Source organism: Streptomyces sp. Root1304, assembly GCF_001426405.1.
In the GTDB taxonomy this organism is placed as follows: Bacteria; Actinomycetota; Actinomycetes; order Streptomycetales; family Streptomycetaceae; genus Streptomyces.
On sequence record NZ_LMEP01000002.1, the window covers coordinates 227,241 to 284,911 of the forward strand.

At 70.2% G+C, this 57,671-nt stretch carries 48 protein-coding genes and 1 tRNA gene (2 of these 49 cut by a window edge); 11 read left to right on the forward strand and 38 right to left on the reverse strand.

Annotation, left to right across the window (positions count from 1 at the left end; all coding sequences use genetic code 11):
- The 11 genes from ASD33_RS05985 to ASD33_RS06045 all read right to left on the reverse strand — a co-directional run.
- Positions 1-294 carry the 5' end (the start) of a non-ribosomal peptide synthetase gene (locus ASD33_RS05985; RefSeq protein ID WP_199863457.1) on the reverse strand. The gene continues 5,118 nt to the left of window position 1, outside the view, so only the first 294 of its 5,412 coding nucleotides appear in the window; the start codon lies at positions 292-294; its stop codon lies beyond the left edge, outside the window.
- Between the two features lie 113 nt (positions 295-407).
- On the reverse strand, positions 408-1,154 hold the full coding sequence (locus ASD33_RS05990; RefSeq protein WP_056554471.1) for an aspartyl/asparaginyl beta-hydroxylase domain-containing protein: 747 nt from the start codon (positions 1,152-1,154) through the stop codon (positions 408-410).
- An 18-nt stretch (positions 1,155-1,172) separates the two neighbouring features.
- Complete coding sequence (locus ASD33_RS05995; protein ID WP_056554474.1) at positions 1,173-1,979, reverse strand: alpha/beta fold hydrolase; 807 nt, start codon at positions 1,977-1,979, stop codon at positions 1,173-1,175.
- Positions 1,980-2,015: 36 nt separating this feature from the next.
- Positions 2,016-3,836, reverse strand: a complete 1,821-nt coding sequence (locus ASD33_RS06000; RefSeq protein ID WP_063992047.1) for a non-ribosomal peptide synthetase — start codon at positions 3,834-3,836, stop codon at positions 2,016-2,018.
- 61 nt (positions 3,837-3,897) lie between these two features.
- Complete coding sequence (locus ASD33_RS06005) at positions 3,898-4,980, reverse strand: TauD/TfdA family dioxygenase (RefSeq protein ID WP_242426947.1); 1,083 nt, start codon at positions 4,978-4,980, stop codon at positions 3,898-3,900.
- A gap of 62 nt (positions 4,981-5,042) precedes the next feature.
- Complete coding sequence (locus ASD33_RS06010; protein ID WP_056554478.1) at positions 5,043-6,080, reverse strand: isocitrate/isopropylmalate family dehydrogenase; 1,038 nt, start codon at positions 6,078-6,080, stop codon at positions 5,043-5,045.
- Between the two features lie 93 nt (positions 6,081-6,173).
- A complete protein-coding gene (locus ASD33_RS06015) occupies positions 6,174-7,415 on the reverse strand; it encodes a pyridoxal phosphate-dependent aminotransferase (RefSeq protein ID WP_079044589.1) in 1,242 nt (413 codons plus the stop codon).
- Positions 7,412-8,050, reverse strand: a complete 639-nt coding sequence (gene leuD / locus ASD33_RS06020; protein ID WP_056554481.1) for a 3-isopropylmalate dehydratase small subunit — start codon at positions 8,048-8,050, stop codon at positions 7,412-7,414. The genes ASD33_RS06015 and leuD overlap by 4 nt, the downstream gene beginning before the upstream one ends.
- The gene (gene leuC / locus ASD33_RS06025; RefSeq protein WP_056554483.1) at positions 8,047-9,498 is read right to left on the reverse strand and encodes a 3-isopropylmalate dehydratase large subunit; all 1,452 of its coding nucleotides are present in this window, start codon (positions 9,496-9,498) and stop codon (positions 8,047-8,049) included. The genes leuD and leuC overlap by 4 nt, the downstream gene beginning before the upstream one ends.
- Complete coding sequence (locus ASD33_RS06030; RefSeq protein ID WP_056554485.1) at positions 9,495-10,718, reverse strand: pyruvate carboxyltransferase; 1,224 nt, start codon at positions 10,716-10,718, stop codon at positions 9,495-9,497. The genes leuC and ASD33_RS06030 overlap by 4 nt, the downstream gene beginning before the upstream one ends.
- Before the next feature lie 4,761 nt (positions 10,719-15,479).
- Complete coding sequence (locus ASD33_RS06045) at positions 15,480-15,743, reverse strand: hypothetical protein (protein ID WP_157869998.1); 264 nt, start codon at positions 15,741-15,743, stop codon at positions 15,480-15,482.
- On the opposite strand from ASD33_RS06045, the gene ASD33_RS36730 reads away from it, so the two are divergent.
- Entirely contained in the window at positions 15,711-18,293 is a 2,583-nt protein-coding gene (locus ASD33_RS36730) for an amino acid adenylation domain-containing protein (protein WP_277922079.1), read from the forward strand. The two genes, ASD33_RS06045 and ASD33_RS36730, sit on opposite strands and share 33 nt — an antisense overlap.
- 2 nt (positions 18,294-18,295) lie before the next feature.
- Entirely contained in the window at positions 18,296-18,634 is a 339-nt protein-coding gene (locus ASD33_RS06055) for a hydroxyisourate hydrolase (protein ID WP_056554503.1), read from the forward strand.
- Between the two features lie 47 nt (positions 18,635-18,681).
- On the opposite strand, the gene ASD33_RS06060 is transcribed toward ASD33_RS06055, so the two are convergent.
- Complete coding sequence (locus ASD33_RS06060) at positions 18,682-21,702, reverse strand: BTAD domain-containing putative transcriptional regulator (protein WP_199863458.1); 3,021 nt, start codon at positions 21,700-21,702, stop codon at positions 18,682-18,684.
- Between the two features lie 297 nt (positions 21,703-21,999).
- Between ASD33_RS06060 and ASD33_RS06065 the strand changes: the two genes are divergently transcribed.
- Both ASD33_RS06065 and ASD33_RS06070 read left to right on the forward strand, forming a co-directional pair.
- Positions 22,000-22,566 carry a helix-turn-helix domain-containing protein gene (locus ASD33_RS06065; RefSeq protein ID WP_063991976.1) on the forward strand — a complete coding sequence of 189 codons (567 nt, stop codon included), beginning with the start codon at positions 22,000-22,002 and terminating at the stop codon, positions 22,564-22,566.
- Positions 22,567-22,646: 80 nt separating this feature from the next.
- Positions 22,647-23,924, forward strand: coding sequence for an MFS transporter (locus ASD33_RS06070; RefSeq protein WP_056554507.1), 1,278 nt, complete (start codon positions 22,647-22,649; stop codon positions 23,922-23,924).
- On the opposite strand, the gene ASD33_RS06075 is transcribed toward ASD33_RS06070, so the two are convergent.
- The 6 genes from ASD33_RS06075 to ASD33_RS06100 all read right to left on the reverse strand — a co-directional run bounded on the left by ASD33_RS06075 (position 23,921) and on the right by ASD33_RS06100 (position 31,752).
- Positions 23,921-24,619 carry a hypothetical protein gene (locus ASD33_RS06075; protein ID WP_056554511.1) on the reverse strand — a complete coding sequence of 233 codons (699 nt, stop codon included), beginning with the start codon at positions 24,617-24,619 and terminating at the stop codon, positions 23,921-23,923. The two genes, ASD33_RS06070 and ASD33_RS06075, sit on opposite strands and share 4 nt — an antisense overlap.
- Before the next feature lie 11 nt (positions 24,620-24,630).
- Positions 24,631-25,701 carry a hypothetical protein gene (locus ASD33_RS06080; RefSeq protein WP_056554514.1) on the reverse strand — a complete coding sequence of 357 codons (1,071 nt, stop codon included), beginning with the start codon at positions 25,699-25,701 and terminating at the stop codon, positions 24,631-24,633.
- Position 25,702: 1 nt separating this feature from the next.
- Positions 25,703-27,967: a DUF6571 family protein gene (locus ASD33_RS06085; protein ID WP_056554517.1), complete on the reverse strand. Its 2,265-nt coding sequence runs from the start codon at positions 27,965-27,967 to the stop codon at positions 25,703-25,705.
- 182 nt (positions 27,968-28,149) lie between these two features.
- A complete protein-coding gene (locus ASD33_RS06090) occupies positions 28,150-28,599 on the reverse strand; it encodes a hypothetical protein (protein ID WP_056554522.1) in 450 nt (149 codons plus the stop codon).
- 305 nt (positions 28,600-28,904) lie between these two features.
- Entirely contained in the window at positions 28,905-31,103 is a 2,199-nt protein-coding gene (locus ASD33_RS06095) for a trypsin-like serine protease (protein ID WP_056554525.1), read from the reverse strand.
- A 151-nt stretch (positions 31,104-31,254) separates the two neighbouring features.
- Positions 31,255-31,752: a hypothetical protein gene (locus tag ASD33_RS06100; protein WP_242426904.1), complete on the reverse strand. Its 498-nt coding sequence runs from the start codon at positions 31,750-31,752 to the stop codon at positions 31,255-31,257.
- A gap of 896 nt (positions 31,753-32,648) precedes the next feature.
- Here ASD33_RS06100 and ASD33_RS06105 point away from each other — a divergent pair.
- From ASD33_RS06105 to ASD33_RS06115, 3 genes are all read left to right on the forward strand, one after another.
- Positions 32,649-36,134: an ALF repeat-containing protein gene (locus ASD33_RS06105; RefSeq protein WP_079044594.1), complete on the forward strand. Its 3,486-nt coding sequence runs from the start codon at positions 32,649-32,651 to the stop codon at positions 36,132-36,134.
- Positions 36,134-36,523 carry a hypothetical protein gene (locus ASD33_RS06110; RefSeq protein WP_199863459.1) on the forward strand — a complete coding sequence of 130 codons (390 nt, stop codon included), beginning with the start codon at positions 36,134-36,136 and terminating at the stop codon, positions 36,521-36,523. Before ASD33_RS06105 ends, ASD33_RS06110 begins: the two co-directional genes overlap by 1 nt.
- 407 nt (positions 36,524-36,930) lie before the next feature.
- Positions 36,931-37,006: transfer RNA gene (locus ASD33_RS06115), tRNA-Arg, on the forward strand.
- Between the two features lie 76 nt (positions 37,007-37,082).
- On the opposite strand, the gene ASD33_RS06120 is transcribed toward ASD33_RS06115, so the two are convergent.
- The 10 genes from ASD33_RS06120 to ASD33_RS06160 form a co-directional block, all read right to left on the reverse strand.
- A complete protein-coding gene (locus tag ASD33_RS06120; RefSeq protein WP_056554529.1) occupies positions 37,083-38,234 on the reverse strand; it encodes a site-specific integrase in 1,152 nt (383 codons plus the stop codon).
- Complete coding sequence (locus ASD33_RS06125; protein WP_056554532.1) at positions 38,234-38,431, reverse strand: helix-turn-helix domain-containing protein; 198 nt, start codon at positions 38,429-38,431, stop codon at positions 38,234-38,236. The genes ASD33_RS06120 and ASD33_RS06125 overlap by 1 nt, the downstream gene beginning before the upstream one ends.
- Positions 38,428-39,807: a replication initiator protein RepSA gene (repSA, locus tag ASD33_RS06130; RefSeq protein WP_056554535.1), complete on the reverse strand. Its 1,380-nt coding sequence runs from the start codon at positions 39,805-39,807 to the stop codon at positions 38,428-38,430. Before repSA ends, ASD33_RS06125 begins: the two co-directional genes overlap by 4 nt.
- Positions 39,808-39,897: 90 nt before the next feature.
- Positions 39,898-40,221, reverse strand: coding sequence for a hypothetical protein (locus ASD33_RS06135; RefSeq protein WP_056554538.1), 324 nt, complete (start codon positions 40,219-40,221; stop codon positions 39,898-39,900).
- Positions 40,222-40,246: 25 nt separating this feature from the next.
- Positions 40,247-40,405, reverse strand: a complete 159-nt coding sequence (locus tag ASD33_RS34860; RefSeq protein WP_017947661.1) for a hypothetical protein — start codon at positions 40,403-40,405, stop codon at positions 40,247-40,249.
- Positions 40,406-40,418: 13 nt separating this feature from the next.
- On the reverse strand, positions 40,419-40,613 hold the full coding sequence (locus tag ASD33_RS06140; protein ID WP_056554541.1) for a mobile element transfer protein: 195 nt from the start codon (positions 40,611-40,613) through the stop codon (positions 40,419-40,421).
- Between the two features lie 17 nt (positions 40,614-40,630).
- Positions 40,631-41,278, reverse strand: coding sequence for a DUF2637 domain-containing protein (locus ASD33_RS06145; protein ID WP_056554544.1), 648 nt, complete (start codon positions 41,276-41,278; stop codon positions 40,631-40,633).
- 90 nt (positions 41,279-41,368) lie between these two features.
- Positions 41,369-42,733: an FtsK/SpoIIIE domain-containing protein gene (locus tag ASD33_RS06150; protein ID WP_056554547.1), complete on the reverse strand. Its 1,365-nt coding sequence runs from the start codon at positions 42,731-42,733 to the stop codon at positions 41,369-41,371.
- Between the two features lie 2 nt (positions 42,734-42,735).
- Complete coding sequence (locus tag ASD33_RS06155; protein ID WP_056554550.1) at positions 42,736-43,092, reverse strand: hypothetical protein; 357 nt, start codon at positions 43,090-43,092, stop codon at positions 42,736-42,738.
- 138 nt (positions 43,093-43,230) lie between these two features.
- Positions 43,231-44,010, reverse strand: coding sequence for a GntR family transcriptional regulator (locus tag ASD33_RS06160; protein WP_056554552.1), 780 nt, complete (start codon positions 44,008-44,010; stop codon positions 43,231-43,233).
- Between the two features lie 18 nt (positions 44,011-44,028).
- Here ASD33_RS06160 and ASD33_RS06165 point away from each other — a divergent pair, with 18 nt between their 5' ends.
- Both ASD33_RS06165 and ASD33_RS06170 read left to right on the forward strand, forming a co-directional pair.
- Positions 44,029-44,499 (forward strand): NUDIX domain-containing protein, encoded by a 471-nt coding sequence (locus tag ASD33_RS06165; RefSeq protein WP_056554555.1) that lies wholly within the window; start codon positions 44,029-44,031, stop codon positions 44,497-44,499.
- The gene (locus ASD33_RS06170) at positions 44,496-44,852 is read left to right on the forward strand and encodes a hypothetical protein (protein WP_056554558.1); all 357 of its coding nucleotides are present in this window, start codon (positions 44,496-44,498) and stop codon (positions 44,850-44,852) included. The genes ASD33_RS06165 and ASD33_RS06170 overlap by 4 nt, the downstream gene beginning before the upstream one ends.
- A gap of 479 nt (positions 44,853-45,331) precedes the next feature.
- On the opposite strand, the gene ASD33_RS06175 is transcribed toward ASD33_RS06170, so the two are convergent.
- From ASD33_RS06175 to ASD33_RS36090, 8 genes are all read right to left on the reverse strand, one after another.
- Positions 45,332-46,318: a DUF4365 domain-containing protein gene (locus ASD33_RS06175; RefSeq protein ID WP_079044595.1), complete on the reverse strand. Its 987-nt coding sequence runs from the start codon at positions 46,316-46,318 to the stop codon at positions 45,332-45,334.
- Between the two features lie 90 nt (positions 46,319-46,408).
- Positions 46,409-47,641, reverse strand: a complete 1,233-nt coding sequence (locus tag ASD33_RS35400; protein ID WP_157869999.1) for a hypothetical protein — start codon at positions 47,639-47,641, stop codon at positions 46,409-46,411.
- On the reverse strand, positions 47,631-48,173 hold the full coding sequence (locus ASD33_RS06180) for a DUF4365 domain-containing protein (RefSeq protein ID WP_056554564.1): 543 nt from the start codon (positions 48,171-48,173) through the stop codon (positions 47,631-47,633). The genes ASD33_RS35400 and ASD33_RS06180 overlap by 11 nt, the downstream gene beginning before the upstream one ends.
- Before the next feature lie 408 nt (positions 48,174-48,581).
- Positions 48,582-48,902, reverse strand: a complete 321-nt coding sequence (locus ASD33_RS06185; protein ID WP_056554567.1) for a YbaB/EbfC family nucleoid-associated protein — start codon at positions 48,900-48,902, stop codon at positions 48,582-48,584.
- Complete coding sequence (locus ASD33_RS06190; protein ID WP_056554987.1) at positions 48,899-49,570, reverse strand: GntR family transcriptional regulator; 672 nt, start codon at positions 49,568-49,570, stop codon at positions 48,899-48,901. The genes ASD33_RS06185 and ASD33_RS06190 overlap by 4 nt, the downstream gene beginning before the upstream one ends.
- Before the next feature lie 8 nt (positions 49,571-49,578).
- Positions 49,579-49,803 carry a hypothetical protein gene (locus ASD33_RS33880; RefSeq protein WP_079044597.1) on the reverse strand — a complete coding sequence of 75 codons (225 nt, stop codon included), beginning with the start codon at positions 49,801-49,803 and terminating at the stop codon, positions 49,579-49,581.
- A 172-nt stretch (positions 49,804-49,975) separates the two neighbouring features.
- Entirely contained in the window at positions 49,976-50,275 is a 300-nt protein-coding gene (locus tag ASD33_RS06200; RefSeq protein WP_056554572.1) for a hypothetical protein, read from the reverse strand.
- A 12-nt stretch (positions 50,276-50,287) separates the two neighbouring features.
- Positions 50,288-50,566, reverse strand: coding sequence for a hypothetical protein (locus ASD33_RS36090; RefSeq protein ID WP_079044599.1), 279 nt, complete (start codon positions 50,564-50,566; stop codon positions 50,288-50,290).
- Between the two features lie 78 nt (positions 50,567-50,644).
- On the opposite strand from ASD33_RS36090, the gene ASD33_RS06205 reads away from it, so the two are divergent.
- On the forward strand, positions 50,645-51,400 hold the full coding sequence (locus tag ASD33_RS06205; RefSeq protein ID WP_056554575.1) for a GntR family transcriptional regulator: 756 nt from the start codon (positions 50,645-50,647) through the stop codon (positions 51,398-51,400).
- 1,132 nt (positions 51,401-52,532) lie between these two features.
- On the opposite strand, the gene ASD33_RS06210 is transcribed toward ASD33_RS06205, so the two are convergent.
- On the reverse strand, positions 52,533-54,218 hold the full coding sequence (locus tag ASD33_RS06210; RefSeq protein ID WP_056554578.1) for a DUF2029 domain-containing protein: 1,686 nt from the start codon (positions 54,216-54,218) through the stop codon (positions 52,533-52,535).
- Positions 54,219-54,814: 596 nt separating this feature from the next.
- Positions 54,815-57,256, reverse strand: coding sequence for a serine hydrolase (locus ASD33_RS06215; protein WP_056554581.1), 2,442 nt, complete (start codon positions 57,254-57,256; stop codon positions 54,815-54,817).
- Positions 57,257-57,451: 195 nt separating this feature from the next.
- On the opposite strand from ASD33_RS06215, the gene ASD33_RS06220 reads away from it, so the two are divergent.
- Positions 57,452-57,671 carry the start of a GPP34 family phosphoprotein gene (locus ASD33_RS06220; RefSeq protein ID WP_056554584.1) on the forward strand. 482 nt of this gene lie beyond the right edge of the window, so only the first 220 of its 702 coding nucleotides appear in the window; its start codon is at positions 57,452-57,454; its stop codon lies off the right edge, out of view.

Genomic DNA, 57,671 nt, shown 5'->3' on the forward strand with positions numbered 1-57,671 from the left:
CAGCCGGCGCTGCGCGAACGACACCGGGACCTCCGCCGCCCGCTCCACCGGAGCCAGCACCGGACGCTCACCGCCCGCCGCCACCGACGCCAGACGCCGCGCGAACTCCCGTACCGACGGGGCACGGAACAGATCGCGCACCCCCACCTCGTACCCGAGCACCGCACGCACCCGGCTCACCAGACGCGTCGCGAGGAGGGACTGACCGCCGAGGGCGAAGAAGTTGTCGTCCACCCCCACCCGCTCCACACCCAGCACCTCGCCGAACAACCCACACAGAATCTCTTCCTGCACGGACACGTTCACCATTCACTCCTCAGTCGTCGATCGAAAGAAATTCCGTAGGGGACAAGCGGATTGCCACCGGACTGCTCCGCAGGAAGGGCAGCCCTGGGCCGCCGGGCCCTCTAGGCCATGAGCTTGCGAATCTCGGTGATGAGGCCGACCAGCGCCTCACGCTCGGGGACGGTCGTCTCGGGGTGCCACAGGTCCACGAGGAGGCAGGTGCGCGGGCGGACGCCGTCGTTCCACGCCTCGTGCTCGAAGGAGTAGTCGAAGAGCAGGCACTCGCCCTCCTTCCACTGCCGGGTCTCGCCGGCCACCGTGATCCCGCACCCCTCCGGGATGTCGACCGCGAGGTGCAGGTTGATGCTGAAGTTCCAGAGGTCGCAGTGCGGGGCGATCGAGGCGCCCGGCAGCAGGGTGGAGAAGTGGCTCTCCAGGAGGGTGCAGAGCTTGCCCTGCTCCAGGACCTCACGGGTCAGGACCTCGTACGCGGTGGGCACCAGCGGGGCCGAGGACTCGACCGGCGCGCCGTCCCTGAACAGGTACAGGGCCTGCCAGTTCTCCTGCCGGGTGAGGTAGTGCTCGTAGTCGGAGAAGGCGCTCTTCCGCTCGGCCCAGGCCTCGTCCAGCTCCCGCTTGATCGCGGCGTGCCCGGCCTCGAAGGCGCGGACGACGGAGGCGACCTCGGGGTGCCCGTAGGGGTCGTGCCAGGGGGTCTGCGAGATCCCCGGCATGATCCACTTGGCGTTCTTCTGGAGCGGGTGCCGCTCCTGCTGCTTGCGGTACAGCATGTCCTCGACACGGACGATCGAGTCGGCTCCGTGCCGGTCCTTCACGTCCTGGAAGATCGCGTCGATCTCGGGGGTCATGGCTCGCTCTCTCTTCCGTCAGGCCGCGAGGACCGGGGCGGTCGCGGCGGCGGTGGTCGCCGGGGCGGCGGTCTCGGGGGCGTTCTCGTACAGGGCGGGGATACGGGTGGGCAGCGAGCCCCAGGTCTCGGGGGTGTAGAAGTGGCCGCCCGGCAGCACGTCGTGGCGGTACGCGCCGGCGGCGAGGACGCGCCACTGCTCGGCGGCGCGCGGGTCGATGACCTCGTCGGCGTCCCCGTTGATCACCTGGACCGGTACGGAGACCTGGGCGCCGTCGCGGTAGTAGAAGGTGTCGCGGATGCGCACGTCCGCGCGCATCAGGTCGAGCGCCATCTCGCGCAGGTCCGGGTCGTCCAGGACGTGCTGCGGCAGCAGCCCGAACGTCTCCATCCAGTGCATGATCTGCTCGTCGGTGTCCGCCTGCGCGGGGAACATGTCCTGGACGGTGAGGCCCCGGCTCGGCGCGTTCGCGGAGGAGACGACGAGCGCCTTCGGGAGCGGGCCGCCGCGCTCCTCGATGCGGGCGGCGACGTCGAAGGCCATCCAGCCGCCCATGCTGTGGCCGAAGAGGACGTAGTCCCGGTCGGCGGCGGAGAGCACGGCCGCGACGGCGTCCTCGGCCAGCTCGTCCCAGTTGTCGGGGCAGTCCTCGGCGAACCGGCCCTCACGGCCCGGGTAGCAGATCGCGGCCAGTTCGACGCCCTCGGGCAGCACGTCCGCCCAGGGCATGTACGAGCCGGCGCCGCCGCCGCAGAAGCCCAGGCAGATGAGCCTCAGGCGCGCGTCGGGGTCCTGCCGGGGGCGGACCACAATGGTGTCCTGCACGGTCTGTCTTCCTTACGTCGTCGAAGTGGGGTGGGGTCAGGCGGCGTTCGTGGCGCGCAGGGCGTCGACGTGGTCGGCGAGGTCGCGCAGCCGGGGGTGCTTGTAGACGTCCTTGACGGGGACCGGCCGGCCGAGGCTCTTCTTCAGGCGTCCGACGACGCGGAGCGCCATCAGGGAGTGGCCGCCGAGGGCGAAGAAGTCGTCGTCGACGCCGATCGAGGCCCGGCCCAGGACCTCGGACCAGACGCCCGCGATCAGCCGCTCGGTCTCGGTGGCCGGGGCGCCGCCCGCGGCCTCCGCCGGTCCGCCGGCCGCCTCGGGGGCGGGCAGGGCCGCGGTGTCGAGCTTGCCGTTGGGGGTCAGCGGCAGCGCGTCGAGGAAGACGTAGTCGGACGGGAGCATGAACTCCGGGAGCGCCTGCGCCGCGTGCTTGCGGAGCAGTGCCGCGCCCGGCTCCGTACCGGTCTCCGGGCCGGCGTCGCCGGCGGCGGGGACGAGGTAGGCGACGAGACGGTCGCCGGAGGCGTCGGTGGTGTCGGCCGCCGGGCGGATCTGGACCACGGCCGTGGCGACGTCCGGGTGCGAGGCGAGGACGTGCTCGATCTCCCCCAGCTCCATGCGGTAGCCGCGGAACTTGACCTGCCGGTCGGCGCGGCCGACGAACTCCAGTCCGTGCGGCGTCCGCCGGACCACGTCACCGGTCCGGTACATCCGGCTGCCGGGCGTGCCGAACGGGTCGGCCGGGAAGCGCTCGGCGGTCAGCTCCGGCTGGTTCACGTAGCCGAGGGCCAGTCGCGGTCCGGCGATGCACAGCTCACCGGGCTCGCCGTCCGGGACCTGGCGTCCCGACGCGTCCAGGACGTGGAGCCGGTTGCCGGGCAGGGCGTCGCCGATGTGCGGGCCCTCGCCGGTGATCCAGGCGGCGGTCGCGTCGACGGTGCACTCGGTCGGACCGTAGAGGTTGAGCGCGTCGAGGACGCCGTTCGCGGTGGCCTCGGACAGCTCGCGCCAGGTCCGCTCCGGGACCGGCTCGCCGCCCATGAAGAGGCGCGGGACCCGGCCGTCGGCGCGGGGCCGCAGCAGGGTGGCGCGGAGCATCTCCCAGTGCGAGGGCGTGAGGTCGAGGTCGGTGACGGCGAGCCGGTCGAACAGCTCCTCCAGGCGCTCCGGGTCCTTGCGCACCTCGTCGTCCAGGACGACGACGCTGTCGCCCCGGCAGACCCGGACCCACTGCTGGACGGAGGCGTCGAAGGAGACGCCGGCGTTCCAGGCGACGGTCCGCGGCTCGGGGCCGTACGCCCCGAACTCCTCCAGGGCCGCGACCAGCGAGGCCACACCGGCCCGGGTGGCCTCCACGCCCTTGGGGCGGCCGGTGGAACCGGAGGTGAAGATGACGTACGCGGGGGCGTCGGCGGCCGGCAGGTCGTCGAAGGGGACGGGGGCGGGCGACCGCTCGGGCAGCGCCGCCGGGTCGACCAGCTCGACGCCCGCCGGGGCGAATCCGGTGTCGGCGCCCGTGTCGGCGACGAGGACCCGGATGCCGGACTCCTCGGCCATGTAGGTGAGGCGGTCGTGCGGGTAGGCCTGGTCGAGGGGGACGTACGCGGCTCCGGCGCGCCAGGTGGCGAGCAGGGCGACGACGAGTCCGGCACCGCGCCGCAGGTGGATGCCGACGCGGTCGCCCGGGGCGACACCGCGGGCGATCAGCTCACCGGCGAGGAGGCGGGTGCGCTCCTCCAGCGCGGCGAAGGTCAGGGTGGCGTCGGAGCCGTGGACGGCGAGGCGGTCGGGGTGGCTGCGCGCGACCCGCAGGAAACGGGCCGGCGCGTCGATGGGCTCCTCGTGGAGGACGGCCATGGAACACGCTCCTTGGGACGGGAGGGTCGGGTGGGGTGAGCTGGGACGGCGGTGGCGTCGCTCAGGCGAAGCGCGCGGCCGGGCGGACCGACGGGCGGCAGTCCTCGACGTCGGCCGGGTTGCCCATGGCGACGACGATCTTCCGGTCGCCGCGGAAGGGGTCGCGGCCGTGGGAGGTGAGGATGTTGTCGACGAGCATCACGTCGCCGACCTGCCACCGCTCGCGGACGGTCGCCTTGTCGTACGCCTCCTGGAGGGCGTCCAGGTCCTCGCGGCTGAGCGGGGTGCCGTCGCCGAAGGCGGTGTTGAACGGCAGGCCCTCGCGGCCGAACTCGTCGACCAGGGTCTCGCGGAGCTCCTCGTCGAGCGCCCACTCGTTCCAGAAGACGAGGTGGTTGAACCAGACCTCCTCGCCCGTGTCCGGGTGGCGGATGGTGCCGGGGCGTACCTGGCTGGTGCGCAGGTTGCCGTCCTCCTGCCAGTCGAGGGCGATGCGGTTCTCGGCGCAGTAGCGCTCGACGTCCGCCGGGTCCTCGGTGGCGAAGGCGGTCTTCCAGTCGGTGGAGATGTAGTCCGAGTAGCTGCGCTGGAGCAGCCAGCCGTGGGCGCGCATCTTCTCGGCGAGCGCCGGCGGGACGTTCGCGAGGACCTTGCGGACGTCGGCGACGGGGGTCGCACCCTGCTCGGCGGGGGCGATCAGGCAGCCGAAGAGGAGGGCCCGGGGGAAGGTCAGGGTGTAGCTGTTCTCGTTGTGCATGCGGATCGACTGCGACGGCGGCAGGTCCGTGGAGGAGAAGACGTCGTCGCCGAAGCTGCTGCGCGGGGTGGCCTTCTCGCGGTACGGGGTGCGCTCGGGGACGAGCACGTCCCGGACGCGGGCGAAGTCCTCGACCGTACGCACCGGCAGGCCGCGCAGGTACAGGGCGCCGTGCACATGGAGGGCCGCGGTCAGCTCGGGCAGCCGCTCCTGGAGCCAGGCGCAGGCCTCGTCGATGTCGGCGAAGGCGGGGGCCTCGGCGGTGGCGGGCTTGCCGGGGGCGGTCCGCCAGTCGAGGACGGCGGTGGGCGCGGGGGCCGGGACGGACGGGTCGGCGGCGCGAACGGCGGTGGTGCGTACGGCGGTTCGCACGGTCGTGGTGGTCACCGGGGCTTCCTTTCGTGGGTGAGGGGAGGGCGGGGGCGCGTGGCGGTCCCGGGGGGGCGCGGTCACGCGGCGGCGAGGGCGTTCCTGACGGCCTCGCCCGCTTCCTTGGTGCCGAGGACTCCGCCCAGGTCGGGGGTGCACTGCCCCTCGCGGATGGCCGTGCCGACGGCGCGGCGGAGGGCGTCGGCCTCGGTGGCCCAGCCGAGGTGTTCGAGCATCAGGGCGGAGCTGAGGATGGCGCCGAAGGGGTTGCCGATGCCCTGGCCCGCGATGTCGGGGGCGCTGCCGTGCACGGGCTCGTAGAGGCCGAAGCCGGTGACGGGGTTGATGTTGGCGGAGGCCGCGTTGCCGAGGCCGCCGGCGAGCATCGCCGCGAGGTCGCTGAGGATGTCGCCGTACGAGTTGTTGGTGACGATGACGTCGAACTGGGAGGGGTCGGAGATGAACTTCATCGCCGCCGCGTCGACGTACAGGTGGGTGGACGTGATGTCGGGACGCTTGGCCGCGGCCTCCTGGAAGGCCCGCTGCCAGACCTGTCCGCCGTGCCGGACGGCGTTCGACTTGTCGACCATGCAGACGCCGCGCTTGGCGATGGAGTACGCGTACTCCATGATCCGCGAGACGCCCATGTGGGTGCTGACGTCGGCGTCGACGGCCATCTCGTGCTCGGTGCCGGCCCGCAGGACACCGCCGATGTCGGTGTAGAGGCCCTCGGTGTTCTCGCGGACGATGACGCAGTCGAGCTTCCGGGTCCGCTCGTCGCGCAGCGGGCTGAGGCGCTCGTCGAGCAGGGCGGCCGGGCGGTGGTTGACGAAGAGGTCGAGGTCGAAGCGGAGGCGGAGGAGGACGCCGCGGCCGTAGTCGGAGGTCTTCACGCGGGGGTCGCCGATGGCGCCGAAGAGCACGGCGTCGCCGGCCTTGACGCGCTCGAAGTCCTCGTCGGAGAGGGAGACGCCGGTACGGAGGTAGGTGTCGGCGTTGACGTGGTCGAGGACGTCGAAGCGGAGGTCGAGGCCGAGGGCGTCGATGGTCTCCAGGGCCTCCCTGGTCACCTCGGGGCCGATGCCGTCACCGGGGATGACGGTCACTGTCTTGGTCATGAGGGGTCTCACCGTTTCTTGGCTGATGGAGGGTGGTCGCCGGCCGGCGGGCGGTCGGCGGGCGGTCGGCGGTCGGCCGACGGCGGGCGGTCGTCAGGGGAGGAGGCGGGCGCGGGCCGCCGCGAGGATCTCCGGGGAGCGGTTGAAGGCCACCCGGACGTAGTTCCGGCCGCGCGCCTCGTCGGCGAAGAACGGGGTGCCGGGGGCGAGGAGGACGGAGGACTCCTCCAGGACGCGGCGGACGAAGGTCCGGCAGTCCTCGTCCGTGGCGCCGCGGATGTCGGCGAGGACGAAGCAGCCGCCCTCCGGCAGGCGGAAGGTGAGCCCCATCCGGGAGAGGATGTCCGCCGTCTCGTCGCGGGCCCGGGACAGCTCCTTCGCGGCGGTGAGGGAGGCCGCGTCGAAGAGGTCCGTGAGGCCCGCGGCCAGCTGGAGCGGGGCGCCGGCGCCGTTGGTGGTGATCTCGTGGACCCGGCGGAAGACCCGGGTGAGTTCCGGCCGGGCCCGCAGGAACCCGAGCCGCCAGCCGCTGATGGCGTGGCTCTTGGAGAGCGAGCCGACGACCACGCTGCGGTCGCGCAGCGAGGGCACGTCGGCGACCGAGAGGTGCGGCCGCCCGTCGAAGACGAGGTTCGCGTACACCTCGTCGGAGATGACCGTCACGTCCCACCGCTCGCACAGGGCGGCGATCCGCTCCAGGTCCTCCGCCGACAAGGTCTGGCCCGTCGGGTTGGCCGGGGTGTTCAGGATGATCGCCCGGGTGGCGGGACCGAAGGCGGCGGCCAGCTCGTCCGGGTCGAGCCGCCAGTCGGGGCTTCCCGGCCCCTCCGGCTCGTGGAGGGGGACGAACTTCGGCCGGGCTCCGGCCAGTTCGACGGCGCCGAGGAAGTTCTCGTAGTACGGGTCGAGGAGGACGACCTCGTCGCCCGGGTCGACCAGCGAGAACAGCGCCACGCACAGCGCCTCGGTGCCGCCGACCGTGACGGTCAGCTCGGTGTCCGGGTCGGCGGGGGTGGTGAAGGACTCGGCGATCCGGCGGCGGATGTCCGCGCCGCCGTGCGGCAGTTCGTACTGGTTGACGCCGCCGCGCAGGGCCCGTACAGCCTCCTCGACCAGCGGCTTCGGGGTCTCCGGCGCACCGGGGGTGCCCACGGCCAGGTCGATGGCGCCGCGCTCGCGGGCCAGCAGGAACAGCTCGGCGAGGTTGCCCTTGGGGATGCGCCCGGCCCGCCGGGAGACGGCCGCCCGGCCGCCCGTCGCGGCCGGCGCCGTGAGGGTCCCCGCCGGGGCGGTCGCCGTGGTGGCGCTCGGCCGGGGGGCGGTCGCCGTCGTCACGACGCCCGCCGGAGCTTCGCCGCGTCCGGGGAGGAGAAGCTGCCGCGGGTGATGCTGGTCATCCAGGCCGGCCGGCGCTCCTCGTAGGCGGCGATCACGTCGGCCTTGCGGAGGGTCACGTCGATGTCGTCGAGACCGTTGAGGAGGAGCCAGCGGGCACGGTGGTCCGCCTCGAACTCCCAGGTCCGGCCGTCGGCGGTGACGGTCAGCTCCTGGAGGTCGACGGTGATCTCGAACTCGGGGTCGGCGAGGGACAGTTCGGCCAGCTCGGCGACGACCTCCACCGGCAGGGCCACCGCGAGGAGGCCGTTCTTCAGGGCGTTGCGCAGGAAGATGTCGCCGAAGCTGGTGGCGATGACCGCACGGAAGCCCCAGTCGCGCAGCGCCCACACGGCGTGCTCGCGCGAGCTGCCCGTACCGAAGTTGTGTCCCGCGACCAGGACGCTGGCGCCCTGGTGCGCCGGCCGGTTCAGGACGAAGTCGGGCTCCTTGCGCCAGTGGCCGAACAGGGTGTCGGCGTAACCGGACTTGGTGAGGCGCTTGCAGAACTCGGCCGGGATGATCTGGTCGGTGTCGACGTCGTCCCTGCTCAGCGCCACGGCCTGGCCGGTGTGCGCCTTCATCGGCTCTCTCATGCCTGGTCCTCCTGCTCGTTCTTCGGGTCGGTCAGCTCGCTCGGGGTGGCCAGTCGCCCGACGACGGCGGTGGCGGCGGCCACCACGGGCGAGACCAGATGGGTGCGGGCGTGGGTGCCCTGCCGGCCCTCGTAGTTGCGGTTCGAGGTGGAGGCGACGCGCTGGATGCCCTGGAGGCGGTCGGCGTTGATGCCCATGCACATCGAGCAGCCGGAGAGCCGCCACTGCGCGCCGGCGTCCAGGAAGACCTGGTGCAGGCCCTCCTCCTCGGCCTGGGCGCGGACCGCCATCGAGCCGGGGACGACGAGCATCGTGATCGACGGGGCGACCTTCCGGCCGCGCAGCACGTCGGCCGCGGCCCGCAGGTCCTCGATGCGGCCGTTGGTGCAGGAGCCGAGGAAGACCGTGTTGATGTCGATGTCCCGCATCGGCACGTGCGCTTCGAGACCCATGTACTCCAGGGCCCGGCGCGCCGCCGCCTGCTCGGCGTCGCTCGCGAAGGACTCGGGGGCGGGGACCTCGGCGTCCAGCGGTACGGCCTGGCCGGGGTTGGTGCCCCAGGTGACGAAGGGCTTCAGCCCGGTGACGTCCAGCTCGACGACCCGGTCGAAGGCGGCGCCCTCGTCGGTCCGCAGCGACTCCCAGTAGGCGCGGGCCTCCTCCCACTCGGCGTCCGCGGCCGGGTCCCAGCGCTCGCGCAGGTAGTCGACCGTCTTGTCGTCCGGGGCGATGAGACCGGCGCGGGCACCGGCCTCGATGCTCATGTTGCAGACCGTCATCCGCCCCTCCATGGAGAGGTTCTCGACGGCCTTGCCGCGGTACTCGATGGCGTAGCCGTTGGCCCCGTTGGCCCCGATGTGCGCGATCAGCGCGAGGATCAGGTCCTTCGGCGTGACGTCCGCCGGCGGCTCGCCGACGAACTCGACCGACATCGTCCTCGGCCGCTGGAGGGCCAGCGTCTGGGTGGCGAGGACGTGCTCGACGTCGCTGGTACCGACGCCGAAGGCGAGGGCACCGAAGGCGCCGTGCGTGGAGGTGTGGCTGTCGCCGCACACCACGGTCATGCCCGGGCGGACGAAGCCCAGCTCCGGTGCCACGACGTGCACGATGCCCTGCCGGTCGTCGCCCAGCGAGAACAGCTCGATGCCCTGCTCCTCGCAGTTCTCGCGGAGCCGCTCCAGCTGCGCGCTGCCCATCGCGTCCTTCACGAACAGCGTGTTGGTGGGCACGTTGTGGTCTTCCAGGGCGAGCGCCAGGTCGGGTCTGCGGACCCGGCGTCCGGTGAGCTGGAGGCCGTCGAAGGCCTGCGGCGAGCTGGCCTCGTGGAGCAGGTGCAGGTCGATGTAGAGGAGGTCGGGTTCGCCCGGCGCCCGGTCGACGACGTGGTTCTCCCACACCTTCTCGATCAGGTTGCGCTCGGTGCGCTCCGGCTGCGTGATCGTGCTCATCGTGCGGCCACCGCCATCTCGGCGGTCGGGGCGGCGGCGGTGGCCGGCGCCGAGGCGCGCAGCAGACGGCCGGTGATGATCTCGCGCAGGTCGCCCAGCTCGATGCAGGTGCCGTCGGCGCGGTTGGCGATGTAGGTGTCGTAGATCTCGTCGAGCAGATCGCGCTCGACGCCCAGGCCCATCTGGTCGAACAGGTTGCGGATGACGTTGCGTCCGGAGTGCCGGCCGATGAGAATTCCGCGGTCGCGACCGAAGAGGTGCGGCTCGACGTATTCGTACGTCACCGGGTTGCGCAGCATTCCCGCCTGGTGGATTCCGGCCTGCGTGGCGAATGCGTTGTCACCGAACACGGCCTTGTTGCGCGGCGTCGACATTCCGATGATCCGGCTGAGGATCAGATAGGCGTCGTAGAGCTTCTCGGTCTGGAGACGGCTGGTCACACCCAGCAGCTCACCCTTGTAGAGAAGGACGGCGGCCAGCTCTTCGAGGGGGGTGTTTCCGGCGCGCTCACCGATTCCGGCGAGTGTCGACTGCACCTCGTCCGCGCCCGCCTCGATACCGGCGAGGGCATTGGCGAGGGAAAGTCCGAGGTCCTGGTGGCAGTGCGTGGAAAGGATGACGTCGTCGGGGATCCAGGAGCGGACCCGGGCGACCTGGGCGCCGTATTCCGACGGGATCATGCAGCCGGTGGTGTCGGCGAGCGCGACGGTCCTGGCGCCCTCCGCGACGCCCGCCTCGATCAGCGGACGCAGCATGTCGTCGGTGCCGCGGCTGGCGTCCTCGATGCCGAGCGTGATGTCGGTGAAGCCGAGCTCACGGGCGAACCGGATGCTGTCGATGATCTCGTGCAGGCCTTCGGCCCTGGTCAGACCGCGCTTGTGCTCCAGGTGGACATCGCTGCCGGTGGCCATGATCTGGACCTGGTGGTCGATGCCGCCGGCCTCGGCCGCCAGCTCGATGTCCTCGCGGACCGCACGGTTGAGGGTGGCGACCTTGGCGGTCGTGAGCGCCTCGGCGATCAGCTTGGTGGCGAGGAAGTCGCTCGGGGAGGAGCTGGGGAAGCCGGCCTCGATGGTGTCGACGCCGGTGGCCTCGATGGCGAGGGCAAGTTCCAGCTTCTGCTCCGCGTTCATCGCGTTGCCGGGGGCCTGCTCTCCGTCGCGGAGCGTCGAGTCGAATACGCGGAGCCGACGTGCCGGGGAGTTGGGGCTCGAAGTCATGATTCTGCCTCTTTCGGGAACGCCGCCATGAGACACAGGATCGGGAGATCGCACTGTGCGGCAGCGGGGGCTTGTGGCCGACGGCGGTGACTTTACGCGGCTGGGAACGCCGCCCGTCAAGCCCTTTCCGCAAAATAGAGCGTCGATAGTGGCCCGATGGAGGGGTATTGGAGAATGAGCCACAAGCGCGCATTTCCCTATGCATCGAGTGGCGAATCAAGGAGTGATTTTAATGGGCGAATTCTCTTCCGAGGCACGCCTTCTTTCTCGAATGCGGCGTGCGGGTGCTGCGGTACGGATCGGGCGCCGTGCGGAGGGGGTGCGGGAGGTTCCGCTGTCCTTCGCGCAGCAGCGCCTCTGGTTCCTCGACCAGCTGGACCCCGGGAGCGCGGAGTACGTGGTGCCGACGGCGTTCCGCGTGCGCGGCCCGCTGGACCCGGCGGCGCTGAGCACCGCCCTCGACGCCCTGGTGGTCCGCCACGAGGTGCTGCGGACCCGGTTCGCCACGGGCGCGGACGGCGACCCGGTGCAGATCGTGGAGGAGCCCTGGCATGTGGCCGTCGAGCAGCTGGACCTGGGCAGGGCCCCCGACCCCGAGGAGGCCGGCCGGGCGATCGTCGAGTCCTTCGGACACCGCCCGTTCGATCTGACCGAGGGCCGGCTGCTGCGGGCGATGACGGTCCGCCTGGGCGAGGACGACCACCTCCTCGCCCTCGCGATGCACCACATCGTCGTCGACGGCTGGTCGATGGGCGTCCTGGTGGAGGAGCTGCGCCGCCTCTACACCGGGAACTCACCCCTCGAAGAACTCCCCATCCAGTACGCGGACTTCGCGCTCTGGCAGCAGAAGCAGCTGTCGGGCGACGCCCTCGGCAAGCACCTGGACTACTGGCGGACCCAGCTGGCCGGCCTGGAGACCCTCGAACTCCCCACGGACCGCCCCCGCCCCCGTATCCGCTCCGGCGCCGGAGACACCCANCTGGACTACTGGCGGACCCAGCTGGCCGGCCTGGAGACCCTCGAACTCCCCACGGACCGCCCCCGCCCCCGTATCCGCTCCGGCGCCGGAGACACCCACGCCTTCACCGTCCCCGCCGACACCACCACCGCCCTGCGCGAACTCGCCGCGAAGAACAACGCCTCCCTCTTCATGACCGGCCTCGCCGTCTTCCAGCTCGTCCTGGCCCGCTGGAGCGGACAGAACGACATCACCGTCGGCGTCCCCATCGCCGGACGCAACCGCACCGAACTCGAAGACCTCGTCGGCTTCTTCGTCAACACCCTCGTCATGCGCACCGACATCACCACCGACACCCCCTTCACCACCCTCCTCAACGAAGTCCGCCAGACCACCCTCGACGCCTACGCCCACCAGGACCTCCCCTTCGAACGCCTCGTCGANATCACCACCGACACCCCCTTCACCACCCTCCTCAACGAAGTCCGCCAGACCACCCTCGACGCCTACGCCCACCAGGACCTCCCCTTCGAACGCCTCGTCGAGGACCTCACCCCCGACCGCGACCTCAGCCGCAACCCGCTGGTGCAGGTGGGCTTCAGCGTGGAGGGCGGGTCCTCGGACCCGTGGGAGATCCCCGGTCTGACCATGCGGCCGGTCCCGGTGAGTTCGAAGGTGTCGAAGGTCGACGTCTCCGTCTTCCTGACGGAGGAGGCGGACGGCACCCTGTCCGGAGAGGCGACCTTCGCGACGGAGCTGTTCGACACGGCGACGATCGAGCGGCTGACCGGCCACTTCCTCACCGCCCTCGCCGACGTCTGCGACCACCCCGACCGCCCCGCCGGCGACATNGCCACTTCCTCACCGCCCTCGCCGACGTCTGCGACCACCCCGACCGCCCCGCCGGCGACATCCAGCTCCTCACCCCGGCCGAACAGACCCAGATCCTGCACGAGTTCAACGACACCACCGTCGACTACGCCGACGAGACCACCGTCCACCGCCTCTTCGAGGAGCGGGCCGCGCTCGCCCCCGAGGCGCTCGCCGTCGTCCACGGCGACAGCTCGTACACGTACCGGGAGCTGAACGAGCGGGCCAACCGCCTCGCCCACCACCTCATCGAGCAGGGCGTCACCACCGACACCCTCGTCGGGATCTCCCTCGGCCGCGGCATCGACATGATCACCGCACTCCTCGCGGTCCTCAAGGCCGGCGGCGCCTACGTCCCGCTGGACCCCGACAACCCGCCCAGCCGTCTCGCCTTCATGCTGGAGGAGACCCGGGCGCCGCTCGTCCTCACCCACGCGGACCTCGCCCCGCGCCTGGAGCACACCCCGACGCCCCTCGTCCTCCTGGACCGGCTCCCCCTCGACGGCCGGCCCACGGACAACCCCGTCACCCCCACCGGCGCCCGGGACCTCGCCTATCTGATCTACACCTCCGGCTCCACCGGCACCCCGAAGGGCGTGCAGATCGAGCACCGCTCCCTCTGCCGGCTGATCTCCAACAACTGGTTCCACACGATCACGGCCGACGACGTCGTCTCCCAGATCCTCAACTTCGCCTGGGACTCCTTCGCCCTCGAATGCTGGCCGGTGCTCACCTCCGGCGCCACGATGGCGATCCTGGACCCGAAGGTCCTCGCGGGCAGCGAGCCCTTCGCGGAGGCGCTGGTGCGCCACTCCGTGACGACCGCGCTCATCCCGACGCCGCTCTTCAACCAGTACCTCGTGGAGCGCCCGGACCTGCTGAAGGACCTGAAGTCCGTCTTCTACGGGGGCGAGGCCGGCGACCGTTCGATCGCGGACGCCCTGCTGTCGGGGCCGTACGCCCCGGGGCGGCTCGCGCACCTCTACGGGCCGACCGAGGCGGGCGTCGTCGCGACCGGCTTCGTGGTGGACGAGAACCGGCCGGGCACGACCTCCATGCCGATCGGCTCACCGGTGGCCAACACCCAGGTCCTGGTCGTGGACCGGCACGGCGGTCTCGCTCCCGTCGGCGTCCCCGGCGAGCTGTGGATCACCGGTCCCGGTCTGGCCCGCGGCTACCTCGACCGCCCGGAGCTCACCGCCGACCGCTTCACCACCACCCACCACACCCCCGAGCCGACCCGCGCCTACCGCACCGGCGACCTCGTCCGCTGGCTCCCCGACGGCGCGATCGAGTTCCTGGGGCGGATCGACAACCAGGTCAAGATCCGGGGTCTCCGCATCGAGCTGGGCGAGATCGAGGCCACCCTCACCGCCCACCCCCACATCAACCTGACCACCGTCATCGTCCGGGAGGACACCCCGGGCGACAAGCGGCTGACCGCCTACTACACGACCCCCACGGACACCCCGCACACCACCAACGACCTCCGCACCCACTGCCGCACGCATCTCCCCGACTACATGGTCCCCAACTACTTCGTCCACCTCTCCAAGCTCCCCACCACCCCCAACGGCAAGGTCGACCGCCGCGCCCTCCCCGCCCCCACCGTCACCGCCGACACCACCGGCCACACGGCACCGCGCACCCCCACCGAAGCCACGATCACCGCCATCTGGGCCGAGACCCTCGACACCCCGCTCGGCGTCCACGACAACTTCTTCGACCTCGGCGGACACTCCCTCCTCGCCACCAAGGCCGCCAACCGGATCGGCCAGGCGCTCGGCGTCGAGGTCTCCGTCCGCCGGCTCTTCAGCCACCCGACCGTGGCCGAGCTGGCCGCGAGCCTCGCGGAGTGCGCGGAGCTGACCGCCGACCCGATCACCCGCCGTGCGGAGGGGGTGCGGGAGGTTCCGCTGTCCTTCGCGCAGCAGCGCCTCTGGTTCCTCGACGAACTGGACCCGGGGAGCGCGGAGTACGTGGTGCCGACGGCGTTCCGTGTACGCGGCCCGCTGGACCCGGCGGCGCTGAACTCGGCGCTCGACGCCCTGGTGGTCCGCCACGAGGTGCTGCGGACCCGGTTCGCCACGGGTGCGGACGGCGACCCGGTGCAGGTGATCGACGCGCCCTGGCACGTCGAGATCGAGCACGTCGACCTCACCGGGGCCCCGGAAGCCGGGGCTCCCGAGGCCCTCGACGCCGGCCGCGCCGTCGTCGAGTCCTTCGGCGAGCGCCCCTTCGACCTCTCCGCCGGACGCCTGCTGCGGGCGATGACGGTCCGCCTCGGTGAGGACGACCACCTCCTCGCCCTCGCGATGCACCACATCGTCGTCGACGGCTGGTCGATGGGCGTCCTGGTGGAGGAGCTGCGACAGCTCTACGCGGGCACCTCACTGACCGAACTGCCGCTCCAGTACGGGGACTTCGCAATCTGGCAGCAGAAGCAGCTGGCCGGTGACGGGCTGGACGGACATCTGGACTACTGGCGGACCCAGCTGGCCGGCCTGGAGACCCTCGAACTCCCCACGGACCGCCCCCGCCCCCGTATCCGCTCCGGCGCCGGAGACACCCACGCCACATCACCACCGACACCCCCTTCACCACCCTCCTCAACGAAGTCCGCCAGACCACCCTCGACGCCTACGCCCACCAGGACCTCCCCTTCGAACGCCTCGTCGAAGACCTCACCCCCGACCGCGACCTCAGCCGCAACCCGCTGATCCAGTCGATGTTCGCCCTGCAGAACCTGCCGGTGCAGGACTGGAGCCTGCCGGGGACGACGGTCGAGCTGCTGCAGACCTCGGGGCGGACCTCGAAGTTCGACGTCTCCGTCTTCCTGACCGAGGAGTCGGACGGCACCCTCTCGGGCGAGGCGACCTTCGCCACCGAGCTGTTCGACACGGCGACGATCGAGCGGCTGACCGGCCACTTCCTCACCGCCCTCGCCGACGTCTGCGACCACCCCGACCGCCCCGCCGGCGACATCCACCGGCCACTTCCTCACCGCCCTCGCCGACGTCTGCGACCACCCCGACCGCCCCGCCGGCGACATCCAGCTCCTCACCCCGGCCGAACAGACCCAGATCCTGGACGACTTCAACGACACCACCGTCGGCTACCTCGACGACACCACCGTCCACCGCCTCTTCGAGCGGCAGGCCGCGCTGACCCCGGACGCGCTCGCCGTCGTCCACCACGACGCGACCCTCACCTACCGCGAACTGAACGAGCGGGCCAACCGCCTCGCCCACCACCTCATCGAGCAGGGCGTCACCACCGACACCCTCGTCGCGCTCTGCCTCGACCGCGGAACCGACATGATCACCGCACTCCTCGCGGTCCTCAAGGCCGGCGGCGCCTACGTCCCGCTGGACCCCGACACCCCGGCCTCCCGGCTGGCCTTCATGCTGGAGGAGAGCGCGACCCCGCTCGTCCTCACCCACTCGGGGCTCACCGGCCGCCTCGACCACACCCCCACCCCGCTGCTGGCGCTCGACCGGTTCGACTTCGCCGCGTTCCCCGCGCACGACCCGGTCACCCCGACCGGGCCCCGGGACCTCGCGTACGTCATCTACACCTCCGGTTCCACGGGCACCCCGAAGGGCGTGCAGATCGAGCACCGCTCCGTCTGCCGGCTGCTGATCAACAACTGGTTCAACACGATCGGCGCCGAGGACGTCGTCTCGCAGACGTGCAACTACTGCTTCGACGTCTTCACGTACGAGTGCTGGGGCGCCCTCATCACGGGTGCGGCGCTCGCCGTCGTGGACAAGGAGGAGCTGTCCGACTCCGACGCGCTCGCCGCCGCGTTCCGCCGGGACCGGGTGACGGTCGCCTGGCTGACGGCCCCGCTGTTCAACCAGCACGTCTCCGAGCGGCCGGACCTGGTGGCCGGGATGAAGACCGTGATGTACGGCGGTGAGGCCGTGGACCGCGCGGTCGCCGACGCCCTGATGTCGGGACCGTACGCCCCCGGCACCCTGATCAACGGATACGGGCCCACCGAGGCGACCGTCTTCGCGACCTGCTTCGTGGTGGACGAGAACCGGCCGGACATGACGACCATGCCGATCGGCCGGCCGATCTCCAACACCGGCAACCTGGTCGTGGACCGGCACGGCGGTCTCGCTCCCGTCGGCGTCCCCGGCGAACTGTGGATCACCGGTCCCGGTCTCGCCCGCGGCTACCTCAACCGTCCCGAACTCACCGCCGACCGCTTCACCACCACCCACCACACCCCCGAGCCCACCCGCGCCTACCGCACCGGCGACCTCGTCCGCTGGCTCCCCGACGGGACCATCGAGTACCTGGGGCGGATCGACAACCAGGTCAAGATCCGGGGCCTCCGCATCGAACTCGGAGAGATCGAGGCCACCCTCACCACCCACCCCCACATCAACCTGACCACCGTCATCGTCCGGGAGGACACCCCCGGCGACAAGCGGCTCACCGCCTACTACACGACCCCCGCCAACACCCCCCTCGGCTCGGGCGATCTGCGTGCGCACTGCCGCACCCACCTCCCCGACTACATGGTCCCCAACCACTTCGTCCACCTCGCCAAACTCCCCACCACCCCCAACGGCAAGGTCGACCGCCGCGCCCTCCCCGCCCCCACCCTCACCACCCCCGGCAACACCAGCCACACCCCGCCCCGCACCCCCACCGAAACCACCATCACCACCGTCTGGGCCGAGACCCTCAACACCCCCCTCGGCATCCACGACAACTTCTTCGACCTCGGCGGACACTCCCTCCTCGCCACCAAGGCCGCCAAGCGCCTGCGGAACGCCGGCCTGGACGTCACGGTCCGGCAGATCATGCAGTGGCAGACCGCCGCCGAACTGGCCGCCGCCCTCGGATCCGACGCCTCCGGGCACCCGGTCACCGACGGCTCCGACCCCCTCGTCTACAAGCTGTCGGCCGGCGATGCCGACCCCACGCTCCCTGCCGTCTTCTGCGTCCACGCCAGCGGCGGCACCCCGAACGCCTACGGACAGCTCGCCCGGCTGCTGCGCGCCGACTGCACCACGTACGGCATCCAGGCCGTCGGCATGGACCGCTCCGAAATGCCGCTGCGGGACATCCGGGCCATCGGCGAGCGGTACTGGGAGGCCATCAAGTCCGTCCAGCCCGAGGGGCCCTACCACCTCCTCGGCTGGTCGCTGGGCGGTGTCGTCGCCCACGAGATCGCCCGCCAGGGCGCGGCCGAGACCGCCACGGTCTTCCTGGTCGAACCGCCCGTCCACGGCCCGCGCCTGGAGCGGCGGCTGCGGCCCGGCGTCGAGCTGTACGGCCGGGCGGCGGAGCTGTGGGCCCGCGGCCAGGACGCCGACCCGGAGACCCGGGCGGCACTGGAGGCCGAACTCCGCTCCTTCACCGGCCCCTTGGAGGTGCCCGCGGACTCCGTCGGGCTCGACGAGTGGCTTCCGTACGAGACCCTCGGTCTGCTCCTCGACGCCCTCCTCGGCCACCGGCCCGAGGTGTCGGCCGCCCCGGCGGTGCTGTTCGTGAGCGACGAGGTCGCCTTCAGCCAGGAGGGCTCCGTCGCGAACGAGCGCGACCTCGCCGAGTACCTCGGCCACTGGCAGGCGCTCCACACCACCGCACCGGTGGTGGAACGGACGCCCGGCGACCACGGGGCGATGATGACGGAGCTGCCCGCCATCGAGAAGGTCGCGAAGGTGCTCCGCACCTTCCTCACTCCGTCCCCGAACCCTCAGAACGTGAACGAGCAGGTGGGCTGAACATGCTGAACGTCATCGCGGAAGCACTGGAGAGCGTCCACGGACGCAGCGCCGTCGGGCTCAACGCCCGCCTGGAATCGCTCCTCGACAACGAGTGGGTGCTCCTGGCGGAGCGCAGGACGGACGAGGACGGCCGGATCGACGAGTGGGGCCACGCGGGCGGACACCGGGGGCTCTACCGGATCGTCTTCGACGTCGACCGGTACTTCGCGGGCCTCGGGCTGACCCCCGGGTACCCCGAGGTGACGACCACGTTCCGCGCCTCCGAGGAGGGGGCGGGACACCGGGTGACGCTCACCTTCTCGCCCCACCGGTACGCCGCCGTCCTGAGCCCGACGTGACCGCCACGACCGTCGGGCCGGCCCGCGCGGGCCGGCCCGGCACCGGCTCAGCCCGCCGTGGCCACCGCGTCCCGGTCCGTCGTCTCCGCGAGGCGGGCGAGCACGCGGCCCGCCGCCTCGGGGGCCATCGTGGCCGTCAGCTCCCGTACGTCGGCCAGGGCCCGGCCCGCGGCCTCCGGGTCGCCGGCCGCCAGGTGGGCGGCGCGCAGCAGGACCAGCGCGCCGGCCTCCTGGGCGGGGGTCTCCATCTGCCGGAAGAGCGGCAGCGCCCGCGTCAGGCGGGCCACGGCCCGGCCCGGCTCCCCGGTGGCGAGCTCCAGCTCGCCGAGGGTGACCAGGGTCCGGCCCATGACGAGGCGTTCGTCGGAGGACTCGGCGAGGACGAGGGCGCGGTGCAGCGCTTCGGCGGCCTCGGCGGTCTCGCCGCGGCGGAACCGGGCGGAGCCGATGCCGTGCAGGGCGTAGGCCTCGCCGGTGTGGTCGCCGATGAGCCTGACCACGTCGTGGACCTGGGTGAAGGTCTCCAGGGCCTCGTCGTACGCGCCGCGCTCCAGATGGGTCTGGCCCATCCGGTGCAGGACCTGGGCCTCGACGCGGCGGCCGCGGCCCTCCCGGCTGAGCCGGAGGGCTTCGTCGAGGAGGGGCCCGGCGGCGTCCTCGTCGCCGTTGCCCAGTCTGAGCTGGGCGAGGTTGTGCAGGACGTACGCGACGGCGACGGTGCCGTCGCTCTCGCGGAAGACCCGGAGGGCCGCCTCGTAGTGGGCGGTCGCCTCGTCGGCACGGCCGTGCAGCCGGGCCAGGTAGCCCAGGCCGCGGGCGGCGAGGGCGGAGCCGAGGGCGTCGCCGATGCCGTCGAAGATCTCGGCGGAGCGCCGGAAGTGGGTCTCGGCGGCGGCGAAGTTCTGCTTCGTGACGGCGAGCGAACCGAGGGACTGGAGCGTGGCGGCCTGGCCGAGCTGGTCCCCGCCCTTGCGGGCGGCGGCGAGGGCGACCTCGTGGGTGTCGCGCCAGTCGTCGAGCCGTACGTGGGTCTCCAGGAACGTCACCGCGGTGACGGCGAGGCCCCAGCAGTGCGCGGTGAGCCCCATCATGGCGGCCTGCCGGACGCTGGGGAGCAGCATCTGGCGTTCCCGGGAGAACCACTGGAGGGGCTCGGCCAGGATGCGGTCCACGGTCCGGTCGGGCAGCGGGTGGAGGGGCACGTCGTGGCTGCGGATCAGGACGTCCTGCCCGTACTCGCGGTGCCGTGCCTCGGTCATCAGGAAGAGGAAGCAGCCGAGCACCCGGGTCAGGGCGGCCTCGCGGGCCTCCACGGTCTCCTCGTCGGCGAGCCGCTCGCGGGCGAAGACCCGGATGAGGTTGTGCAGTTGGTACTGGGAGTGCCGGCCGGTCGCGGTCCCCGCGGTGTCCACGAGCTGGGCGTCGGAGAGTTCGTCGATCAGGTCCCGTACGGGCGCCTCGGGAAGGTCGAGCAGCGCCATGCCGGTCCACGGGGAGAACGGGCCCTCCTCGACGACGGCGAGCCGGCGGAAGAGCCGCCGGGCGTCCTCGCTGACGCTGTCGTACGTGAGGGAGAGGCTGGCCCGGATGCCGACGTCCGCGTAGTTCAGCTCGTCGAGCCTGCGGGTCTCGTCCTCCAGGCGCTCGACCAGCTCCGCGACCTCCCAGTGGGGGCGGGCGGCGAGCCGGGCGCCCGCGATGCGCAGGGCGAGCGGGAGGTGGCCGCAGAGTTCGGCCAGGTCGGCGGTGGCCTCGGGTTCGGCCTCGACGCGTTCGGCGCCGGTGATCCGGCCGAGGAGTTCGGCGGACTGCGCGGGGCCGAAGGTGGTGACGTCGACGCGGACGGCTCCGGCGAGGCTGCCGATGTGACGGCGGCTGGTGACGATCACCGCCGAGGTGGGCTTGCCCGGCAGGAGCGGCTTGATCTGGCTCTCGCCCGCGACGTTGTCGAGGACGATCAGCATGCGGCGCTCGGCGAGCAGCGCCCGGTACATCTCGGCCCGTTCCTCCAGGCCGTCGGGGATGGCGGTGCCGCTGACGCCGAGGGCGCGGAGGAAGCGTTCGAGGATCTGGGCGGGGCCGACCATGTCGGGGGCGCCGCCGTGCAGGTCCGCGAAGAGCTGTCCGCCGGGGAACTCGGCGGCGACCTCGTGGGCGACGTGGACGGCCATGGCGGTCTTGCCGACGCCCGCCTTGCCGACGATGGAGACGATGGGCACGGCCAGCCGGGACTGGTCGTGGGAGGAGAGGAGCAGTCGTTCCCTGATGCCGGCGACCAGGTCGTCGCGGCCGGTGAAGTCGGCGATGTCGGCGGGGAGCATCTCCGGGACGGGCGCGGCGGGAGCGGCGGCGGGGGCGACGGCCGGGGCTTCGGGGGCGGCGGCCTTGCGGGTGCCGGGGAGGTCGAGCCGGGGGTCCGTGGCGAGGATGGAGTGTTCGAGGCGTTTGAGGCGCGGGTCGGGTTCGACGCCGAGCTCGTCGATCATCCACTGGCGGGTGTCGCGGTAGACCTGGAGGGCCTCGGCCTGCCGGCCGGAGCGGTAGAGCGCCAGCATGAGCTGTCCGCGCAGCCGCTCGCGGAGCGGGAACTCGTCCACGAGGCCGAGGAGTTCGCCGACGAGCGCGCTGTGCTTGCCGAGCGCGAGCTCCAGCTGGATGCACTCCTCGGCGGCGGCGGTCCGCTGTTCGGTGAGCTTGCCGGCGCCGGAGCGGACGACCTCGCTGTACATCCCTTCGAGGGCGACCCCGCGCCAGAGGCCGAGCGCCTGGCGGTACGTGGCGGCCGCCTCCTCCCGCTGCCCCGCGTCGCGGAGCTTGCGCGCCCTGCCGACGAGTCCACGGAAGTGGAGGGCGTCGAGGTTCTCGTCCCCGGCGCGGACCATGTAGCCCTGCGGGTGGGTGGTGATGACGTCGGAGACCCCGTGGTTGCCGAAGAGGCGGCGGAGGGCGGAGACGCTGATCTGGAGCTGGGCGCGGGCGGTGGCCGGCGGGGCCTCCTCGTAGACGGCCCGGACGAGCCGGTCGACGCCGACGACGCGGTTGGCGTCGAGGAGGAGTGTGGCCAGCACGGTCTGCTGGCGGATGCCGCCGAGGTTGAGCGGAGTGGAATCGACGGTCGCTTCGAGTGGGCTGAGAACGCGGTACTCGACTCTTGGTCCTGGTCCGGATTGCACCACGGTTCTCGACTCCCCCCCAGGAATTCGCGCAGGCCACGGGGAACTCTAGAGATGTGCACGTCAATGGGTCAACAGACATCGGCCAAGGTGAGCAGGTGTGGCCGGATCCCGCCGCACTCCCATGTCCGGATGCGTCGGAAGCGGTTCCGAGCTATTGACAGACTCCTATCGAGAGAACACTCTCATTACATGCAGCAGCCGACCGAATCCCCTGGGCGAGCACCTCGCCGCCTCACCGACCCCGCCTCCATGCGGGCGCTCTCCCACCCCGTCCGGCTCGCCCTCATCGAGGTCCTCACGCTCCGGGGAGCCCTGACGGCGACCCAGGCCGGCGAGCTGATCGACGAGACCCCCACCACCTGCTCCTTCCACCTCCGCCAGCTCGCCAAGTACGGCTTCGTGGAGGAGGCGGGCCCCATGCCCGGCCGCTCGCGCCCCTGGCGCATCACCCGGCTCGGCTGGTCCCTGGAGAACGAGGCCCCCGACGGCACCACCGAGGCCAGGGAACACGCGGTGGCGGCCCGGCACCTCGGCGACATGACCCTGGAACGCCAGCTGGACCGGCACCGCTCGCACGACCACGGAGCCGAGCGGGCCCACACGGTCTGGTGGGTCACCCCGGACGAGGCGGCCGAACTCCGCGCAGACATCGACGAGTTGGTCATGCGCTACCGGGACCGCCTGCAGGACCCGGCCGCGCGGCCGCCGGAGGCGGAGGCGGTCGAGGTGGTCGTCCTGACCCACCCGTTCGCCTGAGACGCGGCACGAAGCAAAACCGGCCGGACCGCCGGACACCGATCGACACCGGACACCACACCGACGAACGAGGGGGAACCATGACCGCGGAGGCGGCGACCGCAGCGAAGCCGGCGGAGCTCGACGACTCGAAGCCCTTGCGCAAGAACAGGGACTTCACACTGCTGTGGAGCGGCCAGACCGTCTCCCAGCTCGGCACCGCCGTCTCCGTCCTCGCGTTCCCCCTGCTCGTCCTGGCCCTGAACGGCTCCGCCGTGCAGGCCGGCGCCCTCGGCACCCTCCAGGCGGTCATCCGGGTCACCTTCCAGCTGCCGGCCGGCGCGTTCGCCGACCGCTGGAACAGGAAGCGCGTCATGCAGGTCTGCGACGCGGGCCGGGCGGTCCTCTTCGCGGCCCTCGCCACGGCGATCCTGCTCGACCGCGCACCCCTCGCGGTGATCTTCGCGGTCGCCGGGGCCGCCGCGGTCCTGGACGTCCTGTTCGGCGCGGCCGAGACGTCGATCGTCAGCCAGCTCGTCCCCCGCTCGCAGCTCCCGGAGGCCTTCGCGAGCAACGAGGCCCGCTCGTACGGCGCCTCCCTGGCCGGTCCGCCGCTGGGCGGCTTCCTGTACGCGCTCGGCCGCTCGGTCCCGTTCCTCTTCGACGCCCTCAGCTACCTGCTCTCGTTCCTCGCGGTCTCCTTCATCCGCAGGCCCGCCGACCCCCAGCGGGAGCAGGCGGAGGGTTCCGCGAAGACGTCGCTGCGGCACGACATGCTGGAGGGCCTGCGGCACGTCGTCGCGAGCCCCTTCCTGCGGGCGGTCATCCTGATGGCGGCGCCGGTCAACTTCGCCCTCACGGGCGCCCAGTTCGCCGCCGTCCTGACCCTCACCGAATCCGGCCACAGCCCGCGGGCGCTCGGCATCGCCCAGGGCTGCATCGCGATCGGCGGCCTCCTCGGCGCCCTCTTCGCGGCCCGCATCCAGCGGCTGCTGCCCTTCCACCGGCTGCTGCTGACGGCCCTGGCGGCCCTGGTGGTCCTGCTCGCGGCGAGCACCGTCCTCAACGGCAGCCTGGCGATGGTCGCCCCGCTGGCGGTGGGCCTGTTCCTGGCCCCCGCGGTCAACTCGCTCCTCTTCGGCCGGATCGCCGCGACCACCCCGGCCCACATCCAGGGCCGTGTCATCAGCGTCGTCGCCCTGTCGGCCACGGCGGCGGCGTCCCTGGCCCCGATCGTCGTCGGCGTGGTGGTGGAACACCGCGGCGGCACGGCGGCCATGGCGGCGGTGCTGACCGCCGCGGTCCTCTCCCTCGCGGCGGCCACCCTGACCCGCGGAACCCTCCGGGAGTCCGCGCCGGCCGAGACGCCTTCGGTCTAGGGAAGTTGGGCGGCGAGGGCCTCGGCGAGGGCGCCGGTCCGCCGCGTGCGGTCCGGGGAGCCGGCTCCCGCCTCCCCGAGGCCGACGAGCAGGGAGGCGTCCCCGTCGCCGTCGAGCTTCAGCCGTACGGCGGCGACGTTTCCGCTGCCGGTGACGACCGCCTTCCCGGCCCCGGCGTCACCCGCCTTCTTCAGATAGGCGACCAGCTCGTCGACGGACGACCCGGACAGCCTCTGGACCACGGGGGCGAGCGGGGCGAGCGCCTGCGGCTTCCCGGTGGCGACGGTGTGCACCTCCACGTCGTCCTTCCCGATGTGGAAGGTGCAGCTCACCAGGACGCCCGGGTTCTCGGCCAGCGGCTCCCCGGGCTTCGCCCGCTTCCCGCCCTCGGCCGTGGCGACGGGATCGCCGTCCGCCTTCACCGGCCCGGGCCCGACCTCCCCTTCGAGGCCCGCCTTCTTCGCCGCCGCCGCCAGGTCGTACGGCAGCGGGCAGGTGCTCGCCCCGCCGTCGGGCACCTTGTCGGCGGTGCCGGTCAGCCCGCCGAGGCTCAGCGGCGCGGCCGCACCGCCGCCGCTGCCGCCGCCGGTGTCGCTCTGGCAGCCGGTCACCAGGGCCGCCGCCGTCAGGGCCGCCGCGATCAGCAGCCCCTGTCGCCGGTACCGGCCGGGGCGGTGGGCTCGTACGTGTGTCACGTGTCGTGTCCTCAGGAGGTCGGGGCGGAGCAGCCGAGCCGCTTGCCTGCGGCTTCGACGAAGTCGTCGAAGAGATCCTGCCTACGGGGGGTGCCGGGCGCGTCGGCGGCGTCCTGGTAGCTCCGGCCGAACTCCATGGAGAAGTACGTCGGAACACCCGCGCAGTCGGCGACCACGTGCCGGGTGTCGAAGCCCGAGACCGGGCGCCCGGCCACCGGGGGCTGCGTGGTGAACCCGGTCGAGGCGCGGATGCCCTCGACGATCCGGGGCTCCCGCGTCACGGCGTAGGTGGCGTACCCCTCCACCTCACAGGCCCAGGTGGGGCGGCCGCTCTCCCCCGGCGCACCGGTCACGGTCTCCTTCACCGCCCCGCTCCCGGTCCCGGCGCCCGTTCCCGGAGTCCGTCCGCCCGGTCCCGGGAATCCGAGCCCCTCGATCCCGCACACCGCTCCGTCCCGGACCGGCCGGGGCGCCGGGGCCGCCGGCAGCGCGGCGGGCGCGACGAGCGGCCCCCCGGTGAGGCATCCGGCCCGTTCCGCCGCCCTGGTGGCCACGTCGGTCAGGAGCCGGGCGAACTCCACCGGGCCGGAGCCCTCGGGCGCGTACCCCTCGACGACGGCCGGCCCGGCCTGCGTCGTACAGCGGGCGGGCAGCAGGACCCAGCCGTGGTCCGCGCCGATCCCGCCGACCGCGCCCCCGGCGCCGCCGGAGAAGAACGACGCGGTGGCCGGGTTCGGCCAGCGGCCGTCGTCGGTGAACGGGAAGTCGCCGCGCTCGCGGGCGGCCGAGACGCGGATGCGCCCGGTGTCCGTGCCCGGCAGGAACGACGAGCTCTCGACGGTGCAGTCGAAGGAGAGGCGGTCGCCCGGCCGCTCGTCCAGGCCGTCGCGGTCGGAGACCCGGCCGGAGGACGGGAAGACGGCGTCGGCCGCGTCGGTGGACACCAGGCCCCCGCACACCGTGTCGCCCGCGAAGAGGTCGGTGTTCAGCCAGAGGTGCGCGCCCACCGCGAGGACACCGACCGCCACGACGGGTGCGAGGACCTTCCGTCCGAGGGCCGCCCGGCCGCTTCCTTCCGCCATGTCACTTCCTCGTTCGCAGGGCCGAGTAGGCGTCCTCGCGGCCGGTGATGAAGCTCTGCTCCGCCTCGCCCCTGGCGTGCGCGTGCGCCTCGGTGCCCTGGACGCCGCGGCTGCCGCCCCAGGCGTCGATGAGCGCGTTCGTGCCGCCGACACCGGCGGAGGTCGCGGTGCTGTCCTTGGACCTGGCCACGTCCTCCGCCGCGGACGCCACGTCCTTGGAGTACTCGTACGTGGCCGCGTCGACCATGCGCTGGATCGGGTCGCCCACCACCGGGATCTGGGTGAAGAGACCACCGACACCGTGGTACGTGTAGCGCATGGCGTCGTTGAGGTTGCCGATCTTGGTGTCGCGGTCGTCGAGGATCATGTCCGATCCGATCGCGGTCATCGCCCCGTACACCTCACCGACGTCACGGGCCTTGTTGTCCCAGTCGCCGACGACGTTGTTCTGCTGGCCGTCGGCGGCGTCCCGCGCGGTGGCCAGGTACTCCGCCGAGTAGAGCTTCTCGTTCTCGTACAGCATGTCGTAGACGAGGACGGGCTCGCCGCCGGGAGTCGTCCCGTACGCGGCGTCGGACACCCCGCGCATCACCCGGAGCAGGCTGTGCTTGCTGTTGGTGATGCTGGAGTCCTCGCCGTTCGCGTTGATCCCGGAGCCGCCCTCGGGGCTGGACTTCTCGGTGCCGCTGAGGATGGCGTGGGTGTCCATGGTGTAGTCGGCGAGCGCGCGCCCCAGCGGGACCTTCAGGTTCTGCTCGATCGCGTCGCCCTTGCCGCCCTTGTCCAGGACGTTGATGGTCTCCTGCATCACCCGGGCCTGGGACTCCGAGTGCTGGTCGAAGGCGGCGCCGGGCGCGCCGGGCTCCCGCCCCGTGGTCGCCGCTTCGAGGGCCGCGCCGAGGCCGATCCGGCTGGTGTAGTCGTCGAAGGTGGTGACCCCGTACCCGGTGATGACGTTGTCGGGCCAGTCGCGGGAGCCGTCGCCGCTGCCGAGCAGGTACGACAGGTGGTCGTTGCCGACGTGGTCACCGGCCGGCCCGTTGCCCTGCGGGTCGAAGAACGCGGTCGCGGCGTCCGGGTTCTTGCTCATCACGCCGAGGAGGCCGTCGATCGGGTCGCTCTCGATGCCCCGGTCCTCCCAGCCGCCGCCCCACTTGGTGAAGATGCCCTCGTGCTCCTTCTCGGCGGCGATCAGGTCGTCGCCGAGCTGGTAGAGGAACTGGTCGTCGAAGTCGGTGTCGGCGTGCTGCATCATGCTGACGAACGACTGGTAGCCGTGCAGCGGCTGGGTGTTGGAGCCGTAGTTCTTGACGCCGTTCTTGTCGAGGCTCTCGGTCCAGTCCTTGTAGAACTTGCCGTCCGGGCTGTTCAGCCACTCGTTGAACTTCTTCGACCCCGGCGGCATGTCGGAGACCTTCCCCGGCACCTGGGTCGCTCCGGCCACCGTGTTGGCCAGACCCCGTTCCAGGTCCTGGTGGTCCTTGGTGTTCAGCTTGTTGGAGAGCTTGATGGTCCCGTCGGTGCCGAGCCCGGCCAGGAAGGTCTGGCTGAACTCCTTGTTTCCGGCGTTGTCGCGGAAGGAGCGGTTCAGTTCGGCGTAGTCGGCGGCGGACACCTTCTCGCCGCTGTTGATGCGGGTGGCGATGTCCTGGGCCTTCTGGGCCTCGTAGAGCTCGATGTCACCGACGGCGGCGCCGTTGAAGCCGTACCGCTGGTTCGGCAGGCCGGGGATGACGCCCTTGTTCCCGCCGGCCGCCTGGACGAGGGCCAGCTTCGCGCCCTGGTCGGCGTCGTCGACGGCCTTCACGGCGGCGTCGATCCGCCGCGTCCACTCCTCCGACGCGCTGTGGCGCTTGCGCTGGAACTCGGGGTAGTCGGGATCGTTGCGGGAGGTCTTGTACTTGCTGGAGTCCCAGGTCGCCTTCCCCTGGCCGTCGACGATCATCTCGTCCGCCTGGGCCTGGGTGACGACGTCCTTGACGGCCTTGACCAGCGTCACGAACTGGGTGTGCGCGTCCCGGAGCAGCGAGGCGATGGCCTTGGCCTCGACCTGGGCGGCGGCGTACTGCTGACGGGTCCCGGAGAACTGCCCGGAGGCGGAGTTCGCACTGAACCCGAGCCAGATGCCGTCCTCGGCGACGGACTGCACCGAATCCTTGTAGTCGGTCTCCAGCGTGTGGAAGCTCGTCGCCATCTCGTCCCACTTGCCCGCGGCGGTGGTCAGCGGAGTGAGATCGATCGTGACGACGTCCTGGTACGTCAGCATGGGTTCCCCCGGGGGTTACTCGTCATACGGGCGAGCGGTGCGGCGGGTCTTCGCAGGGGCCGGCGGCACGGCGCGCGAGCCGGCAGTACGGCGTAGGGGGCCGGCGGTTCGGGCCGGCTTCCTGTCGTACGGGTTCGAGCGGCGTCCGGTGTCGGCGTACGGTCGTGCGGCTGCCGGTCCGGCTACGGGACGAACGGGCCCTGTGGGCCGCCGGCCGCCGGTGGCTGGAGGAGCAGCCACTGCTGCTGGAGCCCGTTGTCGAATCCCGTGAATCCGCTGCGGGTGCCCTGGAGCGCGGACTTGTCGGCGTCCAGCCGGGCCTGGAGCGACTTGACCTGCATGGCCCACTGCTCGTGCGCGCTCTTGAGGCCCGCGCTCGTCGCCCAGGACGCGAAGGCGGTCTCGGCGGCGTTGGTGGACTCGTCGGCCACGACGCCCGCCTTGTGGGTGTCGGGCTGCAGGCGCGTCTCCAGCGCCTTCACCGCGGCCGCCTTCCCCGGGTCGTTGGTGCGGAGATCCGGTTGCCCGGAACCACCGCCGGGGGAGGCCGCCGCGGAGTTCAGTCTCATCGCGGAGTCCTGGCGTACGGCCGATCCGTCCCGGACCTGCGCCCATTCCTCGTCGAACGACATCAGTTCCCCCTTCGTCACTGTTGCCCCACCGGCCACCCTACCCAAGCGCCGTCGAACGCCAAGGCGAGCAGCCGCACGGCGGGGCGGCGGGGCGGCGGAACCGCCGCGCGGGGGCGGGGTCCAGGTCGAGTGCGGCAGGACGGATGACCGACGAGGCCCCCGAGCAACGTGATGGAGACGTCGGACATCTCGATCAACAGCTCGGGGGCCTCGCCCGTCGCGCTTCACGGACCGACACCCGATCGGTGGCCCCATCGAAGAAGCTCGTCGATCGCGATGCCCGGGTCCAGCTGCGGACGCCTACATCAGCGGGCCTGCGCGCCGAAGCGGGTGCCGACGTTGGGCAGGCCGCCGGTGCCCGGCTTGTACACGGTCACCGGTGCGACCGTTCCGCCGGTGATGGTGTTGGACATGGGCAGGGCGTACAGGGCGCCGAGGCCGGGTCCGTAGGGCATGCCGACGTAGAGCTTGGTGCCGGTGTAGTGGATGTTGCGCCCCAGGTACTGGTTGGTGCCCGGGGTGCCGGGGATGCCGTCGCCGTCTCCGGCCTCGATCCAGCGGTCGTTGGTGCCGGCCGCCGCGACCAGGGAGAAGGTGTGGATGGCGCCGGCGTTCGCGGTGGTGCCGAGGGCCTCCCCGGGGGTGCCGACGGCGAGGCGCATGGTGGCGCCGGTGCTCACGGCACGGGGTGCGGTGTTGACGGCGGTCAGGGTCTCGCCCATGCGGTCGCCGGCTTCGGCGGTGCCGGAGACGTCGTCGTCGGCGGTGCCCTGCCACAGCTGACGCGTCTCGCTCCACGCGCCCGCGGCGGTCACGCGGCCGACCACGACGCGGCCCGCGTCGGCCTTCTGCGTGGCGCCGCCGTCCGTGGACATGGCCTCACCGGGCGAACCGATCGCGAGGATCGACTCGTTGGCGGTGGCCGAGCCCGAGGGGCGGTAGTCCGTCAGGGACAGCGACCAGGCGAAGTCGTCGTTCGCCTCGGCGCCGCCGGAGACGGTGTCGAGGTCCTGGTCGAGGCCGAACAGCGGCTTGGGGTGACCGTCGGCGTGCAGGGTGTGGCTGAACACCGCGAGGTTGCCCGCGGCGGCGTCGCCACCGATGACCTCATTGGGTGCGCCGATCGCGATGTGGTTGGAGTCGGCGGCCAGAGACGTGCCGAAGCCGTCGTTCGCCTCGGCCGCACCGGGGACGTCGGCCTTGTCCTGGTGGATCGCGACGTTGACGGAGCCGCGCAGGTAGAAGGCCGCACCGGCCTTGGCGACCGTGCCCACCTTCTCGCCGGGCGCCGCGACCACGATGTAGGGCTCGCCCGCGGCGGTGGTGCCGGCCACGACGTTGTCGCCCATCCGGTCGCCCGCCTCGGGCGTGGCCGCCTTGATCGCTCCGTCACCCGCACCCTGCTCGAAGTGGGTGCTCTTCAGCGCGCCGGTGCCCATACCGCCCGGGGCGCCGTACAGGATGTCGAAGAAGCCCGCGTCGGCGGCGGTGCCCACGTCCTCGAGGGTGGTGCCGACGACGAGGTCCGTGTAGCCGTCCTCGTTCCAGTCGACCGTGTCCATGGAGTCACCGAACCAGTCACCCGGTTCGGCACCCCCCGCCACCCAGTCGAGGTCCTGGTTGATCTCGGCGACGCCCTTGCCCCCGCCGTACACGATCCGCACCAGACCCGCGGTGGTGTCGGTGCCGACCGTGCCGGCCGGGTCGGCGATCGCGATGTCCTCGAGACCGTCACCGTTGAAGTCCACGATCCGGGTGGCACCGACCTTGCCGTCGATCCAGGACTTGAGGTCGTCGACACGGGAGATGACACCGGCCGTGGAGGTCTGCGCCGGGTCGATGCCGTAGCAACCCCCCTGCGAGGACTGGCTGCTGAGGCCGACGAGCTGGCCGGCGCGTACGACGGGGCCACCTGCGTCGCCCAGGCAGGCGGCCGCGCCGTCCTTGCCGGTGACGGTCGCGGAGGTGGCGGCCGCCGAGTCGACGGTGTAGGCGGCGGTGTGCAGCTTGAGCGGTGCCCACTCGGTCTTGTTACGGCCGTAACCGGCGAACTTCAGCTCTTCACCCGCTGCCGGTGCGGACGCGGCGAGCGCCACCGGAGTGACGCCTGTGACCGGCCTGTTGAGGCGGGCCAGGACGACATCGCGGTCGGTACGCGGGACGAGTTCGACCACGCGCCGCTCGGCGCCCTGGGTGCCGGACAGATCGGAGCGGCCGATGATCGCGGTGGTGCTCTTCTGCGGGGCTCCGGCCGGGACGGCGAGCGAAGCGGCCGGGTCGGCGGCGAAGCAACTCGCCGCGGTCAGCAGCCACTCGGCGTCCACGAGGACGGCGGAGCAGCCGCGGTCGTGCGGGCCGACGGTGATCTGGGCCGTGTAGGCGTAGGTGGTGTCGGCGACAGGCGTGCCGGTGACTGCGGAGGCGGGTGGGGCGCACAGCGCCAGCGGAGCCGCTATCAGGGCTGCGCCGAGCGTGGCCAGGCGGAGACCTCGGGAGTGCTGCATGAGTTGTTTCCTTGCTGCGGGATCCAAGGGGTGAACAGGCGTTCCGACGTTCCTACTTGGAGGTGCGGATCTCGACGAGCATGTGGTCGCGGCCCTCGGGGTCGGCACTCTCGCCGACCGCGGTCCAGGTGTTCTTGGCGACGNGACGTTCCTACTTGGAGGTGCGGATCTCGACGAGCATGTGGTCGCGGCCCTCGGGGTCGGCACTCTCGCCGACCGCGGTCCAGGTGTTCTTGGCGACGTCGAAGGACTTCTCCTCCGTGCCGACCGTCATGTCGACCTGGGCGCTCTGGTCGACGCTGCCCTTGACGGCGTACACGGCGGGGATCTCAAGCGTCAGCCAGCCGCTGTTCCCGGTGACCTTGAAGCAGATCTTGTCCTTGCTGCGGGCCCAGACCTCGAGCAGTCCGGCCTCACTGGCGCAGTCGGCCAGCACGATGTGCCCGTCGCCCCGCTTCAGGACGATGTTCTTCTCGGCGAGGATCTTGTCCGCGTTCGGGTAGTTGTACTCCTCCACGGCATATCCGGGTGCCGCGTCGGCCACGGGGTCCGTGTTCCCCGCCGGCCGGCCCGCCGACGAAGTCGTCCACAGCACGGCCGCCAGGCCGGCGGTACATGCCGTCGCAATGACGCGAGTGACGAGTTTCATGTGCACTTCCCTCTTACAGATCAGGTGCCTCATCCCCTTTTTCCATGCATAGCGACGCGCCCCGACCGGGTGCCCCTACGCCGTTTCAGGGAAATTCGAGCAAGTCCTGGAAGCAGCCGGGATGACGACTGCCGATATTTCCGCGCAGGCCGTTTCGGCCCACCTGGCGAGGCATGCGAATTCACCCNGGAAATTCGAGCAAGTCCTGGAAGCAGCCGGGATGACGACTGCCGATATTTCCGCGCAGGCCGTTTCGGCCCACCTGGCGAGGCATGCGAATTCACCCGGGCGAGCTGAAGCGGCTTTCTACGGCGCCTCATTCAAAAGCTCAATCCCTCCACATGTCCAACAGGATAAACCGGAAGAATCTACACAGAATTGCCGAAGTCACCCGCCGAAACGGCCGGCCTTACGAAGGTTGTAGGGACGACCGTGAAGGACCTGTGAAGAATCAGAGGTGCGATCTTTGCGAATGTGTGGGCTTTGACGCGCGAATAGAAATTCCATCGAGAGATGTTTGGGGTCGAAATTTCCAATTTGCCGGACGGGTCGCGCTATGAGATCCATCATGAATGACGGAGCCGATTCCCCGGGAAAACGGAACAATTGCCACGGATCAAGCCGTAGAACTGCGCCTCGCATTGCCATCCAATTGACGTTCAACTGAATGGATGTTGGGATCATGCTGCCTCGATGCCCGGACAGCACCTGCGCGCCATTTGCGGATCTGTCCGGGGAACGCGGCGGGAGGGCGGCACCGTGCCGTGCCATCGGGGCGAGTACGGGTCGGACAGACACAGTGAGAGTGGAAGGGAGTCGTGATGTCACAGCACTCACGGCGGGGGTTGAGTAGGCGTCAGACGCTGGCCATTTTCACCGGGGTAGCGGCCGGCAGCATGCTGTCCACCGGTATGTTCGGGACGACGCGCCCGGCGTACGCGGCGAGCGGTTCGGGTGGCACGCCGGCGGTGCCCGAGGGATCCGGGCTTCCGGACACCGATCGCGGCAAGGTGGTCTGGGCGTACCGATCGGGCCGCCGGGCCGTCCGCACCGCGGCGTCCGCGGCGCTGGCGGGCTCCACCGCGGACATCACGGCGTTCCTCGATCAGAAGGCACCTGTGGCCTGGGCCGAGGACAACAGGTTCGCGCTCGCGGAGTCCCTGGCCACAGCGGGCGTGGCGACGCGCAACGTCATCAGTGCGGCGTTGTCCAGCGGGGACGCAGCGGTCGAGACCCTCCTCCAGGGCGGTTACCAGACTGCCGTGGACGAGGATCTCAGGGTGGCCGTGAGTACGGTCCAGGCCCACGGTGCCAAGGCTGTGAAGCGTGAAGCATCCGCCGCGCTGGCGGCCGATTCCCCCTTCGCGTTGCGCGCCTTCCTCAGTGACGGGCGGTTCACCGCGCAGCAGGAGGACGACCGTGTGCAGGTGATGACCATCCTCACCTCAGGGTCACCACAGGTGCGTGAGTACGCGAATCGGGCCATGAACGACGGGTCGACCAGGGCCATCCGGTGGTTCCTGGAGACGGGTCAGTACATCGCCCGGGCACGCGACGAGGAATCGGCCACGATCCAGCAGTTGGTCGACCTCGTGGAGAAGGAAGGACGCCGCGCCAGTCTGAAGACCGACGAGGCTGTCGAGCTGTCCAACCAGGCAGTCAGTGCTTCCGAGAAGGCGAAAGCCTCGGCGTTGGAGGCCAAGGCCGAGGCCTTGGCCGCCGAGCAGGATGTCACTCGCTCGGCCAAGGCGGCAGGGAAGGCCGCGCAGGCGGCCATGGGCGCGGCCGCCGCCGCGTCGACTGCGGTGTCGGCCTCACGGACGGCACAGGCCGCCGCACAGCGTTCGGTGGCTGCCGCGAGCGCCGCTGCCGCGGCTGCGGCATCGGCGGGACGCGCTGCGGCGAATGCGTATCGTGCGGCGATCGCCGCCTCCAAGGACAGGGCGATGGCGGGCGCGGCCAGCGCGGCGGCGGACGTCGCGCTGAAGCTGGTGGGCTTCGTGCGCACGGTGGCCGCCAAGGCAGACCTCGCGGCCTTGGCTTCCGAGGCGGCGCTGCGGGCGGGCGACGCCGCCGCCAGCTCGGCGAACAACGCGGCCGACGCCGCTCGCGCTGCGGCCGCCGCGGCCGTGGCCTCCGGAGCAGCCCAGTCCGAGGCCGCTGTCGCGCAGCGGGCCGCCGCCGAAGCGGACGCCGCCGCGGCCCGGGCGACCCAGGCGGCGGGCAGGGCGCGGAACCTGGCCGGGCAGGCGGCCGCCGCTGCCCGCGCGGCGCGTGACGCGGCCAACAGCGCCGCCGATCACGCCGAGAAGGCCGCGGCCGCGGCCAAGGAAGCGGCCGCCCACGCCGGTGAGGCGGTCGACTACGCCAACCGGTCCACGCTGGCTGCCAACGCCGCTGTCGAGGCGGCGAAGGCCGCCGCCGACGCGGTCGCCAAGGCGCGGGACGTCGAACAGGCGGCCCGCCAGGCCGAGGCCGAGAGTCTGGCCGAGGAGACCAGCGAGGCGATCGAGCAGGCACGGCTCGCGGCGCAGACGGAGTTGAACGAGCTCGAACGGTTCAACCGGGAGCGGTCCCAGGAATCACGCCTCTCCGAAGAGCTCCGGGCACTCATCAGCGCTGCGGAATCAACACTGCAGAACGGAACCATCGAGCAGGCCGCGGTGGCCGGGCGCAAGGCGGCGGTCCGCCTCCTGGAGGGCGCGGGGACCTGGACCCGTCAGGCAGCGGAGTACGCGCTGGCCGGTTCGGACCAGGACGTCGTCAACTGGATCGGGACCGACCGCGTCCTCGCGCTGCAGCAGGACAACGTCGAGAACGTCGCGGCGCTCGCCGCCATGTCGACGCAGGCCGTGGCCACGGCGGCCGTGGCGGCTCTGAAGACCGAAGACCCCGCCAAGATCAAGGCATTCCTGGAGACCGGATCGGTCGAGGCAGCCGCTGATGACAACCGGGTCGAGGTGGCCAGGATCCTGGCCGACCCCAGCAGCGGCACGAGGGTGCGAAAGGAGGCAGCGGCCGCACTGGACACGGGGACCGCCGAGGCCGTGCACACCTTCCTGTGGGTCGGCCGCGAGGCGGCCGTACGCGAGGACGACCGGGTGGCCGCGTCCACACTCCTCACGACCGGAGGCCCTTACACCCAGGCGGCGGCGCAGATCGCGCTCGAGGGCGACACCTTCATGCTCCGCCAGTTCATCGCGACCACTCAGTACGACTTCGCGCGGATCGACCACGATCGCGCCACGCACATCAGCGCGGTCCGTGCGTCGATCGCACGTGCGGCCAAGATCGCGGCGAACGCGCAGGAGGACGCGGCCCGCGCCTCCGAGGCCGCCGCCATCGCACGCCAGGCCGCTGACAAGGCGATCGAGTGGGCCAACCTCGCCAAGGGTTATGCCGAGGATGCGGCGCAGTCCGCACAGGAAGCACGTGACAACGCCGACGCCGCCGAGAAGTCCGCGGCCGAAGCGGCGAAGTCCGCCCAGACCGCGAGCGAAGCGGCCGCCGCGGCAGTCAAGGCGAGCAGCGTGGCACGCCATGCCGCGACGCGGGCCGTGCGGTCCGCTGAGACCGCCGCGCGCTACGCCACGGACGCCGCGGTCTCGGCAACGGTCGCTCGCAAGCAGGCATTCGAAGCCGGCAAGGACGCCGTCGCCGCCGCGCAGGCCGCGACCCAGGCCTACCGTCTTGTCGCCGAGGCCGCGTGGCGCCAGGCGATCCAGAACGCGATCGACAACGCGACCGTTCCCGTCGGCTCCGGCGACAACCGCCTTCCGGTCGGAGCCGAGAGCTGTCTGACGCCGTTCGGCAAGCCCATCGCGTCCGGAAACGGCAGGACACCGTTTGAGCTGGGGTGGAGCTGGCTCACGGGAGGCGGCGACCGGTCCCAGTGTTTCGGCCCGAACGACGAGTTCACCAAGATCTACCGCGAGCATCCCTGGACCAGTGAGGCCCTCGGCTTCTTCGCCGAGATGGCGCGGTCCGGGAACTACGAGCTGGGCCACACGTACATGTACGACTACAGCCTCGCCGGCTTCCAGGGCCTGAAGTGGCTCAGGGACGCCGGGGTCACGAGCCCGGTGGAACAGTTCCTGACCGGGTACACCGGAAACTCCGCGTACGCGTTCCTGGGTTCACAGCAGGTCCGGATGACCCCCATCCGGAAGAACGCGGACGGCAGCGTGGTGTGGCGGTACACGGCGTACAGCGAGCAGAGCATCGAGTCCGCGACCCGCCCGCCTGTCATCGGGTACCAGGACTGGTACAAGGAGACCGCCGGCAAGGCCATCAACGGTTTGATCGACTGGGTCAGCGGCGACTCAGGGCCGGGGTCGACCATGACCGTGGTCGTCGAGTTCAACGTGACGCTGGGGCCGTAGTGAGCAAGCTGACGGGTGGACGTTGGTTCGCCGCTGCCCTGGCGGCTTGTGCGGTACTCACCGCGGGCTGCACGGCTCGGGTCGACGCCAAGGATCTGCCCGGCCTGTACCGCAACGATGAGACCGGCGGCGAGATCCAGCTCGATTCCGACGGCACGTTCACCGCCACTGCTCTGTCGACGGACTCGCACTCCGACCCCGCCGATTTCCACGGCCAGTGGGAGTTCTTCGAGAGCTCCGCCGACGACTTCGTCTACCTGAACATCGAAGAGCGTGGCATCGGTGAGGTCTCCGGTGTCCAGCTCTACGCGCGCGGCGGAGGGAAGGTGGCGTTCAGCGCTCCGGACGGGTCGTGGTCCCTGGTGCTCACCAAGAGCCCGGAGAAATAGAAGCCGCTTCTCAACCGGTCATGGAACGTTTGGGTCGAACAGGGATCCTGACGTGGGGGGCGAAGACCGTTCGGTCTTCGCCCCCCACCCAGAGCCGGCGTCCGGAAGTGCGGTCGACGTCCCGCCGCAGATCGGTCATGACACGGCACTCGCACCAGCCGCACCAGAACTCCCCAGGCCAGAGCCCCATCCCCGGCACACGACGGCCTCCGGCGACAACAGGGGCGACCTCCCTGACCCCTATCCGCTAGGCTGTCAGCGGTCAGTCGGCCTCCACGGCACCTGCCAGGGAAAGTGTCTCCCGAGACACCTCCCAGGCATCAGCCCGAAAGCCCCTGACCAGGGCGTTTGTCATAACCGCCCCGGCACCCCCACTGGGGTTTCCGGCACGGTCTTCGACAAGCCCCGCCTTCGTAGCTCAGGGGATAGAGCACCGCTCTCCTAAAGCGGGTGTCGCAGGTTCGAATCCTGCCGGGGGCACCAGTTCAGAAGGGCCCCACCTCCGGATTTCCGTAGGTGGGGCCCTTCTGACATCCACGTCTGACATCAACGGCGACGGTCAGGGACGACCGGGCCGCCTCTTGAGCAGCCGGTCCATGTGACTGATCGCCTCTCGCTGCGTGTCCTGGACGACGTGCGTGTACACGTCCATGGTGATGCTGATCTGGCTGTGCCCGAGGATCTCCATCACGACGCGGGGCGCGACGCCGGCGGCGGTGAGCAGGGTCGCGCACCCGTGCCGGGCGTCGTGGAGCCGGATGACGCGGAGCCCGGCGGAGGCGGCGACGCGGGTGAAGGAGCGGTACACGTTCCGCGGCTCGACGGGGCTACCTGTACGCGTAGTGAAGACGCAGTCACTCCCCTTCCACTCCTCCCCCGCCTTGGCCCGCTGATCGTTCTGCCGCATCCGGTGCCACCGGAGGGGTGCGATGCACATGGCAGGCAGCGGTACCGCACGCCGTCGGCGCCCCTTGGGATCGTCGTCGTACAGGACCCCTCGGCGGCGCTGCGTCTGCTGGCGGACGTACAGGACGCGCTTGTCGAGGTCGATGTCCGCCCAGCGGAGCCCGACCAGCTCGCCCCGACGCAGCCCCATGGCGATGGCGAGGACGAAGGCCGCGTACAGCGGGTCCCGGCGGGAGGCGGCGAGGAAGTCGAGCGTCTCGTCCAAGGACCAGGGGCTCAGCTCCCGCGGTTTCGGCCGGGGCGGCTCGACGAGGGTGGCCACGTTGCGCGTGATCAGCTCCTCGCGACAGGCGGCCGTGAGGGCGGTCCGCAGGACGCGATGGGTCTCCTTGGCCGTGGCGGAGGTGGTCTTCTTCTCCAGTTGGACGAGGAAGCGCCGGACATCCGCCACGCTCAGGGACTCCAGCCGCTTGGATCCGATCAGCGGGACGAGGTAGAGGCGGACGTGTGCCTCGTACTTGTCGTACGTGCTGAGCTTGCGGCGCGGTTGGACGACGTTGTCGAGCCAGTACGGGAGCCACTCGGAGAGCTTCGCCGAGCGGGTCGGCACGGGGATGCCGTTGTCGACCGCTTCGAGGAGCGCGCGGCGCTTGGTGTCGCACTCGGCCCAGGTCTTGCCGTACGCGAACTTCCGGGCGCGGGTGCCGTCCGGCTGGAGGACGTACACAGCAGCCTGGAAGCGGCCGTCCTTCCGCTGGGTGATGGTGCCGGCGCCGTTCGGGTTGCGCTTGCGCTGGGTGGCCATCAGGCGGCCTCCCCGATCTCGTACGAGATGAAGTCCCGCACGGCGTCGACCGGGATGCGGCGCGAGCGGCCGACCGTGATCGAGGTGAGCCGCCGCGAGCGAATGAGGTCGTAGACCGTGGAGCGTCCGAGCTTGAGCCGGGACATGACCTCGGGGACAGTCAGCAGTTCGTCGGTGGTGACAATGGCGGTGGTCATGCTGCGGCTCCTTCCGGGGCCAGTTGGTCGCGTAGGGCTTCACGGGCGGTCTGGCGGTTGAGCTGGATACCGCGCGAGATGGTCGCGGCGAGGGCGGCCTCACCGGGGGTGTGGCCGTGTCCGGCGTACTGCCAGGAGGCGAGTACGAGCACGGTGTCCGGATCGGTGTGGCCTTCCTGCGCGGCGCGGTAGTCGGCGCGGACCTGGCGGAGGGCGCCGAGGGTGGTCGAGTAGCGGCGTGACTTGGTGGAGAAGTGGCCGCGGAAGCCGAGCATGTGGGCCCAGGCGGTGAGCTTGCGGTCCGGGTAGAGCGGAGCGAGGTCGAGGCAGGCCTCGATGAGGCGGCGCGGGTGGTCGGCGACGTCCAGGAGGTCGAGCACCTCCCGGTTGCCGATGCGCCGATCGAGGCTGCCCGTGGTCTCAGCCGCCTTGGTGGCGTACTTCGCGACGTACGCGGCCACAGCCTGCTCGGTGATGTCGGAGCCGTCGCCGAACGCCTTCACCGGTCGGATGTCGAGCTGGCGACCCCACTGGAACCGCCGACGCGGTTGGTCCCCGGCGGCCGGGACGGCGATGGTCGTGTACGCGTGGACAGCAGCAGCGCGGACGGCGTCGTCGAGGAGCCGCACGGTTGCCCAGGAGGGTGGGGTAGTACCAGGACCGTCCGGCCCGTCGAGGCGGATCACCGCGTGGAAGTGGATCGCGCCGCGCTTCTGGAACTCGGCGACCTTCCCATACGAGACCCGTAACGCGTCCTTCAGCTCGCGCTGGGTGAGCCCCGCGCGGGCGGCCAGCTCGCGACGCAGGCGGTTGGTGAAGCGTTGCCAGAGCTGTCCGGCATGATTGTTGAAGAGCACGGCTCCGGCGTAGTCGTACGACTCGGGGTCGAGCGCCGTCCCCAGGACGGGGTCGTTCTCCGGGTGGAGGGTGCCGCAGCGGCAGGCGCCGCGGTCGGGCCGGTTGTGCACGGGGCCGAAGGACGGGGCGGTGAGGGTGGCGAACACCCGGGGGTGGTCGCGGACGGTCGCCGGGATGTCCTTGGCCTCGTCGCCGGCCAGGCCCGCGCGGATCAGGTGGTAGGTGTCCCCGGAGTACGTGTGGGCGCAGGAGGGGCAGCGGGAGGCGCGGCGGTTTCCGCAGGCGACGCGGAGGCGCCCGCCGGGTTCGGTGTCGGTGGAGTACCGGCGCAGGGTCTCGCCGGATGTGCGGTCCTTGGCGAGGGACCAGCCGGTCAGGTGGACGGGATCGGAGCAGCCGCCGGTGCGGTGCACCTGGTCCCGCCAGCGGTCGAAGTCGGGGGCGGCGGCGACTCGGAGGACGTCGTGGAGGGTGGCCGGGTCCAGGCCCGCCGCGGTGGCGGCGGTGCGCTGTTCCATGATGGGTGTTCCTTCCGGTTGAGAGATCGGCGAGGGGTACGGCTCCCGGGCGGCGGATGCTTGGCGGTATCGAGGCCGCCCGGGGGCCGGTCAGCGGCGCCGGGTCGAGGACGCCATCAGCGAGCGGACGACGACGGCGCAGACGGCGACCGATGCGGCAGTGACGGCGGTCGCGAGGAGTATCGAGACCAGGACCGTGCCGACGACCAGGACGACGGCGGTGCCGGCTCCGATGACGGCGAGCGCGGTGCCGGGCGTGATCTGGACGGTGGGCCGGGCCGGAGCCGCCGGGGCGGGCATCGGAGCGACCGGGGCCGGGAACTGCGCGGTCTGGATCGCGGTCGGCTCGACGACGGCGGGCGGGGTGACGACGCCGGTCGGCAGCGGCATGGTCGGGATCTTGGGTCGGAGCATGGATGGTTCTCCCTTCCGGGTCAGGTCACTTGGAGATCGCGGTGTCGATGACGGGGGCCAGCAGGCTGTCGGCGAGGAGGAAGCCGCCGAGGAGGAGCACGGCGACGAGCCACCAGGGCGGGCGGATGAGCTTGATGCCGAGGGCACCGACGACGATCAGGGCGAGCCAGAGCGGGACGTCCACGAGGAGCTTCCGTTCAGTCGGAGATGCGGCAGCGGTGGGTACGGGCCGCGAGCTGGGCGGCGGCGGAGCTGGAGTAGTCGGAGGACCAGCCGCAGCGGTCGGAGGTGCAGACGGCGGCGTACTTCGTGCGGCCGTGGCGGTCGCGGTGGGTGCCGATCTGCACGGGGCCGATCCGCATCACGGAGTGGAAGTGGTCGCGGGGTGCCATGACGTTCTCCGTTCTGATCAGGCGAGTTGGGCGGCGATGGCGTCGGCCATGGGCGCGGGGACGCCGAGGCGGGCACGTAGGGCGTCGGTGTCGATGGGCCGGCCGGTACGGGTGAGGTGGTCGGCAGCGACCTTGCGGGCGTGGTCGACGAGAGCGGCCGGGACGGGCGCGGCGGGGGCGATGGCCGGTTCCGGCGGGACAGGCTCCGACTCGGCGACGTACTCGGGTGGGGTCGGCATGAGGCTGACCGGTTCCGGCTCGACCAGCGGTTCCGGCACGGGACCCGTCTCCGTCTCGACTGGAGGGGCGGAGGAGTGGGCGAGGAGCGTGCCACCGAGGAACGCGACCGCGGGCCATCCGGCGATACCGAAGCGAAGCCAGGCGGGCGGGTCGGCGAGGTCGAGGAACCCGGCGGTGGCGACGTTCGCGCCGAGCGAGGCGAACAGGGACACCAGGAACCAGCACCAGGCGAGCCGGGACGAGCCGTCCGAGCGGAGCCGGCGCCAAGCGGCGACCAGGAGCAGATCGACGGAGACGGGGTAGGCCCACGCCTTCCAACCGGTCTGTCCGGCAGCGGCGGCCAGGTCGTGCAGGTGGGCGAAGGACAGCGCACCGGCGATCAGGGCTTGGATCAGCACGGCGTCGACGCGGAGCTTGCTGGTCATGCGGCCACCTCCTTATACGGGCGTTTTGGGCATGGCGGGGGTAGGGATGTGGCGCGATGTGGTCGCGCCGACCGGATGGAGCGGGGAGGTTCAGACGGTCGCCGGGGACTCGGCAGCCGCCGGAGCCGGGATCTTGACCAGGTCTACGGACGGCTCGATGGCTGGCCGGAAGGCGGCGAGGCCGGGCAGGTCCGGGGTGAGGTGTGCGTACTTGTTGCAGACATTGACGGCCGTACGGAGCGAGGTGTGCGGCGTACGGACCCGGGACCAGCCGCCGGAGGCGTCGCCGGTGATGGCGAGGCCGGGAGAGGTGACGGGGATCTGGATGGTGGCGAGGACGGCGTCCGGTGCGATGTCGCCGAAGGTCATGTTGGCGCTGGTCTCGTCGTTGACGCGGTGGGCGGTACGGACGCTGAGCTGGGCACGGAGCATCGTGATGCCCTTGCCGAGTTCGGAGCCGAAGCGCTGTCCGCAGATCTCCAGATAGATGCCGGCGGCGCGGCCGAGCTGGGCGAGTCGAGCAATCGCGGTGATGATCCGGTCTCGTCGCTTCTCTTCCTCCTTCGTGGCGAAGAGGGCGAGTTCGGCGACCTCGTCGACGAGGACGACGACGGGAACGGGACGGAGCTGGTCGGGCAGGTCCCAGATGTCGGCGGCGATGTCGGCGTCCGGGGTGTCGGCGGTGATGCGCTGTTCGGCGCGGATGAGTCGGTAGACGCCTTCCATGTGCGCGATGAGGGCGTCGAGGAGGTCGGCGGCGGTGTCGGGGTTGTCAGCGAGGGCGGAGAAACGGCGAGCCAGAGGAAACAGCTCGACCCCCTGCTTGCAGTCGATCCCCACCAAGGCGACGTCCTGCGGCGTGAGTTCGGCGACCAGGTTCCGCTGGTAGACGGACTTCCCGGACTTGGTCGCACCGATAGTGAGGGCGTGTGGGGTGGTGCGGTAGTCGCGGTAGTGGACGGCTCCGTCCTCGCGCAGGGCGACCGGCACACGCATGGGCGAGCGCTTGGCGCCGGCGGGCATCTGAACCCGCTTGAGCACGTCGTATCCGGTCATCCGGAGTTCGACGACGCCGGAGCGGATCTCTCGCGAGGCCACGCCGTACATGCCGAACGAGTGCCGCAACCGGTCGCACGAGGCAGCCACGTCGAAGGCGTCCTGCCCCGGACGGAGCCCTAGCCGTAAGACGAGGCCGGTCCGGGTCGGCCGGAGCCGCAGGATGCGGGGCGCCCGCGGCTCCGGTACGGGCCGGTTGGCCATCCTGGCAAGGGCGAGACGCCAGCGGGGCGGCGGAACGGTCAGCCCGCAGGCATCCATGACCGAGGAGTACCGGACCAGGACCCGAAGGACGGCGAGCACGACCCCGAAGGTCAGCCAGTACCAGGTGGGCCGCCGCCACCGCAGGAGCCCCGCAAGGACGGCGACCAGCGCGACGGACGCGATCAACCACCGCATGATCAGGCGGCCTTCGTGGTCGAGGCGGAGGCGACGAGCGAGGTGACCGCAACGGCCCGGAAGGCGATGCCGTGCCGGCGCTGTCCGTTGAACTCGTTCTCCCAGGGCCGGGCGACGAGGCCGGTGACCGCGACGGGGGTGCCCATGACCAGGTCGGCGGAGACACCGGTCTCCGGGACGGTCACGGTCAGGATCTCCACCTCACCGTTCGCCGCGAACATGACGTCCACGGTCGACAGCGCGGCGCCGGTCTCGGCGTCCATGGCGCGCTCGCCGGTACGGCGGTCCTTCACCTTGGGCTGCGGGGGCAGGGCGACCATCACGGAGGCCGCGGAGGTGTCGACAGGGATCGTGCGCACAGAGATCACTCCTCTAGAAGTGCTGGACTCCGTCACTCATGTATATGAGTGACATGAAGAAGAGTGCCCGACTCCTATACATGAGTCAACCCGCCCGGGCGAAGAAGTCCGAGCGGGCTGAGGAGAGTTGACCGCCCGTCAGTCAGCGGCAGGGATCCGATACTCGAAAACGAACTGGTCAGCGGCCATGAGGGTGTCGCAGACCTCGACGACGCGACCGGTCTTGGTGACGGCGTTCCGCAGCAGGTGAACGACGGGCGCCCCGGGGCTCAGCGCGAGTTCGGAGGCTTCGGCCTTGGCAGCTGGCCGAGCCTGCAACGTCTCGACGAACTCGGTGAAGACGTGCCCGTCGTCCTCCAAGCGGGCGTAGATGCCGCCGGGCCCAGGGTTCTCGGAGAAGAGCTGAGGGATGTCCTTGACCACGTCCCACGGAAGGTAGGAGGAGGCGGTCTCAACGGGAACGCCGTTACGGAAGTACAGACGCCGCCGCGCGAGCACTTGCGTACCGGTGTCGACACCCAGGCGCTCGGCGATGCCCTCCGGCGCTTCCATCGGCCCGATGTAGAGGACGCTGACCTTGGCGGTCGCACCGGACTGGGCGGACTCGGCAAGGTAGGCAGCCTTCCCACCCCGGCGGTGCGAGGCCCGGAACCGATCCGAGGAGCGCAGCCGCACGGGCGGCCGGTCCTTCACGATCGACCCCTTACCGTGCCGCGTCTCCACGAGCCCGCTCGCACGAACCTCGACCATCGCCTTACGGATGGTCCCGCCGGCGACGCCGTACCGCTCGACGAGCTCGGACTCACTCGGCACCAGGTCGCCAGGCTTGAGTACGCCGGCCCGGATCTGCTGCACGATCTCCTCGGCGATCTGGACGTACCGAGGTACGGCCCTACCACCTCCTGCTGTCGTTCCCATAGTCCTTCTCACTCTCCTATGCTCCTGTACATGAGTAACAGCGCCCGAGAGACGACGTCAACGCCACTGCACTCCGTGTCGGTCGCGGGCGCGGTCGTGCGAGAAGACGGCCGACTCCTGGCGATCCGCCGCGCGGACAACGGCACGTGGGAACTCCCGGGCGGCGTGCTCGAACTCACGGAGGCCCCCGAAGAGGGCGTGGCCCGCGAGGTCTGGGAAGAAACAGGCATCAGGGTAGAGGTCGAGGAACTGACCGGGGTCTACAAGAACACGACCCGGGGCATCGTGGCGTTGGTCTTCCGCTGCAAGCCGGCAGGCGGCGAGGAGCGAACCTCGACGGAGTCGACCGCGGTCGAGTGGCTCACCCCGGAAGAGATCACCGCCCGAATGACCGAGGTCTACGCCATCCGCCTCTTGGACGCCCTGGACGAAGCGGGCCCCCACGTCCGAAGCCACGACGGCCAGCATCTCTCGAAGAAGTCCGCATGACGCAGCCGAAGCAACTGAACGAGTTCGAGAACGTCTACGACTTCCTGCACCGGGTCCGCCTTCATCCCGAGGGGTGGGTTCGCCACGGCTCTCTTACGCACCTGGGGGCCATGCTCACTGGCTACCGCGTGGCGATGGCGGTGTACAACGCCAAGGAAGACTTCCCGTTCTGGACGCCGGGTGGCATCTCTCCGTTCGACGCTTGGCTCGGTCAGCGCAACGACTGCCTCCCGGCCCGGGGCTGGGCGATAGAGATCGAGCACGAAGCAGAGAGCACCAGCACCTCAGCAATTGCACTGTTCTTCACCCTGCTCGACCAGTTCCAAGCGGAGCGCCAACAGCCAGCGCGGTAAGAGTTTCCCTACTTCATCAAGGCACCCGCCGCGCACGGCGCGGCGCGCGCGGCCCGTCGTCCGGGCCTGCGCTCCTGTCTCCGCCCCGCTCCAGCCCGGCCGCCGTCCGCACGCCTGACGGCTCGGGTTGATGGGCGACGAACCCATGGGCGGCCGAGGCGGCACGCGAGTGCGGCTCAAGGCGATGCCTCCGGCGGGGGCGCTCAGGCTCCGGGATGGAGGGGCCATGGGCGTCTGCCGGCAGCGTCGTGGCGGAGGTGGGGGCTCCCATCACGCCTGCCATCGACCCAGGCAGAGCCGAGCAGACACGGCACCGGTCCAGGTCGTTCGTACAGTGGCGCGCTCCACCTGGACGCCCGGCACCGCGCCTGCTCCACGGTGTGTGGGTCGACGGCAGACGGGATGGGAGTTGGGGGGCGAGCGGTGGGTTCACGTGAGCACCTCGGACGCGGCTCAAGAGATTGGCGCGCGATCTGTCGCTAAGACTTCAGGCGCCTACGGAATGCCCCCTTGAACTTCTCGATATGCAAGAGGCGCTCCCCTGAATCACGGAAGAGGATGCGAACCATTCGCTCCTGCGCTAGCGAGCGGTACCCGCCGGTCGAGGGGGAGAATTCCCTGTCGAGTTCGGATGCCGCCCTGACCAGGTCTCTACCTTTGGGCGTTAGAGGTGCAATGAACATTCCAACCATGCCGTCGTCGGCGCTTCGCCTCAGGTTATCGAAGTCCAGGCGAACCAAGTCGTGAGCAAGGAGGAAGGAAACGTATCGGTCAAGGAATTCATAGTCCTCCGCACCCCAAGACAGCAATCTATCTTGATGCTCAAGGTAGATATCCTTCTCCCTCATGATCTCGCCAAATAGATCCATCCCGAAGTAGAGGCAATTCCCGACATCGGTTAGGCCATGGAAGAACAGATCGAAGAATGATTGGCTGGTCCCATGCATCCCGTTGGTTTGATCCAGCATCTCTCTGAGCAGGCCTGTTGGATCGAAGCCAAGAACGGGTAGTTCGCCGTCGAGGCTGAGAATTTCGAGAACTGCGCCAGCGTCTAGGCGCTGACTCTCGGAAACACGCAGCTCCGCATCAAGATCGGCTCGGAGTTGGTGCCGAGCATCTCCCCAGATGGCGAGATCCTCGTCCGGGTGATACAGGACGATGACGACAGGGATGGGGAATGACGCCCAGTAGTTTCGATGCTTTGCCTCGGGCTTGAATCTGACGATGCCGTCAGCTCGCTTGGAGAAGTATGACGAACCCGACTTGATCTGCACTGCAGCGAGCCTACCGGTAGCTCGACCTTCGGCATCTACATACTCGATCTGCCCGTCAATTCCCACATCATGCATCTGCGTCTCACGCCAGAGACACCCGGATTCTTCGGTGATTTCATCTACTTTCCTGACCCCTTTCCTTTCCGTGAATTTACTACCTGGCACCTTTGGGCTATCGCTATAGCGAGACATGCCCCTCCCCACCTAAAATATCGACACGGGTGATCAGTCGAGATAGTGCAGCAGGGCGAACGGTCGGGACGCGCTTGGTCCGCTGATCCTTCATTCCCCCCGAGGCTCGTCGCCGAAAAGGTCTATCTGCCCTTCGACAGCAGAGGGTCGCACAGGTCGTCCGCGTCGCTGCATAAGCGACTCGATCGGCCCGAGCGTCTCCACGACGGTGGCGTTGTACAGCCAGTTCAAAGTCCCCTCGCGCTCCAAGTTCCCGCTAACTCGAATCGCAAGATCTTCTTCGTGAGCACGAACAGCCTCGTGGTAATCCTCTTCTTCCGCGAGCCGCACTCTAACCTTCTTGGGTTGCTCTCCAGTGAGGGATTCGACGCCAAATACTCCCGGGCTCCCGGCAACCTTCTTAGCTAGGAGGTGAACCCTTCCTGAAATCACCGCACGCTCAGAAGGACCTTGCTCGACTAGCACATTGGCGGCCCTCTCTAGGATCGGAGCGTCACTACCGCGCAAGTCGAATCGCACTGAGCCACTTTTCCCAGGCACGGGAAGGGCAGAATTTAGATCGACGGAGATATCAGCACCGTCGGAATTAGACGTCATAGCAAGCAGCGCCGTCGCCATTTCGTAGGATACGCCGCTATTCACTCCCTCCTCGAACCCAGACAAGGAGTGGTGATGCCTGAAGTGCTCAACGGCCTCGACAGTCGCCTCCACGGCTCTGATGACCGCAAGGCTCACTTGGCGAGACTGAGCTACGTTGGCCCCGACCAGGTCGGGCAAGGCTCGTGATCCACCATGGATGGGGACCACTGAATCGGCCTGCGCGTAGGCGGTGACGATGTAGCTACCGGGCGCCGTCTGGCCCATCAGCACGGAATCTAGATACCGGTTAGCGAATTGCCCAAACTTGTTACTAAAGTGACGGATTGGCGCCATGTAGGATTTCGCACCCGCCAGGAGCGTGCGCCTTGCTGAAGAAATTAGCTGCTCGCCTGCGCGCCACGAGATCATCCCGCTCGGAGCTGATGATTCACGTCGAAACTTAAACTCGTCGGCGATGTCTACAATCAACCTGGGGGAAAGCGTCCTGGTCCATAGATCCCGATCCTCTGAGAGCTGACGCAATGCAGCTTCCATCAGGAATGAGAATTCCGGCGCTTGCTCGTCAAGCGGCACCAGAAGGTTCGCACCTTCGTTCGGAGGGGAGAATCTCCCGTAGGACCCATCCCTTCCGCCAACAAGGGTCCAGCCCACCTCGCTGAGGATGAGAGCCAGCTTATTCGGATCTACACCTTCAGGGATGAAGAGTTCGTCATCAATATTCATTGAGCGATTCACCCCTGTCCAGCTTATCGAGAATGTTGGCAAGAGCGTTGGCGTCGAACACGTTCGCAGTCGGGATGCGTACGGTCTGACTCTCCACGCCTTCCTTCGCGGCCTGCCCTTCGAGGGAGACCCAGTAGCAGCAGTGACTCACCTCAAGTCGATCATGACTCGCCTTGGTCCAGTCTGCTTGCCTAACCGACGTCGCCATGACGATCAAGATCGCCTTGGGGTCCTTGCGCTGCAGCGCCAGTCGATCAAAGTACTCACGCTTCTTCAGCTGGTAGCCGAACGTGTCCTTCTTGGGGTCAGGCCGGAGCGTCGTTGTGTTCTTCAGCTGAGCGAACACGCTGACCTCCTGCTTGCCGACACCTTCGGGAGGACGTACCAGCAACGCATCCATACCATAGACGTCGCGTCTGACAGACTCCATGGCGCAGCCAGCGGTAGCAGCCACAGCCGCAACATAGCCCTCCTGGAGCTGCTCCATGAAAGCAGTGAAGGTGTCGTCGTTCACCGCCTCGATACGACCCACGCGTTCATGCCCTCCCCGTCGGCGTACCTCGCTACACATCGCCCCAAGCTGCAACCGAGGCTAGATCAACAGCATGCGGAAGGTAAGCGATAGTGAAGAATGCGTGTGCGCGGAGGCTAGGGCTCCGGCGCAAGGTCCCTGACTGTGGTCAGCTCCGGCCAGGTGGTCGCTGACGCGGGCTGCCTCGCTAGACGGCCAAGAGGGACCGGCGCCGAGCAGGTGCAGCTTTACGTAGACAACGAGTGCCTCGGCCGGAATCAAAGCTGGTCTGACCTGCGGAGATACGCAAGACTTGGGGGCCTCCGTAGTCGCGTGTCCGAATCGTCGCTACTCAACAGGGCCCCGGGGTATCCCCCAGGGCCCTCTGATTCCGAAGGAGCAGCACTAGCCGAAAGCTGCTGCCGGCAGTCAAGGGCTGGCGTCGCCTCCCCGGGCAGGGAGTTGTGGAGTCACTAGGCGCTGGCCGCGGCTTGTCGCCACACGGAGGGCGTCCCGCAGTGCTCCGACCAGGTCTGCGGACAGTTCTCGGAGTTCTTCGGGATCCACTGCCTCGTCGTCCAGGACGTTCACCGCGTGTTTCACGAGGTTGTCGGCCAGGCCGAGCTGAATCGCTTCGGTGGTATCGGCCAGGCGGGACAGGTGGCTGCTGTCGTCGTCGGTGCTCAGGTAGCAGGGCTTGCCATCGGGGCCCGACCACGGGAGGAGGCGGAGCTCGCTGTGGGCTGTCATCCTTCCGTTCCCCTCTCTTCAGTCGTGTGATGAGTGGTGAAGAGTGCGTCAGCGCGGTCGCTGGGGAGGACCAGGAGGGCCGCTTCCATCACTCGGCCGGTGGTGTCGGTCGACACGCGGGTGATGGAGAGGACGGCCAGGGTTGCGCTGATGCGGAGCATCGACGCTTCCTCGGGGGTTGGGAGGCGGGCGCTGATCTGGTCTTGGCTCTGCTCCGCAGCGGATAGGTGCCAAGAGGGCATGGCCGACGCCGGGTCACGCGGGACGTAGATGCGGGTCAAGCTGTGCGGGGACTCTCCCGAGTGGGTGAGGTAGAGGAACTCCGTCAGCGGCGTGCGCGCGGGGACCTTCAGCAGGGGGATCAGGTCTCCGTGGGCTCTGAGGGTGGTGGTGCGGATCGTGACGTGGAGGTCTGTGTCCGGGATGAGGCGGCCTCCTGTGTACGTGAGTCTGCGGAGCGGGCCGCGGACGTAGTTGCCCTTGCCGTGGATCTTCTCGATCAGGCCCTCGGCCTGGAGGAGCGCGAGGGCGTTGCGCAGGGTTGGGGTGCTGACCTTGTACTGGGCGGCGAGTCTCGGTTCCGAGGGGAGGCGGGCGCCGGCCTTCAGGTGGCCGGTGGTGATCTGCGCCCGGAGGTCGGCGGCGATGGTGTCGCGGAGGGACGGCATGGGGTCGGTCACCACCTTCTGAGCACTCGTACGGCGATCAGGCGCGTATGGGTGTGCATCGTCAGGAGTTCGCCCGATTCGAAAAGGAGGCGCTTGGCGCCGCCGGGGAGTTGGCGGAGGTCCGCTACTCGGCACGGTTGGCCGCCGATCTGGATGACGTCGCCGCGCTGGACCGTGGCCGTGGTGATCTCGACCGGGGAAGCGAGTGCACCGCCGGGGGGCATGCCGTTCATGAGGCGGCCTCCGGTGACATGGCCGGGGAGTGGCAGGGGCAGACACACGCCTCGTAGATGACCGGGATGTCGATCGGCGCCGTCGTCGGGGAGGAGTGTGCGCACTCGTGGTGCGTGCCGATCCGGCATGCGCTGGACCGGTAGGGCGTGGACGCCGCCGTGGGGACGCGGGTCATCCTTGGGCCTCCGCCGGCACGAAGCAGGTGTGGGCGAGGAGGTGATGCGGGATCAACGCCGAGCTCTGCCGTGTCCGCTGCTCGCCGGCCAGGACGTAGGGGCGGACAAGGGCCGTCTCCTCGCCTGCGAGGAAGTCCGTGCGGTCTCCGAGCCGTCGGAGGAACAGCGTCAGTTCGTTGGACGGTTTGGGGAGGATGAGCGTCGGACGCGTCGGCGTTAAGGCCCCGCGGTGCCGGGCCGTTTGGGCGTACCGCTCCCTGGTGCGTCTGATGGCGCGGCGGATACGGTTGAGCATGCTGATCAGCTCCTATCGCTGATGGCCAGGTCCCCGGACATCGCCCGTCGCGGGGGCCACTTTGTTCACGGCGGCCCAGAGGGTGCGGCCGCCCAGGCTGGTGGCCAGGAGACCGAATCGGTCCGCCGTCGCCACCACTTCCAGGACCTCCCGCCATATCTCGGCGGGGAGGGATTCCGGTACCTCCGCTTCGATCGATGTGTGCCGCGGGTGCTCTTCCACGCGTGTGGTGAGTCCGACGGCTGACAACCGGGCGGCCAGGGCCTCCGCGCTTACTTCTGGAGCAGGCACAGGGCAGCCTCCGTCACCGGCGATCACTTTAAGTGAAGCTAGTTAACTAGATTAGAGCTAGTGGACTAGATTTTCCATATGCCTGAGCAGCCGCCTTATCTCCGCATCGCCGACGAACTGCGGCGGCGGATCGCGGAGCACGAGTGGACCCCTGGAGACCGGCTGCCCTCTCGGGCCCAGATCGGTCAGGAGTGCGGGGTGGGCGAGAATGTCGTCCGCCGAGCCCAGGAGTTGCTGATCTCCCAGGGCGTGTTGGAGGGGCGGGCCGGGTCCGGGACCTATGTGGCCGAGCCCCGGGCGCGGGTCAGGATGGTTCGGTCCGCAGCGCGCGAGCAGCCGGACGGGTCCCCGTTCCGGGCCGACATGAAGGCCGTGGGACGGAATGGCGGCTGGGAGAGCCGGACCGATGCGAAGGAGCCGGCGCCGGCCGAGATCGCTGCGCGGCTCGGGATCGGTGAGGGCGAGCTGTGCGTCCGGACCGTGTATGAGTTCCTCGCCGACGGTCGGCCTGTGCAGTTGTCGACGAGTTGGGAGCCGTACGACCTGACCGGCGGGACACTCGTCGTCCTTCCCGAGGGTGGGCCGCACGCCGGGGCCGGCGTCGTGAACCGGATGGCTCAGATCGGCATCACAGTCAGCCATGCCGTGGAGCAGCCGGAGCCGCGGCAGGCTACTGCCGAGGAAGCGTCACTACTCGGGATCCAGAAGGCCGCGCTCGTCACCCACATCCGACGGACGTACTACAGCGACCAGGGCCACCCCGTTGAGACTGCAGACATCGTGATCCCTGCCTCGCTGTGCGAGGTCGTCTACGAGGTAGCCATCCAGCGATAACAGCGGCACCTCCCGCTAGGCCCCTGCCTCAAGCCTGGCGGCGACGAGTTCCGCGGCGCATCTGTCGCCCCATCTCTGCACGGGCTCCGACCGCTCCTGGGCCCCATAGCTCTCAGGGGCCACGATCGTCTGCCCCGTGCGCACGGCCCGCCAGCTACCTGACGCAGTCTCCCCTCAGACTCACTCACAACATCGCCGATTATCTCGGCGAAAACTTGAGAGTATTAGTTGCGCCGATTATCTCGGCGAAAACTTGAGAGTATTAGACGTCTCGATTATCTCGGCGAAAACTTGAGAGTATTAGACGTGTCGAGGATTGACACATCAAGACCGCCCCTGACCTGCACGTTTGCAATTCCCTGGTCGAGTGCTCAAGAATTACCACACTTGCTCTTTGACCCCTCTTCCAATGAGAGGGGAGGCCACCCATGCGCCTAGACAACGACGGGTGGCCTCCTGGTCCTCAGTCCTCGCAGACAGGAACCACCTTCAGTATGAGATACCGACTCCGTCGTCTCCAAACGGCAGCGGCCGGCGGCAGCCCCACGCACGTTCAGGTGGCAGCGCTCCTTGCTGGTGCTGCTCTGATCGCTAGCGGTCAGGCGACCGTTGCAGAAGCAGGCGCTTACGTAGCACCGTTCCTGCTGATCAGCGAGCGGCTAGCGGCCCGCTACGGTGCGGGACAGACTCAATGTGAGCACGGCCCTCAAGTGCTGCCAGGGGCCCGCGAGCTCAACGCGCAGGGAGAGTCTGCGCCCTAGGAGCGATGGGCTGCGTACCGAAGCCTGACATCCACGGCTGACATCAACGCGGGCGCACGCAGACAGTTTCAGGCGGCTAGCAGGAGCTAGGCTGGCAGCCTGAACAGACCCCTGAGGCTCGACCCGATCGAACTCCTAAAGCGGGTGTCGCAGGTTCGAATCCTGCCGGGGGCACAAGGTCAAAGGGCACCTACGGATCTCCGTAGGTGCCCTTTGACGTCCACGGTCGGCGTCGACGGCGACGGTCATGCCGGGCGGGAGCTCGCACTCCGAGGGCGGCATCTGTTCTCCACGCAGCGGCTCGGCTTCCGGACGCCGTGCGGCAGGTGCTCGACGCCCACCGCCGCCCCCGCCTCAGGCGGGGGCGCCGTTCAGCGCAGTTCCTCCGGGCACGCCGTGCCCCGGGAGAGTTTGTACGGGGCCGCCAGGCGGTACACGCCCGCCTTCGGTGCGATCAGTTCCGTCCACTCGTCGCCGTCCGCGTCCGCCTCCGTCTTGAACAGGCAGCCCTGCTCGTTCGCGAAGACCTTCGGGAGTTCCGTCTCCGACTCCTCGCGCGCCAGCTTCGAGGCCTCCGTCTCCTGCGGGGCCTCGATCTTGCCGCCGTTCTCGTCCACGAGCGCCAGCCACGGCGAGTACGGGACCCGGATGAGGACCCGGCCGGGCTTGTCGACCCGGATCACGACCTCGTTCTCCTCCGCGCTCTGCACCTCCGCCGGCGGGTCCGCGAGGGGCGTCGGGTTCTCGACCTCGTACAGCCGCCAGTTCTCGTCCGACCAGACCTGCTCCAGGTACGGCAGGCCCTCGTCGACCAGTTCCGCCTCCTGCTCGGCGCCCGAGTCCGGGGCGCCCGTCGGCAGGACCACGTAGTGGACGGCCCAGCGGTCGAGCCACTCCTCGTAGTTCACCGCGTTCAGGGTGTCGTCGTAGAAGAGCGGGTTCCGTTCCATGTCGGCCTGACGGTTCCAGCCTCGCGCCAGGTTGATGTACGGGCTCAGCGCCGAGGACTCGCGGTGGCTGGACGCCGGGACGACCTCGACCCTCGCCCTGCCCGCGCCCCGCACCTGGAGCTGGTTGATCAGCGGCGCCACCTCCCGCGCCCAGGAGGCGTCCGGGGCGGTGCGGATCACGTCGTCGACGCCCTTGAAGCCGATCCAGAAGTTCAGCCCCGCGAAGGCCAGCAGCAGCGCGTACCACCGCCGCGACCGCGGCTTCGTGTACGGCAGCGCCGCCAGCAGCACCACGCCCGCGAAGAGCATCGGGAGCCGCGAGATGTTCGAGCCGATCTGTGAGTCGATCAGCCAGGTCAGCAGCGTGCCGACCGTGTACACGGCCGCGCCCGTACGGACCGTCCGCCAGTCCCTCGGGACCAGCAGGAACACCAGTACCCCGAAGAGCAGCGGCAGCGCCGTCGACCCGAAGGACATCGGCTGCGTGCCCGAGAAGGGGAACAGCCAGGACGAGAGCGCCACGACCGCGACCGGGGCCAGCCCGAGCGCGTACGCCCCCGGGCGCCGCCGGTTCAGGAACAGCGCCGCCGCCGCGATCCCCAGGAACAGGCCCGCGACCGGGCTGCACGCCGTCGCCAGACCCGCCAGCGGCGCCGCGACCACCGCCTTCGCCCAGCGCTTGCGGCGCCAGCGGTGCGGCCAGCAGAAGACCGCCGCGACCGCGCCCAGCGCGAACATCATGCCGAGGCCGAACGTCACCCGCCCCGACAGCGCGTTGCAGAGGAAGGCGAAGACCGCCGCGACCGAGCAGGCCAGCGGATTGCGGACCGCCCGTACCCGTACCAGGATCAGCGCGGTCAGCGCCGCCGACAGCGTCCCCGCGACCATCATCGTGCTGCGGACGCCGAGGACCGACATCAGATACGGCGACACGACGCTGTACGAGACCGGGTGCATCCCGCCGTACCAGGCCAGGTTGTACGCCGAGTCCGGGTGCCGGCCGACGAACTCGGCCCACGCGTCCTGCGCCGCCAGATCCCCGCCGCTGTTGGCGAAGAAGAAGAACCACAGGATGTGGGTGACGGCCGCCAGACCGGTGGCCGCCATGACCGTGTAGCGACGCTTCCGGCGCGGAGCCGTAGGGGTCGCGGGGGTCGTCGAGACCGTGGGAGCCCGGGGAGCCGTAGCGGCTGTGGCCGGGGCCGCGGTCACCGGGTTCTCCGCCTCCGGGGCGGGTCGCTGGGCCGGGAGCACTATTCGCGGGAGCGAATCGGGAGACGCGTCGACGTCCGCGTCGGTGTCGGATACGGAGTCATCGGTGTCCGGGGTGGAGGCCGGGGCTGAGCCCGGGGCGGAGGCCGGAATGCGGGCCTGGGTGCTGGGCCGGGCACTGGCCCGGGTGGGGGCGACAGGAGTCGCGGCAGCGGCAGGGGCCGGGGCTGAGCCCGAGGTGGAGCCCGAGGTGGACCCCGACGTGGACCCCGATGTCGACCCCGGGGCGGACCCCGAGGTGGACCCCGCGGTGGGGTCCGGAGCGAAGTCCGCGCGGTCGGCGCGTGTCGGCTCGGCGGTGGTCACTGCGGCCCTTTCCCGTGCTGCCCGTCTCGCTTCTCGCGCGTGTCACGCGTCTTCCCGTCCCCCGGAAGACGCTAACAGCTGGGCGCCCCGGACAACCCGGGGCGCCCGGCCGAGCGGGTGGTCCCTCAGCCCACGCGGGTCAGCTTCTTGTCGAAGCCGGGCTCCACCAGGTCCGTCTGGAGGGCGACCGGGGAGCTGACCTTGCCCGTGCCCGTACCGATGGACACCTGGCCGACGATGTCGCCCGCCTTGCCCGCGTGCGGGACCGCCTTGCCGCCGTCGGTGAGCTCCAGGTCCACCTTCAGGCCCGGCCAGCCGATCGCCTTGAGCTCCTTCGTCGCCACGACCGGGGTCCGGCCGCCGAGGCCGTCGTCGATGTAGCCGAGGACCTGGCCCTTGCGGACCACGGCCGCCGAGGTGACGTCCTTCTGGGCCTGCTGGATCAGCTTGAGGCTGTTGTCGATGGCGAGCTGCAGCTTGTCGTTCAGCACCTTGGCGTTCTTCGCCCCCATGACGATGCCGAGGATGCGGCGGTTCTTGCCGTCGATGACGGTGTTCGCCGCCCACAGCAGATTGCCGCCGGCCGGGGTCGACGAGCCGGTCTTGATGCCGTTGACGCCGGGTTCGAGCAGGATGTTGTTGTTGTTCTCGATGCGGCCGGGGATGCCGTCCACGGTCAGGTTCGGCATGTTCACGATCTCGCGGAACACGTCGTACTGCATGACCGCCTTCGCCAGCTTCAGCTGGTCCTGCGGCGTCGACACCGTGCTGTCCAGCAGACCCGACGGGTCCGTGTACGTCGACCCGGTCATCCCGAGCCCCTTCGCGGCGGCGTTCATCTTCGCCACGAACGCGGCCTCCGAACCGGCGTCCCAGCGCGCGAGCAGCCGGGCCACGTTGTTCGCGGAGGGGATCATCAGGAGCTCCAGGAGCTCCTTCTGGGAGTACGTCTGGCCCTCCTGGACCGCCGCCGTCGACTCGTGCGTCGCGTTGGCCTGGTCCGCGGCCTTCTTGTCGATCGTGATCTCGGGGCCCTGCTGCTTCCCCTTGATCGGGTGGTCGCGCAGGATCACGTACGCCGTCATCGTCTTCGTGACGCTCGCGATCGGGGCCGGCTTCTGGGCGCCGTACGTGCCCACCATGCCGACGCCCTCGACCTCGACGGCGCCCTGTCCCTCACCCGGCCACGGCATCTTCAGCTCGCCGCCCTCGAAGGTGAAGGTCGGCGCGGCGGTGAGCGTCAGAGCGGGCGCGGGCAGCGGGCGCACCATCTGCACGATCGCAAACACGATCAGCACGAGGATGACCAGCGGGGTCCAGATCCGCACCCGGCGCAGCGTCGTCCGCATCGGGGTCGGCGGCGGGGGCGGCGTGTTCGTCAGCTCGGCGAGCAGGTCGAGCGGGGGCAGCGGCGGCAGGGGCTGCTGCCGCGTCCGCTCCGCCTCGGCGAGCGCGGGCGGGGTCGCCCGCGGCGAACGCGACTGCGCGGGCGTCGGCTTCGGCGCCGGCGTCGCCTTCGGAGCGGGGGTGGCGGCCGGGGCCTTCCCCGCCTCCGGAGCGGCCTTCTCGGCCTTCTGCTCGGCCGGGATGTCCGCGCGCAGCGGCAGGAAGGTGCTCGTGCGCTCGCTGTCGGGGTTCCCGGTCAGCGAGGGCGGAAGCTTCAGGGCGGTCGTCGGCTGGTCCACGGGCAGCTTGACGGCCTTGAACATGGTCGTCGGCTGGTCGACCGGGGGCTCGTCGTCGTCCGCGGCACCGGGAGCGTCGGAGGGCGCCTCGGAGGCGGGTACGGGGGCTGCGGGGGCCGCGGCGGCTGCCGCGGGGGCCTTCGGCTCCACCGCCGGCTTCTCGGCGGCCGGCTTGCCCTCCGGCTTCTCGTCCGCCGGCTTGCCCTCCGTCGGCTTCCGCGCCGCGAACCAGGACTCCCCCGGCGCCTTCGCCTCGACGGCCGCCTTCGCCTCGACGGGCTCCTCGTCGGCGTCCGCCTCGTCGCCCTCGTCGTCCTGGGGCTCGTCCTCGGGCTCCGCCCCAGACGCGTCGTCGTCCTCAGGCTCGGTCGCGGCCTCGGACTCGTCCTCCGCCTCCGGCTCGTCCTCGGCCGTCGCCTCGTCCTCGGGCTCGTCCGGCTCCCCGGAGTCCGACTCCGGCTCCGACTCCGGCTCCGACTCCTCCGCCGTCGCGACCCACGCCGCCACGGCCGCCTTCAGACGGTCGCTCTCCGGCTTGTCCACCGCCTCCGAGGAGGCAGCCGACTCCGACTCCGAAGCGGAGGCCTCATCCGACCCCGCATCCGACTCCGGCTCGGACTCGGACTCCGGAGCCGACGTGGGCTCCGGCTCCGACGCCGGCGCGTCGTCCTCCGGCATCCGTGGCGCGAGCGTCTTGAAGACGGCCGTCGGCTGGTCCACCTGAATCGCGGACGCCCCGGACGCCGTCGCAACCGGAGCAGACGACGAGGCGTCTGACTCACGGAGCACGGAAAGCCGCGGATCCCGGCCGCCGCCGCCCGAGGCCGTCGTCTCCTGAGACGACCCCTGCTGCTCCGCCTTGTCGGGGGACTCGCCCGCCACCGTGCCTCCTCCATGCGTCATGCGTACGTTCGAACCGTGTACCGGTCCGTGTACCAGTGTCCTGTGTGAACCCCTTGGCTCCCGTGCTAGACGAGAACGACATACCTACTGGTTCCCGGATGAAGCACCCAGGCACTCTCGACAGATGAATGTGAGAGGGGTCACCCTGTCATTCATCCACGCGGGGAGGCATGGATGGGCAGGAGCCGCAGAACCATTCCGGAGGAGCTTCTGCTGCTCGCTCTGGACCCGACCACGGGTACCACAGCGCAGCCGCAGTCGCTCGACCTCGGCCTGGCCGGTGCACAGCTAGTGGAGCTGGCGTTGGCAGGCCGGATAGCCCCTGACGGGGATCGTATCGCCGTGGTGATGCCACGGCCGACCGGAGATCCGACCTTGGACTCCGCACTGGAAC

Bases quoted from the DNA above. Each gene is read 5' to 3' on its own strand.
- ASD33_RS05990 (WP_056554471.1), bottom strand. From the start codon at position 1,154: ATGACCCCCGAGATCGACGCGATCTTCCAGGACGTGAAGGACCGGCAC.
- ASD33_RS06000 (WP_063992047.1), bottom strand. From the start codon at position 3,836: ATGGCCGTCCTCCACGAGGAGCCCATCGACGCGCCGGCCCGTTTCCTG.
- ASD33_RS06010 (WP_056554478.1), bottom strand. From the start codon at position 6,080: ATGACCAAGACAGTGACCGTCATCCCCGGTGACGGCATCGGCCCCGAG.
- leuD (WP_056554481.1), bottom strand. From the start codon at position 8,050: ATGAGAGAGCCGATGAAGGCGCACACCGGCCAGGCCGTGGCGCTGAGC.
- leuC (WP_056554483.1), bottom strand. From the start codon at position 9,498: ATGAGCACGATCACGCAGCCGGAGCGCACCGAGCGCAACCTGATCGAG.
- ASD33_RS06030 (WP_056554485.1), bottom strand. From the start codon at position 10,718: ATGACTTCGAGCCCCAACTCCCCGGCACGTCGGCTCCGCGTATTCGAC.
- ASD33_RS06055 (WP_056554503.1), top strand. From the start codon at position 18,296: ATGCTGAACGTCATCGCGGAAGCACTGGAGAGCGTCCACGGACGCAGC.
- ASD33_RS06065 (WP_063991976.1), top strand. From the start codon at position 22,000: ATGCAGCAGCCGACCGAATCCCCTGGGCGAGCACCTCGCCGCCTCACC.
- ASD33_RS06070 (WP_056554507.1), top strand. From the start codon at position 22,647: ATGACCGCGGAGGCGGCGACCGCAGCGAAGCCGGCGGAGCTCGACGAC.
- ASD33_RS06080 (WP_056554514.1), bottom strand. From the start codon at position 25,701: ATGGCGGAAGGAAGCGGCCGGGCGGCCCTCGGACGGAAGGTCCTCGCA.
- ASD33_RS06085 (WP_056554517.1), bottom strand. From the start codon at position 27,967: ATGCTGACGTACCAGGACGTCGTCACGATCGATCTCACTCCGCTGACC.
- ASD33_RS06090 (WP_056554522.1), bottom strand. From the start codon at position 28,599: ATGTCGTTCGACGAGGAATGGGCGCAGGTCCGGGACGGATCGGCCGTA.
- ASD33_RS06095 (WP_056554525.1), bottom strand. From the start codon at position 31,103: ATGCAGCACTCCCGAGGTCTCCGCCTGGCCACGCTCGGCGCAGCCCTG.
- ASD33_RS06100 (WP_242426904.1), bottom strand. From the start codon at position 31,752: ATGAAACTCGTCACTCGCGTCATTGCGACGGCATGTACCGCCGGCCTG.
- ASD33_RS06105 (WP_079044594.1), top strand. From the start codon at position 32,649: ATGCTGTCCACCGGTATGTTCGGGACGACGCGCCCGGCGTACGCGGCG.
- ASD33_RS06120 (WP_056554529.1), bottom strand. From the start codon at position 38,234: ATGGCCACCCAGCGCAAGCGCAACCCGAACGGCGCCGGCACCATCACC.
- ASD33_RS06125 (WP_056554532.1), bottom strand. From the start codon at position 38,431: ATGACCACCGCCATTGTCACCACCGACGAACTGCTGACTGTCCCCGAG.
- repSA (WP_056554535.1), bottom strand. From the start codon at position 39,807: ATGGAACAGCGCACCGCCGCCACCGCGGCGGGCCTGGACCCGGCCACC.
- ASD33_RS06135 (WP_056554538.1), bottom strand. From the start codon at position 40,221: ATGCTCCGACCCAAGATCCCGACCATGCCGCTGCCGACCGGCGTCGTC.
- ASD33_RS06140 (WP_056554541.1), bottom strand. From the start codon at position 40,613: ATGGCACCCCGCGACCACTTCCACTCCGTGATGCGGATCGGCCCCGTG.
- ASD33_RS06145 (WP_056554544.1), bottom strand. From the start codon at position 41,278: ATGACCAGCAAGCTCCGCGTCGACGCCGTGCTGATCCAAGCCCTGATC.
- ASD33_RS06150 (WP_056554547.1), bottom strand. From the start codon at position 42,733: ATGCGGTGGTTGATCGCGTCCGTCGCGCTGGTCGCCGTCCTTGCGGGG.
- ASD33_RS06160 (WP_056554552.1), bottom strand. From the start codon at position 44,010: ATGGGAACGACAGCAGGAGGTGGTAGGGCCGTACCTCGGTACGTCCAG.
- ASD33_RS06165 (WP_056554555.1), top strand. From the start codon at position 44,029: ATGCTCCTGTACATGAGTAACAGCGCCCGAGAGACGACGTCAACGCCA.
- ASD33_RS06170 (WP_056554558.1), top strand. From the start codon at position 44,496: ATGACGCAGCCGAAGCAACTGAACGAGTTCGAGAACGTCTACGACTTC.
- ASD33_RS06175 (WP_079044595.1), bottom strand. From the start codon at position 46,318: ATGTCTCGCTATAGCGATAGCCCAAAGGTGCCAGGTAGTAAATTCACG.
- ASD33_RS35400 (WP_157869999.1), bottom strand. From the start codon at position 47,641: ATGAATATTGATGACGAACTCTTCATCCCTGAAGGTGTAGATCCGAAT.
- ASD33_RS06185 (WP_056554567.1), bottom strand. From the start codon at position 48,902: ATGACAGCCCACAGCGAGCTCCGCCTCCTCCCGTGGTCGGGCCCCGAT.
- ASD33_RS06190 (WP_056554987.1), bottom strand. From the start codon at position 49,570: ATGCCGTCCCTCCGCGACACCATCGCCGCCGACCTCCGGGCGCAGATC.
- ASD33_RS33880 (WP_079044597.1), bottom strand. From the start codon at position 49,803: ATGAACGGCATGCCCCCCGGCGGTGCACTCGCTTCCCCGGTCGAGATC.
- ASD33_RS06200 (WP_056554572.1), bottom strand. From the start codon at position 50,275: ATGCTCAACCGTATCCGCCGCGCCATCAGACGCACCAGGGAGCGGTAC.
- ASD33_RS06205 (WP_056554575.1), top strand. From the start codon at position 50,645: ATGCCTGAGCAGCCGCCTTATCTCCGCATCGCCGACGAACTGCGGCGG.
- ASD33_RS06210 (WP_056554578.1), bottom strand. From the start codon at position 54,218: ATGGCGGCCACCGGTCTGGCGGCCGTCACCCACATCCTGTGGTTCTTC.